This is a genomic window from Rhodococcus sp. OK519, from assembly GCF_003051005.1.
GTDB lineage: Bacteria > Actinomycetota > Actinomycetes > Mycobacteriales > Mycobacteriaceae > Prescottella.
Genome location: NZ_QAOW01000004.1, coordinates 230687 through 287135 on the forward strand (window position 1 = coordinate 230687; position 56449 = coordinate 287135).

Annotated in this window: 57 protein-coding genes and 1 tRNA gene (2 of these 58 cut by a window edge); 28 read left to right on the forward strand and 30 right to left on the reverse strand. The window is 68.6% G+C overall.

Features of this window, described 5'->3' with window-relative positions:
* The 3 genes from C8K36_RS13400 to C8K36_RS13410 form a co-directional block, all read left to right on the forward strand.
* A protein-coding gene (locus C8K36_RS13400) for a TIGR02680 family protein (protein ID WP_107984985.1) crosses the window boundary here: on the forward strand, positions 1 to 794 show its end. It extends 3379 nt beyond the left edge of the window; only the last 794 of its 4173 coding nucleotides appear in the window; its start codon lies beyond the left edge, outside the window; its stop codon occupies positions 792 to 794.
* 311 nt (positions 795 to 1105) lie between these two features.
* A complete protein-coding gene (locus tag C8K36_RS13405; protein WP_107984986.1) occupies positions 1106 to 1951 on the forward strand; it encodes a glycoside hydrolase family 19 protein in 846 nt (281 codons plus the stop codon).
* A gap of 152 nt (positions 1952 to 2103) precedes the next feature.
* Complete coding sequence (locus C8K36_RS13410) at positions 2104 to 3390, forward strand: Nramp family divalent metal transporter (RefSeq protein WP_181319538.1); 1287 nt, start codon at positions 2104 to 2106, stop codon at positions 3388 to 3390.
* Positions 3391 to 3405: 15 nt separating this feature from the next.
* Here the strand turns inward: C8K36_RS13410 and C8K36_RS13415 are convergent, their stop codons facing one another.
* Together C8K36_RS13415 and C8K36_RS13420 are read right to left on the reverse strand one after the other, a co-directional pair.
* Complete coding sequence (locus C8K36_RS13415; RefSeq protein ID WP_107984988.1) at positions 3406 to 4347, reverse strand: antibiotic biosynthesis monooxygenase; 942 nt, start codon at positions 4345 to 4347, stop codon at positions 3406 to 3408.
* A 1-nt stretch (position 4348) separates the two neighbouring features.
* Positions 4349 to 4915: a nucleoside deaminase gene (locus C8K36_RS13420; RefSeq protein WP_107984989.1), complete on the reverse strand. Its 567-nt coding sequence runs from the start codon at positions 4913 to 4915 to the stop codon at positions 4349 to 4351.
* Positions 4916 to 5122: 207 nt separating this feature from the next.
* Between C8K36_RS13420 and C8K36_RS13425 the strand changes: the two genes are divergently transcribed.
* Positions 5123 to 6400 (forward strand): ATP-binding protein, encoded by a 1278-nt coding sequence (locus tag C8K36_RS13425; RefSeq protein ID WP_107984990.1) that lies wholly within the window; start codon positions 5123 to 5125, stop codon positions 6398 to 6400.
* Between the two features lie 15 nt (positions 6401 to 6415).
* On the opposite strand, the gene mshC is transcribed toward C8K36_RS13425, so the two are convergent.
* The gene (mshC, locus tag C8K36_RS13430) at positions 6416 to 7657 is read right to left on the reverse strand and encodes a cysteine--1-D-myo-inosityl 2-amino-2-deoxy-alpha-D-glucopyranoside ligase (RefSeq protein ID WP_107984991.1); all 1242 of its coding nucleotides are present in this window, start codon (positions 7655 to 7657) and stop codon (positions 6416 to 6418) included.
* 10 nt (positions 7658 to 7667) lie between these two features.
* The gene (locus tag C8K36_RS13435) at positions 7668 to 9815 is read right to left on the reverse strand and encodes an MMPL family transporter (RefSeq protein ID WP_107984992.1); all 2148 of its coding nucleotides are present in this window, start codon (positions 9813 to 9815) and stop codon (positions 7668 to 7670) included.
* 88 nt (positions 9816 to 9903) lie between these two features.
* On the opposite strand from C8K36_RS13435, the gene C8K36_RS13440 reads away from it, so the two are divergent.
* Positions 9904 to 10368: a MarR family winged helix-turn-helix transcriptional regulator gene (locus tag C8K36_RS13440; RefSeq protein ID WP_107984993.1), complete on the forward strand. Its 465-nt coding sequence runs from the start codon at positions 9904 to 9906 to the stop codon at positions 10366 to 10368.
* Here C8K36_RS13440 and C8K36_RS13445 read toward each other — a convergent pair.
* The 4 genes from C8K36_RS13445 to C8K36_RS13460 are packed head-to-tail and all read right to left on the reverse strand — an operon-like array spanning position 10365 to position 13396.
* On the reverse strand, positions 10365 to 11186 hold the full coding sequence (locus C8K36_RS13445) for an SCO1664 family protein (RefSeq protein ID WP_107984994.1): 822 nt from the start codon (positions 11184 to 11186) through the stop codon (positions 10365 to 10367). The genes C8K36_RS13440 and C8K36_RS13445 overlap by 4 nt on opposite strands.
* A gap of 5 nt (positions 11187 to 11191) precedes the next feature.
* Entirely contained in the window at positions 11192 to 11785 is a 594-nt protein-coding gene (locus tag C8K36_RS13450) for a DUF3090 domain-containing protein (RefSeq protein WP_107984995.1), read from the reverse strand.
* Positions 11786 to 11824: 39 nt separating this feature from the next.
* Complete coding sequence (locus C8K36_RS13455) at positions 11825 to 12514, reverse strand: histidine phosphatase family protein (RefSeq protein WP_107984996.1); 690 nt, start codon at positions 12512 to 12514, stop codon at positions 11825 to 11827.
* Positions 12515 to 12550: 36 nt separating this feature from the next.
* The gene (locus C8K36_RS13460; RefSeq protein WP_181319556.1) at positions 12551 to 13396 is read right to left on the reverse strand and encodes an undecaprenyl-diphosphate phosphatase; all 846 of its coding nucleotides are present in this window, start codon (positions 13394 to 13396) and stop codon (positions 12551 to 12553) included.
* Between the two features lie 208 nt (positions 13397 to 13604).
* Between C8K36_RS13460 and C8K36_RS13465 the strand changes: the two genes are divergently transcribed.
* The 7 genes from C8K36_RS13465 to C8K36_RS13495 all read left to right on the forward strand — a co-directional run bounded on the left by C8K36_RS13465 (position 13605) and on the right by C8K36_RS13495 (position 20515).
* Complete coding sequence (locus C8K36_RS13465) at positions 13605 to 14540, forward strand: aldo/keto reductase (RefSeq protein WP_107984997.1); 936 nt, start codon at positions 13605 to 13607, stop codon at positions 14538 to 14540.
* Positions 14541 to 14656: 116 nt separating this feature from the next.
* Positions 14657 to 15340, forward strand: coding sequence for a heme oxygenase (biliverdin-producing) (locus tag C8K36_RS13470; protein ID WP_107984998.1), 684 nt, complete (start codon positions 14657 to 14659; stop codon positions 15338 to 15340).
* On the forward strand, positions 15337 to 16356 hold the full coding sequence (locus C8K36_RS13475; protein ID WP_107984999.1) for a heme/hemin ABC transporter substrate-binding protein: 1020 nt from the start codon (positions 15337 to 15339) through the stop codon (positions 16354 to 16356). The genes C8K36_RS13470 and C8K36_RS13475 overlap by 4 nt, the downstream gene beginning before the upstream one ends.
* On the forward strand, positions 16353 to 17411 hold the full coding sequence (locus tag C8K36_RS13480; RefSeq protein WP_107985000.1) for a FecCD family ABC transporter permease: 1059 nt from the start codon (positions 16353 to 16355) through the stop codon (positions 17409 to 17411). The genes C8K36_RS13475 and C8K36_RS13480 overlap by 4 nt, the downstream gene beginning before the upstream one ends.
* Positions 17411 to 18277 (forward strand): heme ABC transporter ATP-binding protein, encoded by an 867-nt coding sequence (locus tag C8K36_RS13485; protein WP_107985194.1) that lies wholly within the window; start codon positions 17411 to 17413, stop codon positions 18275 to 18277. The genes C8K36_RS13480 and C8K36_RS13485 overlap by 1 nt, the downstream gene beginning before the upstream one ends.
* 126 nt (positions 18278 to 18403) lie before the next feature.
* A complete protein-coding gene (locus tag C8K36_RS13490; protein ID WP_107985001.1) occupies positions 18404 to 19399 on the forward strand; it encodes a hypothetical protein in 996 nt (331 codons plus the stop codon).
* Positions 19400 to 19444: 45 nt separating this feature from the next.
* Positions 19445 to 20515, forward strand: a complete 1071-nt coding sequence (locus C8K36_RS13495) for a quinone-dependent dihydroorotate dehydrogenase (RefSeq protein ID WP_107985002.1) — start codon at positions 19445 to 19447, stop codon at positions 20513 to 20515.
* Positions 20516 to 20576: 61 nt separating this feature from the next.
* Here C8K36_RS13495 and C8K36_RS13500 read toward each other — a convergent pair whose 3' ends face one another.
* Positions 20577 to 21107, reverse strand: coding sequence for a YbhB/YbcL family Raf kinase inhibitor-like protein (locus tag C8K36_RS13500; RefSeq protein WP_107985003.1), 531 nt, complete (start codon positions 21105 to 21107; stop codon positions 20577 to 20579).
* A gap of 42 nt (positions 21108 to 21149) precedes the next feature.
* The gene (locus C8K36_RS13505; RefSeq protein WP_107985004.1) at positions 21150 to 22505 is read right to left on the reverse strand and encodes a M20/M25/M40 family metallo-hydrolase; all 1356 of its coding nucleotides are present in this window, start codon (positions 22503 to 22505) and stop codon (positions 21150 to 21152) included.
* A 206-nt stretch (positions 22506 to 22711) separates the two neighbouring features.
* Here C8K36_RS13505 and C8K36_RS13510 point away from each other — a divergent pair.
* A tRNA-Leu gene (locus C8K36_RS13510) sits at positions 22712 to 22796 on the forward strand.
* 125 nt (positions 22797 to 22921) lie between these two features.
* Here the strand turns inward: C8K36_RS13510 and C8K36_RS13515 are convergent.
* A complete protein-coding gene (locus C8K36_RS13515; protein ID WP_107985005.1) occupies positions 22922 to 24142 on the reverse strand; it encodes a S8 family peptidase in 1221 nt (406 codons plus the stop codon).
* 209 nt (positions 24143 to 24351) lie between these two features.
* Here C8K36_RS13515 and C8K36_RS13520 point away from each other — a divergent pair, with 209 nt between their 5' ends.
* The 4 genes from C8K36_RS13520 to C8K36_RS13535 all read left to right on the forward strand — a co-directional run bounded on the left by C8K36_RS13520 (position 24352) and on the right by C8K36_RS13535 (position 28019).
* Positions 24352 to 25806 carry an SDR family NAD(P)-dependent oxidoreductase gene (locus C8K36_RS13520; RefSeq protein WP_107985006.1) on the forward strand — a complete coding sequence of 485 codons (1455 nt, stop codon included), beginning with the start codon at positions 24352 to 24354 and terminating at the stop codon, positions 25804 to 25806.
* 90 nt (positions 25807 to 25896) lie between these two features.
* A complete protein-coding gene (locus C8K36_RS13525; protein ID WP_107985007.1) occupies positions 25897 to 26292 on the forward strand; it encodes a universal stress protein in 396 nt (131 codons plus the stop codon).
* Positions 26293 to 26349: 57 nt separating this feature from the next.
* On the forward strand, positions 26350 to 26727 hold the full coding sequence (locus C8K36_RS13530; RefSeq protein ID WP_107985008.1) for a DUF2784 domain-containing protein: 378 nt from the start codon (positions 26350 to 26352) through the stop codon (positions 26725 to 26727).
* 41 nt (positions 26728 to 26768) lie between these two features.
* Positions 26769 to 28019 carry a saccharopine dehydrogenase family protein gene (locus tag C8K36_RS13535; RefSeq protein ID WP_107985009.1) on the forward strand — a complete coding sequence of 417 codons (1251 nt, stop codon included), beginning with the start codon at positions 26769 to 26771 and terminating at the stop codon, positions 28017 to 28019.
* Positions 28020 to 28032: 13 nt separating this feature from the next.
* Here C8K36_RS13535 and C8K36_RS13540 read toward each other — a convergent pair whose 3' ends face one another.
* Together C8K36_RS13540 and C8K36_RS13545 are read right to left on the reverse strand one after the other, a co-directional pair.
* On the reverse strand, positions 28033 to 28908 hold the full coding sequence (locus C8K36_RS13540) for a class II glutamine amidotransferase (protein ID WP_107985010.1): 876 nt from the start codon (positions 28906 to 28908) through the stop codon (positions 28033 to 28035).
* Between the two features lie 81 nt (positions 28909 to 28989).
* Positions 28990 to 29517 (reverse strand): DinB family protein, encoded by a 528-nt coding sequence (locus C8K36_RS13545; protein WP_107985011.1) that lies wholly within the window; start codon positions 29515 to 29517, stop codon positions 28990 to 28992.
* A gap of 147 nt (positions 29518 to 29664) precedes the next feature.
* Between C8K36_RS13545 and C8K36_RS13550 the strand changes: the two genes are divergently transcribed.
* On the forward strand, positions 29665 to 30927 hold the full coding sequence (locus C8K36_RS13550) for a CoA transferase (RefSeq protein ID WP_107985012.1): 1263 nt from the start codon (positions 29665 to 29667) through the stop codon (positions 30925 to 30927).
* Here the strand turns inward: C8K36_RS13550 and C8K36_RS13555 are convergent.
* A complete protein-coding gene (locus C8K36_RS13555; protein WP_107985195.1) occupies positions 30879 to 31589 on the reverse strand; it encodes a lysoplasmalogenase in 711 nt (236 codons plus the stop codon). The genes C8K36_RS13550 and C8K36_RS13555 overlap by 49 nt on opposite strands.
* Before the next feature lie 67 nt (positions 31590 to 31656).
* Here C8K36_RS13555 and C8K36_RS13560 point away from each other — a divergent pair, with 67 nt between their 5' ends.
* Both C8K36_RS13560 and C8K36_RS13565 read left to right on the forward strand, forming a co-directional pair.
* Positions 31657 to 32709, forward strand: coding sequence for a nucleoside hydrolase (locus C8K36_RS13560; RefSeq protein ID WP_107985013.1), 1053 nt, complete (start codon positions 31657 to 31659; stop codon positions 32707 to 32709).
* A gap of 115 nt (positions 32710 to 32824) precedes the next feature.
* A complete protein-coding gene (locus C8K36_RS13565; RefSeq protein WP_107985014.1) occupies positions 32825 to 33502 on the forward strand; it encodes a ScbR family autoregulator-binding transcription factor in 678 nt (225 codons plus the stop codon).
* A 245-nt stretch (positions 33503 to 33747) separates the two neighbouring features.
* Here C8K36_RS13565 and C8K36_RS13570 read toward each other — a convergent pair whose 3' ends face one another.
* The gene (locus tag C8K36_RS13570) at positions 33748 to 34185 is read right to left on the reverse strand and encodes a 6,7-dimethyl-8-ribityllumazine synthase (RefSeq protein ID WP_107985015.1); all 438 of its coding nucleotides are present in this window, start codon (positions 34183 to 34185) and stop codon (positions 33748 to 33750) included.
* 206 nt (positions 34186 to 34391) lie between these two features.
* Between C8K36_RS13570 and C8K36_RS13575 the strand changes: the two genes are divergently transcribed.
* Both C8K36_RS13575 and C8K36_RS13580 read left to right on the forward strand, forming a co-directional pair.
* Entirely contained in the window at positions 34392 to 34829 is a 438-nt protein-coding gene (locus C8K36_RS13575) for a VOC family protein (RefSeq protein ID WP_107985196.1), read from the forward strand.
* A 129-nt stretch (positions 34830 to 34958) separates the two neighbouring features.
* The gene (locus C8K36_RS13580; protein WP_258195401.1) at positions 34959 to 36296 is read left to right on the forward strand and encodes a VWA domain-containing protein; all 1338 of its coding nucleotides are present in this window, start codon (positions 34959 to 34961) and stop codon (positions 36294 to 36296) included.
* A 104-nt stretch (positions 36297 to 36400) separates the two neighbouring features.
* Here C8K36_RS13580 and meaB read toward each other — a convergent pair whose 3' ends face one another.
* From meaB to mutA, 3 genes are read right to left on the reverse strand one after another with little or no spacing between them, the layout of a single operon-like run.
* Positions 36401 to 37402, reverse strand: coding sequence for a methylmalonyl Co-A mutase-associated GTPase MeaB (gene meaB / locus C8K36_RS13585; RefSeq protein WP_258195402.1), 1002 nt, complete (start codon positions 37400 to 37402; stop codon positions 36401 to 36403).
* On the reverse strand, positions 37389 to 39650 hold the full coding sequence (gene scpA, locus C8K36_RS13590) for a methylmalonyl-CoA mutase (protein WP_107985018.1): 2262 nt from the start codon (positions 39648 to 39650) through the stop codon (positions 37389 to 37391). The genes meaB and scpA overlap by 14 nt, the downstream gene beginning before the upstream one ends.
* Positions 39651 to 39664: 14 nt before the next feature.
* A complete protein-coding gene (gene mutA, locus C8K36_RS13595) occupies positions 39665 to 41560 on the reverse strand; it encodes a methylmalonyl-CoA mutase small subunit (protein WP_107985019.1) in 1896 nt (631 codons plus the stop codon).
* Between the two features lie 171 nt (positions 41561 to 41731).
* Between mutA and C8K36_RS13600 the strand changes: the two genes are divergently transcribed.
* The 5 genes from C8K36_RS13600 (at position 41732) to C8K36_RS24555 (ending at position 44803) form a co-directional block, all read left to right on the forward strand.
* Entirely contained in the window at positions 41732 to 42547 is an 816-nt protein-coding gene (locus C8K36_RS13600; protein WP_107985020.1) for a PaaI family thioesterase, read from the forward strand.
* A 65-nt stretch (positions 42548 to 42612) separates the two neighbouring features.
* Positions 42613 to 43272, forward strand: coding sequence for a TVP38/TMEM64 family protein (locus C8K36_RS13605; RefSeq protein WP_107985021.1), 660 nt, complete (start codon positions 42613 to 42615; stop codon positions 43270 to 43272).
* Between the two features lie 46 nt (positions 43273 to 43318).
* Complete coding sequence (locus C8K36_RS13610; RefSeq protein ID WP_107985022.1) at positions 43319 to 43900, forward strand: hypothetical protein; 582 nt, start codon at positions 43319 to 43321, stop codon at positions 43898 to 43900.
* Entirely contained in the window at positions 43897 to 44427 is a 531-nt protein-coding gene (locus tag C8K36_RS13615; protein WP_107985023.1) for a hypothetical protein, read from the forward strand. Before C8K36_RS13610 ends, C8K36_RS13615 begins: the two co-directional genes overlap by 4 nt.
* Before the next feature lie 46 nt (positions 44428 to 44473).
* Positions 44474 to 44803 carry a hypothetical protein gene (locus C8K36_RS24555; RefSeq protein WP_146176495.1) on the forward strand — a complete coding sequence of 110 codons (330 nt, stop codon included), beginning with the start codon at positions 44474 to 44476 and terminating at the stop codon, positions 44801 to 44803.
* An 8-nt stretch (positions 44804 to 44811) separates the two neighbouring features.
* Here the strand turns inward: C8K36_RS24555 and C8K36_RS13625 are convergent, their stop codons facing one another.
* The 4 genes from C8K36_RS13625 to C8K36_RS13640 form a co-directional block, all read right to left on the reverse strand.
* Complete coding sequence (locus C8K36_RS13625; protein WP_146176496.1) at positions 44812 to 45096, reverse strand: hypothetical protein; 285 nt, start codon at positions 45094 to 45096, stop codon at positions 44812 to 44814.
* A 92-nt stretch (positions 45097 to 45188) separates the two neighbouring features.
* Positions 45189 to 46361 carry an SPFH domain-containing protein gene (locus C8K36_RS13630; protein WP_107985026.1) on the reverse strand — a complete coding sequence of 391 codons (1173 nt, stop codon included), beginning with the start codon at positions 46359 to 46361 and terminating at the stop codon, positions 45189 to 45191.
* A gap of 4 nt (positions 46362 to 46365) precedes the next feature.
* Complete coding sequence (locus C8K36_RS13635; RefSeq protein WP_107985027.1) at positions 46366 to 46797, reverse strand: NfeD family protein; 432 nt, start codon at positions 46795 to 46797, stop codon at positions 46366 to 46368.
* A 70-nt stretch (positions 46798 to 46867) separates the two neighbouring features.
* Positions 46868 to 47620 carry a DUF3097 domain-containing protein gene (locus C8K36_RS13640; protein ID WP_420910890.1) on the reverse strand — a complete coding sequence of 251 codons (753 nt, stop codon included), beginning with the start codon at positions 47618 to 47620 and terminating at the stop codon, positions 46868 to 46870.
* 139 nt (positions 47621 to 47759) lie between these two features.
* Here C8K36_RS13640 and C8K36_RS13645 point away from each other — a divergent pair, with 139 nt between their 5' ends.
* A complete protein-coding gene (locus C8K36_RS13645) occupies positions 47760 to 48569 on the forward strand; it encodes a hypothetical protein (RefSeq protein ID WP_107985029.1) in 810 nt (269 codons plus the stop codon).
* An 8-nt stretch (positions 48570 to 48577) separates the two neighbouring features.
* Here C8K36_RS13645 and C8K36_RS13650 read toward each other — a convergent pair whose 3' ends face one another.
* The 8 genes from C8K36_RS13650 to C8K36_RS13685 all read right to left on the reverse strand — a co-directional run.
* Complete coding sequence (locus tag C8K36_RS13650; RefSeq protein WP_258195403.1) at positions 48578 to 49060, reverse strand: helix-turn-helix domain-containing protein; 483 nt, start codon at positions 49058 to 49060, stop codon at positions 48578 to 48580.
* A gap of 57 nt (positions 49061 to 49117) precedes the next feature.
* A complete protein-coding gene (locus tag C8K36_RS13655) occupies positions 49118 to 50188 on the reverse strand; it encodes a ferrochelatase (RefSeq protein WP_107985031.1) in 1071 nt (356 codons plus the stop codon).
* 54 nt (positions 50189 to 50242) lie between these two features.
* Entirely contained in the window at positions 50243 to 51040 is a 798-nt protein-coding gene (inhA, locus tag C8K36_RS13660; RefSeq protein ID WP_107985032.1) for an NADH-dependent enoyl-ACP reductase InhA, read from the reverse strand.
* A 52-nt stretch (positions 51041 to 51092) separates the two neighbouring features.
* Positions 51093 to 51815 (reverse strand): 3-oxoacyl-ACP reductase FabG1, encoded by a 723-nt coding sequence (fabG1, locus tag C8K36_RS13665; protein ID WP_107985033.1) that lies wholly within the window; start codon positions 51813 to 51815, stop codon positions 51093 to 51095.
* Between the two features lie 78 nt (positions 51816 to 51893).
* Positions 51894 to 52874, reverse strand: coding sequence for a VWA domain-containing protein (locus C8K36_RS13670; protein ID WP_107985034.1), 981 nt, complete (start codon positions 52872 to 52874; stop codon positions 51894 to 51896).
* On the reverse strand, positions 52871 to 53827 hold the full coding sequence (locus C8K36_RS13675; RefSeq protein ID WP_107985035.1) for a DUF58 domain-containing protein: 957 nt from the start codon (positions 53825 to 53827) through the stop codon (positions 52871 to 52873). The genes C8K36_RS13670 and C8K36_RS13675 overlap by 4 nt, the downstream gene beginning before the upstream one ends.
* Positions 53824 to 54990, reverse strand: a complete 1167-nt coding sequence (locus C8K36_RS13680; protein WP_420910883.1) for an AAA family ATPase — start codon at positions 54988 to 54990, stop codon at positions 53824 to 53826. The genes C8K36_RS13675 and C8K36_RS13680 overlap by 4 nt, the downstream gene beginning before the upstream one ends.
* A 72-nt stretch (positions 54991 to 55062) precedes the next feature.
* Positions 55063 to 56449 carry the 3' portion of an NlpC/P60 family protein gene (locus C8K36_RS13685; RefSeq protein ID WP_107985198.1) on the reverse strand. It continues 20 nt past the right edge of the window, so the window shows 1387 of its 1407 coding nt (coding positions 21–1407); its start codon lies off the right edge, out of view — the gene reads right to left on this strand; it ends in the stop codon at positions 55063 to 55065.

The window sequence follows — 56449 nt, forward strand, 5'->3', positions numbered from 1 at the left end:
CCCAGCAGATCCACGAACGCACCGCCGACGCCCGTGATCTGATCGCGCAGATGGGCACCGAGATGCGCGAGCGCCGCATGTCGTCGGGCAGCACGATCGGCGTGCACTGGGTGCTCGCCGACAACCTCGACGACAGCTCGCGGGCCGTCTCGAAGCTGCTGGACCGGGCGCACTCGGCACTGAGCGCCGACGAACTGGCGACCATCCGCGCCCACTTCGCCGCGCAGGTCCGGATCGCGCGGGCCGCACATCCGGAGCGCTCGTATCCCGAGATCCTCGCGTCGGCGCTGGACTACCGCCGGTGGCGGGTGTTCTCGTTCACGCTCGTCGGCGGCGACGGCAGCGAGGACCGTCTCACCGTCGCCCGCCACAGCGCACTGTCCGGTGGCGAGCAGTCCGTGTCGCTGCACCTGCCGCTCTTCGCCGCCGCCCACGTCATGCTCTCGTCGGCCGACCCGCACTCTCCGCGACTGCTCGGCCTGGACGAGGCGTTCGCCGGTGTCGACGACAACGGGCGCAGCGAACTGCTCGGCCTCAGCGTCCAGTTCGATCTCGACCTCTTCATGACCGGATACGACCTCTGGATCACGTACGCGGGCGTGCCCGGCTGCGCTCACTACGATCTGGCTCACTCGACGGCGGAGCAGAGCGTCAGCGCGGCTCTGCTGGTGTGGTCGGGCGGCGATCTGCTGGCGGAGCACGACGGGAGTAATCTCGCGCGGGCTCTGGGCTCGCCGCTCCGTCGCCGCGTCCCCGCCACCGCCGACGGCGGACTCGAATTCGCGGACGTTTAGGCCCCGGAAAGGGCAATCGGGGCGCCCGGATCACTCGATCCGCCCGCCCCCGAATGCGTTATCTACCAGGTCTGACGACACAATCCCCGCAACGACACGCCGTCAGCTTTGTGATCTGAATCACTTTGGATGCCCGAAGTGGCACTCGTCTCGATGACTTGAAGATCTTTGGTAACAGCCTGTTATCTGGTTGTGACCTTGCCGTGACCACCCGGTGATCCGACGGTCTCGATCACGACGATCGCTATCGATACTACCGGTGTTCACGCCCGACGCGGTTGCCCCCGCAGCCCTCAGCCGGAGCATGAGCCTTGCATAACACCCTTGACTGCACGAACGATCGAAAGACCGGCACCCAGCGCGGACTCCTGTCCCGGGCCCGCGTCGCCGTCCTCGCGACCGCCACCGTGGCCGGGCTCTGCGCCGGCAACCTCGCTGCCGCGCCCATCGCATCCGCGAGCATCACGCCAGCGTTACCTGCCGCCCCCGCGCAGTTCCTCGACACCGCGGGCCTGCTGAAGGCACTCGACCTCCCCCTCTCCTCCACCGCACCCGCCCCCGTGTCGCAGGCGAGCATCATCCCGGCGCCGGCACCGATGGCCCCCGCCCCCGCACCCGCACCGCCGGCACCGGCGTCCGTCACGCTCGACGAGCTCGTCAACATCGTGCCGCAGGTGGCTGCCGACCGCTTGGCACAGTACGTCGCGCCCCTCAACGAGGCACTGGCGAAGGCAGCGATCGACACCCCCCTCCGGAAGGCCGCGTTCCTCGCGCAGCTCGTCGTCGAGTCCGACTCCTTCCGCACGTTCGAGGAGTATGCGTCCGGCCGCGCCTACGAGGGTCGTTCGGATCTCGGCAACGTCGCACCCGGCGACGGTGAGCGCTTCAAGGGCCGCGGCGCCATTCAGGTCACCGGCCGGCACAACTACGAGAGCGTCAGCCAGTACCTCGGCATCGACTTCATCGCGAACCCCGAGCTGATGGCGACGCCGGAGAACGCCTTCGAGACCGCAGCCTGGTACTGGCAGTCCCGCAACCTCAACTCCGTGTCGGACAGCGGCAGCATCGAGTCCGTGTCGCGCATCGTCAACGGTGGCACGCACGGCCTGGTTCAGCGGATCGACAGCTTCCAGCGCGCGCTCGCCGTCTTCCACTGACGCACCGCACCATCTCGACCATCTCGCCCCCTGTCGGACAGCATGTCCGGCAGGGGGCGAGTCGGTTCCGGGGTACGCCTCCGCTTGAAAGTTCGGGTCACCGAAATCTATAGTGCGTAGTAGCGAACCACCGCGTCACCGGTGCTCGCGGCATGCCCGAAGAGTTCAGCGAGCGGAGTCCAGTGAGCACCGAGATCGACGCACCCTCAGCGCCGCGACGGCGGGGCGGCAGCCTTCGCTCCGCGGCCCTGCTGGGTCCGGCCTTCGTCGCCGCGATCGCCTACGTCGATCCGGGCAATGTCGCGGCCAACCTCACAGCCGGCGCCAAGTACGGATACCTCCTCATCTGGGTGCTCGTACTCGCGAACGCGATGGCGGTCCTGATTCAGTACCTCTCGGCGAAACTCGGCCTGGTCACCGGGCGGTCGCTGCCGGAGATGCTGGGGCAGCGCCTCCGCAAGAGGAATCGGCGAGCCTTCTGGCTGCAAGCGGAGGGCATGGCCGCCGCGACCGATCTCGCGGAAGTGATCGGCGGCGCGATCGCCCTGCATCTGCTGTTCGGTCTACCCCTGTTCGTCGGCGGACTCATCACCGGCATCGTGTCGATGGTGATCCTGTCGATCCAGTCGCGTCACGGTCAGCGCACCTTCGAGTTCGTCGTGATGAGCCTGCTCGCGATCATCACGATCGGGTTCCTGTCGGGGCTGGCCTTCACCGACATCTCGGCCGGCGATGCCGTGGCGGGCCTGGTCCCCCGGTTCGAGGGTTCCGAGACCGTTCTGCTCGCGGCCAGCATGCTCGGTGCCACCGTCATGCCACACGCGATCTATCTGCACTCTGCCCTGGCCCGCGACCGGCACGGCGCTGCCGGGCACGGACCGCGCCTTCATCGTCTGCTGCGGATCACCCGGTGGGATGTCACGGGCGCACTGGTGGTCGCGGGTGGAGTGAACATCGGCATGCTCCTGCTCGCCGCGTCGGCGCTGCGCGGCGTGCCCGACACCGACAGCATCGAGGGCGCGCACGCCGCGATCCAGGCGTCACTCGGCCCGGGCGTCGCCGTGGTGTTCGCGGTCGGACTCCTCGCGTCCGGTCTCGCCTCGACGTCGGTGGGCTGCGCAGCGGGATCCGAGATCATGCACGGACTGCTGAACATGCGGATCCCCGTCCTCACCCGGCGCATCGTGACACTGATCCCGGCACTGATCGTGCTCGGGATCGGCGTCGATCCCACGTATGCGCTCGTGATCAGCCAGGTCGTGCTGAGCCTGTGCATCCCGTTCGCGCTCGTCCCCCTGGTGCGGATGACGTCGGATGCCGATCTGATGGGCCCCGAGCGCAACGCGCCGGTCACCACCGCCCTCGCGTGGCTGTTCGCCGGGCTCATCATCGCGCTCAACGTCGCGCTGCTGTGGCTCACGGTGACGGGGTCTGGCTAGTATCCGATCCGGCTGTCACGGCAGCGACCACACCACTGTCGTCGCGAGCCAGAACACGAGCGCGGCGCCAGCGAGGAACACGACGGAGATCACCAGTCCGATCGTGTCGATGCGCCGATCGGTGCCCTCCCCCGGCTCCAGCCAGAAGCGCAGCACTCGGGTGACGACCGGCATCACCACCCAGGTCAGCAGACATACCGAAGCGATGTTGCCGAGCAGCAGGCTCGCCCAGAGCGGAGCGCCCGGCCACAGTTCGTCGATCAGGATCGTGAGCACCACGACCAGTGGGTAGAGCCCCACCAGGACCGAGAGTGCGGTCTTCCACGACGGAACCTGCGCGTCGCCGGCACCGCCCGCAGGAAACCAGGAACCGTACGGGTTCGGGATCGGCCGCACGGTGAAGTTCTTGAACGCCTGTCCCTCTGCAAGCAGGGCCGCGCGCTGCGGCGATTCCAGCCACTGGTCGAGATGCTCCTGGGAATCGAACGTGAACAGAATCGTCCAGTCGTCCTGCACACCCGGGATCGGCGGATGCCACTCCGAACCACGAAATCCGGGAAACTTCTTCTCCGCATCGGTAATTCGGCGCTGCCACGCGATGAACTCGGCCTCGCGGCCGGGCACGGGCGGATGCGACACGACGACCGTCACCGCGTCCGAGGAGTTCTCCAACAGCACATTCTGTGTCGGCGGCGTCGTGAACAACGCACCGGCACCGTCTACCAGTTCGCGGCGCCGGCCGCTGTCCAGCCAGGCGCGCAGGTGATCGAGCGAATCGAAGCGATAGACGACCGACCATTCGCAACCGCCGTTCAGTGGCGGCGTGACCTCGGTCCCGAGAAATCCCGCGAAAGACGCAGCCGCGGAGTCGACTTCCGTCTGCCAGCGCCGGAAGTCCGCGGCGACGCCGGGACGCAACGGATGCGTGACCACCACCGTCGCGGGCCGCTCCGCCATGTCAGTACGGGTGCTTGTCGGGCTTCTCGGCCCACGTCGCGTAGGCCGCGGCCCCGAGATCGGCACGAATCTGCTCGATCTTGATGGAACGATCCGCGAGCGGGCGCGAGAAGTCCTCGTACTGGAACGCGTCGTCGAAACCGATGCCGCTGGTGGCGGGCAGATCGCTCGCGAAGTACACCGCGTCGAGCCGTGACCAGTAGATCGCGCTCATACACATCGGGCACGGTGCGCCGCACGTGTAGATCTCCATGCCCATCAGCATCCGAGCCCGTTCGGGCACCCGGTCCGGCGAGCCCGCCGGGCGCGGCACCAGCCTCAGCGTGGACTCGTCGAGATGCTCACGCGAGATGCTCGGCGCCTCGGCGTTCAGTACCACGATTGCCTTGCGGATGGCCTCGACCTCCCCGTGCGCGGTGACGTCTCCGGTGAGCAGCACGCGGTTCTGGCCCCGCGCCACGATCTCCCCGTCTCGCGCGATCACGGCCCCGAACGGGCCACCCCAGTTGTTCGTGACCGACTCGATCGCCAGCCTGCACGCCTCGTTCATGAGTTCGTCCGGTGTCATGGCCGAATCGCCTCCACACATCGCAGTAGACCCACTCACAATCTAGCGAGCCGGTGAGGCACACCACGGGCGTTTGCGCTCGAAAGGCTCCATGACCAGGCGATTTGCCCCGATCTCGTGGCCGAGGCGATTCGCCGCACGGACTGACAAGGCCGGCAGCGCGGTGTCTACTTGAGAGACCCGACGATGGGATCGAGGTGAACGCGGATGCCGGTGTGGCGTTTGCGCGACTTCCAGGACGACGACCTGGACCAGGCCATCCAGATCTGGGATCAGAGCCGAGTACCCGGCTCTCCCGAACCGGTGTTCACGCTCGCCGAGGTGATGGCCGCCGCGAGAGCCGGCCAGCCCGCCGTGGTGGCGACGGTGAGTGATGAACTCGTCGGCATGGCGGTCGCGCAGGTACACGGTGAACGCGCGTGGATCCTGCTCGTCGCGCTCGGTGCACGCTGGCGCAATCGCGGCATCGGCAGCGCACTGCTGGCCAACCTCGAGCGCCGTCTGCGCAGCGCCGGCGCCCATCGCATCTCGGCGGTGCTGCCGGAAGCCGCCACCGGGTCGGCCGCGTTCGAGCACTCGGGCTACCTGCGACGCGACGGCCTCGTCTACTACGAACTGCTCGAGCCATTGGGCCCCGACAAGACGCTGCTCAGCGAACTCGGCGGTCGCGTCATGCCGGAGGGGCTCTGGCAGACCATGTCCGGCATGGAGGGCGTCAAGGAGGTCATCGAGCGCCGCATCGTCTCCCCGCTCGAGAACCCCGACCTCGCCGACCGTTACGGAGTCCATCCACCCAAGGCCGTCATCCTCTTCGGACCGCCCGGAACCGGCAAGACCAGCTTCGCGAAAGCCATCGCGTCCCGGCTGGACTGGCCGTTCGTCGAACTCTTCCCGTCCCGGCTCGCCGCCTCGTCCGAGGGCGGCCTCGCGGCGTCGCTGCGCGACGTCTTCGCGGATCTCGCCGAACTCGACGAAGTGGTGCTCTTCATCGACGAGGTCGAGGAGATCGCCAGTGCCCGAAGCGGAGTCGCCACCAACCCCGCGCACGGGGTGACGAACGAACTCCTCAAACTCATCCCCGCATTCCGCGAAGGCGAGCGGCGACTGCTGGTCTGCGCGACCAATTCGGTGCGATCACTGGACTCGGCGTTCCTGCGCCCGGGCCGATTCGACTACATGATCCCCGTCGGTCCACCGGACACACCGGCGCGGCACGCCGTGTGGCAGCGGTATCTCGGGGCGTCGGCGGCACACGTCGATCTCGACCGACTGGTGGAGGCGAGCGAACTGTTCACCCCCGCCGACATCGAGTTCGCGTCCCGGAAGGGTTCCCAGGCCGCGTTCGAACGTGAGGTCGCCGACCGATCCGGACGTCCCGCGACCACGGACGACTACCTGTCGGCGATAGCCGACACCCGACCGACCCTCACGACCGAACTGCTCACCGAATTCGAGGCGGACAGCGAGAAGTTCACCCGACTCTGAGCGGGCCGAGCCGGATCAGTGCAGTTCGACGCCCAGCAACGCATCGACTGCCGCCGCGAACGCCACGGGTGCAGCCGTGTCCGGGCCGCCGTGATCGACGGCACGCCGCGCCCATCCGTCGATCGCGTCGAGGGCCTTGGGCGTGTCGAGGTCGTCGGCGAGGTGCTGACGCAATCGCGCGATCGTGTCGTCGGCGGACGGGCCCGACTCGAGTGCTGCGGCCTTGCGCCACAGCGCAAGCCGCTCCTGTGCGTCGGACAGCACCTGGTCGGTCCACGGACGATCGAGGCGGTAGTGCCCGGACAGCAGACCCAGCCGGATGGCCGCGGGATCGACGCCCTCGCCGCGCAGCTTCGAGACGAAGACGAGGTTGCCGCGACTCTTCGACATCTTCTCGCCGTCCAGACCGATCATGCCGGTGTGCACGTAGTGGCGAGCGAAACGGTCCGTACCCGTGGCGGATTCGGCGTGCGCGGCCGAGAACTCGTGGTGCGGGAAGATCAGATCGCTACCGCCGCCCTGGATGTCGAAACCCGAGCCGATGCGGTTGAGTGCGATGGCGGCACACTCGATGTGCCAGCCGGGACGGCCGGGACCGAACGGCGACGGCCACGACGGCTCGCCGGGACGCTGCGCACGCCACACCAGGGCATCGAGCGGATCACGCTTGCCGGGCCGCTTCGGGTCGCCACCGCGCTCGGCGAAGAAGTGGTCCATCGTCGCGCGGTCGTAGCCGGACTCGTAACCGAACTGCGCGGTCGCGTCCGCCCGGAAGTACACGTCCGGGTACTCGGGGTCGTCCACGACGTAGGCGGCACCGGAGGCAACGAACTTTTCGACCAGCTCGACGACCTCGTTCACCGACTCCACGGCACCGATGTAGTCGCGCGGCGGCAGGACGCGGAGCGCCTCCATGTCCTCGCGGAACAGGGCCGTCTCCCGCATGCCGAGCACCACCCAGTCCTCGCCGTCACGGTCGGCGCGTTCGAACAGCGGGTCGTCGACGTCGGTGACGTTCTGCACGTAGTGCATGTCGTGTCCGGCGTCCCGCAGCACCCGGTTCACCAGGTCGAACGTCAGATAGGTTGCCGCGTGGCCGAGGTGCGTCGCGTCGTACGGCGTGATGCCGCACACGTACATCTTCGCGGTCGCACCCGGGGTCACCGGCCGCACCTGCCGATCCGCGGTGTCGTAGAGCCGGAGGGCAGGACCCTGACCGGGCACGGACGGGACAGCGGTGTCGGACCAAGACTGCATGGGAACGAGCCTAGTGGAGAGTCGAATCCGCCCTCGCGGGCGGCGTGGGTGACGGCTCGGGCGCCGACGCCAGACGACTCGGCCACCAGATCCGCTGCCCGATGTCCACAGTGAGCGCGGGCACGAGCAACGAGCGGACCAGGAGGGCGTCGAGCAGCACGCCGAACGCGACGATGAACGCGAGCTGCGCAAGGAACAGCAGCGGGATCACCGCCAGCGCCGAGAACGTGGCCGCGAGCACCACCCCGGCAGACGTGATCACGCCGCCGGTGACGGTGAGTGCCCGGAGCGTGCCTCGTCGGGTACCCACCCGCAGAGCTTCCTCGCGCACCCGGGTCATCAGGAAGATGTTGTAGTCGATGCCGAGGGCCACGAGGAACACGAACGCGAACAGCGGCACCACGGGGTCCGCCCCGGGGAAGCCCAGCAGGTGATCGAACACCAGCGACGACACTCCGAGCGTGGCCGCGAACGAGAGCACCACGGTGCCCATCAACAGCAGTGGGGCCAGCAGCGACCGCAGCAGCAGCGCGAGAATCGCGAAGACCACGAGGATGACGACCGGGATGATCACCGTCCGATCGCGTGTCGAGGTGTTCTTGGTGTCGAGATCGGTCGCGGTCGGCCCGCCGACCAGCGCGTCCGCGCCGGGCACTGCGTGTACGGATTCGCGCAGCCGTTCGATCGTGCGCTCGGCGGCGAGCGAGTCGGCCGGATCGGTCAGGGTCGCCTGGACCGCGACGCGTCCGTCCACGACGAGCGGGGCCGCGTCCCCGGGAGCGGTCACCGCCCGCACCTCGCTCACGCCCTCGACCCGGGACGCCGCCAGTACCCCGTCGACCGCACCGGCGTCGGCGACGACGATCGCGGGCGAACCGGAGCCTGCGTCGAAGTGCTCGCCGAGGACCTGCTGCCCGGCGACGGAGTCGACGTCGAGGAGGAAGATGTCGGACTGCGCGACACCGCTCGCCTTGAATGTCGGCAGCAGCAGCGCGAAGGCCACGAGTACCAGCGTCGACGCGATCCAGAACCGCCGCGGATGCGCGCCCACCTTGCGGGCCAGCGCACCCCAGAACCGGTGATCGGCCGCCTCGTCACGGTCGGCGTGCGCGGGATCGTAGGCCGGCCGCTTGGGCCAGAAGGCGATGCGCCCGAAGAGCACCAGCACGGCGGGCAGGTAGGTCATCGACGCCACGAACGACGCCGCGATGCCGAGGGCCGCGACCGGTCCCAGACCACGGTTGGAGTTCAGGTCGGACAGCAGCAGGCAGAGCACGCCCGCAATCACCGTGCCGGCCGACGCGGCGACCGGTTCGACCGTGGCCCGCCACGCCCGCTTCATCGCGTCGAACCGGTCGGGTTCGTTGTGAAGTTCCTCGCGGTAGCGCGCCACGAGCAGCAGCGCGTAGTCGGTGGCGGCACCGAACACGAGGATGAACAGGATTCCCTGACTCTGGCCGTTGAGGGCGATCGCCCCGGCGTCGGCGAGCAGGTAGACGAGCAGACTTGCGAGCCCCAGCGCGAACACCGCCGACGACAGCACCAGGAACGGCAGCAGCGGACTGCGGTAGACGACGACGAGGATGAGCAGGACCACCGCGGCTGCCACCAACAGCAACAGCCCGTCGATGCCCTTGAACGCCGTCGAGAGATCCGCGACCTGCCCGGCAGGCCCGGTGACCAGCACGGTCAGTCCGTCCGGCGGGCTGTCCAGTTCGGCCCGCAGAACTTCGACGCTGTCGCCGACGTCGACGGTCGAGTCGACCGGGACGATCAACTGCAGCGCGCGCCCGTCCTGCGACGGGATCGGCGGCGACGTCTGCTCGCCGAAGCCCTCCGTCCCCGCGACCCCGGCTGCGGCTCGTGTGAGGAAGTCGGCATCGGACGCTGTTGTCCCCGAATCGCGTTCGGCGACGACGATCGCCGGCACGAATCGGGTGTCCGTGAAACCTTCGTAGAGCGCGCCCGCCTCGGTCGCCTCCGCGGACGACGGCAGGAACGCGGTGTTGTCGTTCTGCTGGACGTCGCCGAGTTTGCCGGCGAACGGTCCGCCGAAGCCGCCGACTCCGAGCCACACGAGCACCAGCACCGCCGGGAGCAGCCAGCGCAGCCGGGACGTTCGGCGCGCCGGTGGTGCGTTTCGTTCTGGCGTGCTCACGGGGCCTCCAGGGTCGGTCGACGGCTACTCTCGGGACACTTCGAGGATAAGTTTATTCAGCCCGCTGAACAATTGCACGGAGACGCCGGTGCCCCACCCCGATCCCGCCCACGCGGCGCCCGACCCCGACAGCGTTTTCGACGCCTGGCCCACCGGGCGACTGCTGTCGACCGCGGCACGCCTCGTGGAGCACTCGTGGGAAGAGGTCCTGCGCGCGCACGACATCACCCATGCGGGCCTCATCGCCCTGCACACCCTCACTGACAGCCCACGGTCGCAACGCGACATGGCGCGCGCGTGCCGCGTCACCGACCAGACCATGAGCCGGACGGTCGAACGCCTCGAACGCAGCGGATTCGTCACGCGCACCACGGATCCCAGCGACGAGCGGAAACTGCGGGTCACCCTCACCACCACCGGACGCGACACCCACACACGATTGCTCGCCCTCGAACAGGACGACACGTCGCTCACCGCAGGCGTATCCGACCCGCAGGCGCTACGAGACCTGCTCCTCGAATTGATCCGTACCCGGCAGATGCCGGGTCGCTAGAACGCCGGCCACGGAATGGGGCGCGAACCGGCGGGATGCGGCATGACCGGCTGACGCTGCAACGCCGTCGCGCGCTCGCGCAGCGCCTCGATCTCCGCCGCGGTGATGTGCTCGGTGAGCACCGCCGGAAACTCCTCCCCGGACAGTCGCTCGACCAGTGTCGTCACGTCGGACATCAGATCGTCGGCGATCGGGGCACCGGCCCACCCCCACAGCACCGTCCGGAGCTTGTTCTGCTCGTGCAGGCAGATGCCGTGGTCGACGCCGTACACGGACCCGTCGATGCCCTCGAGCGCGTGGCCGCCCTTGCGATCCGCATTGTTGAGGATGATGTCGAGGACCGCCATCCGCTGCAGCCGCGGATCGTCGGCGTGAATCAGAGACACCTCGGCGCCCTGGACGTCGAGTGCACGCAGGACCTCCAGCCAGCCCGGCGGCACCTCCTCGGGCGGGCAGATGTCCACCAGGTCGAGTTGTCCGCCGGATTCCGGGTGCCGCTCCGGGGTGTCGATCCATCGCTGCACCATTCCGGGCCCCAGGGGGCCGTCGCGCAGAATCGTCTGCGGAATGACTCCCCACCCGAGTTCCTCGGAGATCAGGTACGACGCGATTTCCCGGCCGGCGAGTGTCCCGTCCGGAAAGTCCCACAGAGGCTGCTCGCCACGGATCGGCTTGTAGACGCATCGCACCGAGCGGCCGTCCGCGGCGGCGTCACACACGAGAGTGGCGTTACTGGCGTGCACGATTCGTCCGACCAGCGTCAGCTCGCCCGCCGCGAGCACCTCGCCGTCGGCCGGGTCCACAGGATCGATCGGCACCGTGGTCAGAGCTCTTCCCCGAACTCGACGGAGGAGTCGAACCCGGCGATCCGCCGATAGCCGTTCGTCCGGATGCACACATGCCCGTCCGCGCCGAGCGGCTCACCGCACAGCGGGCACGGAGCCCGTCCCGCCGCGATGACACGCTCGGATCGGAGCGCGAACTCTCGGGCCTGGACGGGAGTCAGGAACACCCGCACCGCGTCGGGCCCCTCCTCCGTGTCGTCGAGGACGACTGATTCGTCGAACTCCGTCTCACTGACGGCGAGCAACTCCACCACGACCGATTCCGCCTCCGCATCCCAGCCGAGGCCCATTGTGCCCACCCGGAACTCCACGTCGAGCGGGGTCTCGAGCGGGCTCACGTCACCGAGTTCCCCGGCCTCGGGCGGCACCGCCGTTCCGAACCTGCGATGCACCTCCTCGAGTAATAGCCCCATCCGATCCGCGAGCACCTGCACCTGCTGCTTCTCGAGCAACACACTCACGACCCGTGCATCGTGCACGGCCTGGAGGTAGAAGGACCGATCGCCCGGCTCGCCGACCGTCCCCGCTACGAATCGATCAGGGGTGCGAAAGACGTGTATCGCGCGTGGCATTGCACCTCCTCGAATTCTGCGTACCGCTTCATTATCCGCCTAGCGGCCGTTACCGACCTCACCGCCGGGAACAGGCTCGCGCGCGCCGTGTCCTGATCCTCGACCGTCGAGGCCAGTCAGGTCGCCCCCGGTGTCGTTCATTCTCAGAACGTACGGTCTCGTGTCGGTGTACCGGACGACGCTGATCGAGGCGGGTTCGGTGACGATGCGCTGGAACCCGTCGAGATGCGTTCCGACCGCGTCGGCCAGCACGGCCTTGATCACGTCCCCGTGGCTGCACGCCACCCACAACACGTCGGCGCCGCGCTCGTCGGCGAGCCGGCGATCGTGCTCCCGTACCGCCGCGACCGCGCGGGCCTGCACCTGCGCCAGCCCCTCGCCGCCGGGGAACACCGCCGCGGACGCGTGCTGCTGGACCACCTTCCACAGCGGTTCCTCGACCAGTTCCTTCAACGCACGCCCGGTCCACTGGCCGTAATCGACCTCGACCAGTCTGTCCTCGACGCGTGGGGTGAGACCGCGGTCGACCGCGAGCGGTGCGACGGTCTGCTCGCAGCGCAGCAGCGGCGAGTGGACGATCTCCGCGATGCCGAGCCCCGCCAGCCGATCGACGACGCCTTTCGCCTGTTCCACCCCGACTTCGTCGAGAGCGACGCCGCTCGACCGACCGGCCAGGGTGCGCGCCGTGTTCGCCGTCGAACGTCCGTGTCGGAGCAGGATCACCGTCATGCGCTACAGCCTAGTGCGACCCCGCTCCGGCACAGGTCACGTCGCCGAGACCACGCCGGTCGCGAGCAGCACCAGCACGAGAGTGCCGAGCGCGATGCGGTAGCCGACGAACCAGTACATGGAATGGTTGACGACGAACCGGAGCAGCCACGCGATAGAGGCGTAGCCGATCGCGAACGCGATGAGCGTGGCGACGAGCAACTGTGCACCGGACGCGACGAGCCCCTCCCCGGCGGGCTCGAATGCATCGGGGAGACTGAACAATCCGGAAGCGACGACGGCCGGGATCGCGAGCAGGAACGAGTACCGGGCGGCCGCCTCACGAGTGAGCCCGAGGAACAGCCCGGCGCTGATGGTGCCGCCTGAACGCGAGACGCCCGGAATCAGCGCCAGCGCCTGAGCGGAACCCATGATGATGCCGTCACGGGCCCGCAGGTCCTCGATCGGCCGCGTCTTGCGTCCGTAGTACTCGGCGGCCGCGATCACGAGCGCGAACACGATCAGCATCGTGGCGATCAGCCACAGATTCCTTGCGCCGGTACGGATCTGATCCTTGAACAGAAACCCGAGGACACCCACCGGGATTGTGCCGATGATCACGTACCAGCCCATGCGGTAGTCGAGATCCGAGCGATGCTCGGCATGGAAGAGACCACGGAACCACGCGGCGACGATGCGGCCGATGTCCCGCGCGAAGTACAGCAGCACAGCAGCTTCCGTACCCAACTGCGTGACGGCGGTGAACGACGCTCCCGCATCGGTACCGAAGAAGATCTCGGACACGATCCGCAGGTGTCCGGAGGACGAGATGGGCAGGAACTCCGTCAGACCCTGCACCGCTCCGAGGATTATCGCCTGGAGCCAGGTCATGGCCTCCCCGATCACGTGTGGCACCCCGGGCCACACGAGAAGCGGACATGACGGCGGATGAGCTTGGGGGCATCCGGATTACACGCGTGTAGTCCAAGTTTCACGGCTCAGACGGTACCCGGCGTGGCTGTTCTCGGCGCATCGTGCGCACTACTAGGGTTCATGATCGGCGGGTACCACCCGCCGATCCAATTCATCCGGTGTCGAGGCGTGGGCGGTTATGGAATACAGAGCAGTGGGAACGAGCGGGCTGCGAGTGTCGAGGCTCGGTCTGGGCACCCTGCACTGGGGGCGTGACACCGACGGTGACGAGGCCGCGGCACAGCTGTCGGCCTTCGTCGATGCAGGCGGCACACTCGTCGACACCTCCCCCGCCTACGGCGACGGCAAGGCGCAGCGTCTTCTCGCCGAACTGCTCGACGACGTCGTGCCGCGCGACTACCTCATCCTCGGTGGCAGTGCCGGGATCAATCCGTTCGCGGCGCCGGAGCAGCGGATCGACTGCTCGCGGCGCGGGCTGCTGACGCAGCTGGACGCGACACTGCGCGAACTCGGCACCGACCACCTCGACATGTGGCAGGTCGCGACCTGGGATCGGCTCACGCCCGTGGACGAGATCGCCGACACCCTCGACTACGCAGTCACCAGTGGGCGGGTCCGCTACACCGGCGCCCGGGGATATCTCGGCTGGCAGCTGGCCACCGCCGCGGGCCGATCCGGCCCGGGCAGGCTCGTCGCGACGCAGGCCGAGTACTCGCTCCTCGCCCGCGGAGTCGAAGAGGAACTACTTCCGGCGGCCGCACACCACGGCATCGGCGTGTTCGCGGCCGTGCCACTCGCCGGCGGCGTGCTCACCGGCAAGTACCGGGACGGCATCCCGGCGGATTCGCGCGGCGCCGACCCCACCCACGCGCCGGAAGTGCGCAGCTACCTCACCGAGACGTCGGTCCGGGTCGTCGACGCCGTCCTCACGGCCGCCGACGGTCTCGGAACCTCGCCGCTCGCAGTCGCACTCGCCTGGGCACGCGACCGTCCCGGGATCGTGAGCGCCGTCGTCGGTGCGCGCGATCTCGCGCAACTGACCGGCGTCCTGGCGGCCGAGGACCTCGTACTTCCCCCGGCGATCGCGGCGGCGCTGGACGACGTGAGCGCGTGAATTCGGGCGCGCGTCCAACTTTCGATTGATTCGCGGTGATTAGTGACGACAACGATCGGAGGATAGGCTAACCTCGTGTCCGTTGTGTTTGACGAAAGTCACGTGAAGGAGATCACATGGACGTGCTCGACCAGGGTACCGAGGCCGGCGAGCTCGCCGGTTTCGCGGAGCGCATCAAGACCGAGACCGATGCGGCTCACCGCACCACCGAGCAGTCCCGATTCGTGGGCGATCTCCTCGCGGGCAAGCTGACCAAGGAGGGCTACGCCGCCCTGCTGGTGCAGACCTACCTGGTGTACGAGGCGCTCGAGCGCGCCGCCGACGCTCATACCGCCGACTCGGTCGCCGCACCGTTCATCGCCCCCGAGCTGGTCCGTCTGCCGTCCCTCGCCGCCGACCTCGAGTTCCTGCTCGGCCCGGCATGGCGCGACCAGCTGGTCGCCACTCCCGCGACCGCAGCGTACGTCTCCCGCCTCGAAGAGGTTGCGTTCACCTCGGCCGCAGACTTCGTCGCGCACCACTACCTGCGCTACATGGGCGACCTCTCCGGCGGCCAGATCATCCGCCGCATGCTCGAGCGGGCCTACGGCTACGAGGTGGACGGGCTCCGCTTCTACATCTTCGATCAGATCGCCAAGCCCAAGGTCTTCAAGGACGAGTACCGCGCCAAGCTCGACGCGGCCCCGCTCTCGACCGAGGAGCAGGCACGCTTCATCGCCGAGGTGAACCTCGCGTACGGACTCAACGGTGGCCTGTTCGCCGACCTCGAAGCCGATATCGATCGCTACCTCGTGAAATGAGATCTCTGCTCTCCCGGCTCGTCGTCGTGGCCGCCTCGGCCGCGACAGTGGTCTCGCTTGCCGCGTGTACGTCGGTCACGACCGGCGACACCGAGCAGCACGGCCAGACCACCGCAGTGGTCGCCGATACCGATCCACGGCCGATCGCGGACGCCCCGGCCCCGCAGCTGCCGGTGACGGTGCGCAGTTTCGACGGCGTCGACGTCACCGTGACGAATGCCAGCCGCATCGTCACCGCCGACCGGTACGGCACCCTGACCGAGACGGTGTTCGCCCTCGGCCTCGGTGACAACGTCGTCGGCCGCGACACCGCGTCCGCGTTCCCGGCCGCGAAGGACATCCCGAACATCACGCCGGGTGGACAGTCGCTCAGCGCCGAGGCAATCCTGAACCTTGCCCCGACCGTCGTGCTGACCGACACCAGCATCGGCCCCAAGTCGGTGCAGGAACAGCTCCGGGCGGCCGGTGTTCCCGTCGTGTACTTCGACCCGACTCGCACCCTCGCGGGTGTTTCAGGGCAGATCACGGCGGTGGCCGCGGCGCTCGGGGTGCCGCAGCAGGGAGAGCAGCTCGTAGCGCGCACCGGGCAGGAGATCGCGAACGCCAAGGCCCTGGTGCCCTCGGGTTCCGACGCCCTCAAGATCGCGTTCCTCTACATGCGTGGGCCGTCGATCACGATGCTCGCCGGACCCGGTTCGGGCGCCGATTCGCTGATCCAAGCGCTCGGTGCGACCGATGCCGGCACGGCCTCGGGCCTGACCAGCGAATTCGTTCCGATCACGAGCGAAGCCATGATCGCGGCTGCACCCGACGTCATGCTCATGATGACCGGCGGCCTCCAATCGATCGGTGGCATCGACGGATTGGAGAAGGTCCAGGGCATCGCGCAGACCCCCGCCGGTCAGAACAAGCGCGTCGTCGACATGGCCGACACCATGCTGCTCAGCTTCGGCTCCAACACCGGCCAGGTGCTGGCTGCACTGGCCGAGGCGATCTACCACCCCACCGCGGAATGAGCACCACCGTCACCAGTCGGCCGAAGGTGCGCCCCGGCACCGTCGTCGTCGGGCTGGTCGTCCTCCTCGCGGCGCTCGCCCTCGCGTCGGCCTGCATCGGTCAGGTTCCGACCAGCCCGGGCGAGGTGCTGGGCAGTGTCCTCCACCGGATCGGCATCGACCTCGGGCCGATGCCGTCGCATCCCAGCGGCGAGGTCACGCTCTGGCAGGTCCGCTTCCCGCGGGTGATCCTCGCGATCCTCGTCGGAGCGGCTCTCGGCTGCTCGGGCGCCCTGCTCCAGGGCGTCTTCTCGAATCCGCTCGCGGAGCCGGGAGTCATCGGTGTGTCCGCCGGCGCGGCGGTCGGCGCGAGCGCGGCCATCGTCCTCGGCGGCGCGTTCACCGCCGGTCCCGCGGTGGCGGGGGCGGCGTTCGTCGCCGGCCTGATCACCACGACGCTGGTCTATCTCCTCGCCCGATCGGAGGGTCGGACCGAGGTCGTGACCCTCGTGCTCACCGGCGTCGCGATCAACGCTTTCGCGGGCGGCCTCATCGCGTTCTTCACATTCGTGGCCAGTCCCGCAGCACGCGATCAGATCGTGTTCTGGCAGCTCGGCAGCCTCAACGGTGCCACCTGGAACGCGGTCGCGATCGTCGCCCCGATGGCGATCGCCGGCATCGCGGCGTCCATGCTGATCGCCCCCAAGCTGGATCTGCTCGCCCTCGGCGAGAGCGCTGCCCGACATCTCGGCGTCGACGTCGAGAAGCTGCGCCTGATCGCGATCGTGATCGTCGCGGTGCTCGTGTCGTCGGGCGTCGCGTTCACCGGCATCATCTTGTTCGTCGGTCTCGTCGTGCCACATGTGATGCGCATGCTGGTGGGACCCGGACATCGACTGCTGCTGCCCGCGAGCGTCCTCGGTGGATCGATAGTGCTGCTCGCGGCCGACCTCGGCGCGCGCACCCTGGTACCGAACGCCGACCTCCCGCTCGGCATGCTCACCTCGCTCGTCGGTGGCCCGTTCTTCTTCTGGCTGCTCCGCCGCACACGCTCCCGGCAGGGCGGGTGGGCGTGATGGCGTCGCTTCTCGAACGCGCCCGGAACCTGTTCGGCCACGAGGTGTCCGGACCGGACCGCACCGAAGCGGGTGCCGTCACGATGCGGGCGACCGGCATCAGCGTCGAACGCGGCGGGCGCACAGTCCTGGACGGCGTCGACCTCGAGGTCCGCGCCGGCGAGGTGCTCGCGCTCGTGGGCCCCAACGGCGCGGGCAAATCCACACTCTTGGCCGCGCTGTCGGGCGACCAGCCGGTCGTGGGCGGCGCCATCGAACTCGACGGCATCTCCCTGTCCGAGTGGACGCCGGCGGAGATGTCGCGGCGGCGGGCAGTCCTGCCCCAGCAGCACACCGTCGGGTTCTCGTTCACCGCCCGCCAGGTGGTCGGAATGGGGCGTGCCCCGTGGCAGCGCACCGATCGCAGCGCGGACGACGAGAGAGTGGTCCAGGAGAGCCTCGAGATCTGTGATGTCGGACACCTCGCGGATCGACCGTTCAGCGTCCTGTCCGGCGGTGAACGGTCCCGCGTGGCGTTGGCGCGCGTTCTCGCCCAGGACACCGAGACCATCCTCCTCGACGAGCCGACCGCAGCCCTCGATCTGGGCCATCAGGAGTCGGTGATGCGCGTCGCCCGCGACCGGGCGGCGGACGGGGCTGCCGTGGTCGTCGTCCTGCACGACCTGGGATTGGCCGCCGCCTACGCCGACCGGATCTGTGTCCTCGAGGACGGCCGTGCCGCCGCCGACGGGTCACCGGCCGAGATCCTCACCGAGGAACTGCTGACCCGCGTCTACGGACATCCGGTCGAGGTGTTCGCGCATCCCCGCTCGGGCGCCACGCTCGTGCTTCCCCGGCGCGACGACGGGCCCACCGCCCGGGCCTGAACGCCCGCGGGTGTCGTCCGCCTCACGAACGGGACGCCTCGGATTCCGGCGGGTCCTGTCGATCATGGATGCTAGAGAGCGAGCGACACCAGCAGCATCCCTGCATCACTTCCGAGGAGCACAACAATGCGAGTACCCGCACCGCGCATCACCGTTTGCACGATCGGGGCCGCGCTGCTGTTGCTCACCGGATGTTCGACCGAGAAGAACGGCGACGATCTCCAGACGATCGAAGCGGCCACCGCCGCGGTCTCGCCGGCCGAATCGTCCCCGGCCGGTTCGGTCCAGGACCTCGGCCGTGCGATCGACGCTCTCGCATTCGATCCGGCGTCCGGCACGACGGCAATCCTCACCGACGGCGGCACCGAGCTGCTGTTGCAAGGCGCGGGCGAACCGCGCACCGTGCCGCTCGACGGGCGCGCCACCGAGCTGACCGTCGCCTCCGACGGCCGGGTACTGCTGCCGATGGACGGGCGAGTGCAGATCGTGAACGTGGCGTCCGGTGAGACGTCTTCGGTCACCGTCGACGGCGACGCGCGTTCGGCACTGTTCCTGCCCGACGGCACGCTTGCGGTCGGGTCGGCCAGCGGCAAGATCCAGATCCTCGACGCCGACGGCGCCGTGACGAAGACGATTTCCGGGCTGGCCTCGGTCGACGAACTCGCCCTCACGAACGGCGATCTGAGCGCGCTCGACCGCCGCCAGACGTCGCTCACCGAGATCGACCTCGAAGACTCGTCTCTGGGCATGGCACTGCGGGCCGGCGAGGGCGCCACCCAACTCGTCACCGACGAACACGGACGCATCCTCGTCGCCGACACCGCAGGCAACGAGTTGCTCGTCTTCACCACCGATTCGCTGATCATGCGCCAGCGCTACCCCGTCCCGCACGCGCCGTACGCGCTCGCGTACGACGATCGCACCGACCTGGTGTGGGTGACACTGACCGGCAGCAACAAGGTGATCGGCTACGACCTCTCCACCGGCGTCCCCGTCGAGAAAGGCCGTTTCGACACCGTCCGGCAGCCGAACTCCGTCGCCGTGGACACGACGACCGGGACGCTCGTGGTCGGTTCGGCGACCGGCGACGGCCTGCAGCGGATCCCTCTGCCGGCCAACTGACCGCACCACCCATCACTTTCCGGTATCCGGCCCCGAGGGAGACTCGTGTACTACCCGCTTCTGCGTCTGATGTTCCGGATCCCCCCGGAACGTATCCATCACCTGGCGTTCGCGGCGATGCGACTCGTCACACGCTTCGCGCTGATCCGCGCGCTGGTCGCCAAGGTGCTCGTCGTCGACGACCCGGCACTGCGCACCACGGCGTTCGGCGTGGACTTCCCGGCGCCGGTCGGGTTGGCGGCAGGCTTCGACAAGGACGCGACCGGCGTCGACGCGTGGGGACCGCTCGGCTTCGGTTTCGCCGAGGTGGGCACCGTCACCGCGCAGGCGCAGCCCGGTAACCCGGCACCTCGGCTGTTCCGTCTCCCCGACGACCGGGCGCTCGTCAACCGGATGGGCTTCAACAACCACGGCGCCGGAAACGCAGCGAACCACCTGCGCCACCGGCGCGGTGACGTGCCGATCGGCGCCAACATCGGCAAGACGAAGATCGTCCCCGCTGAGGAGGCTGCCGGCGACTACACCGCGAGCGCCCGCCTGCTGGGCCCGCTGGCCGACTTCCTGGTAGTCAACGTCAGCTCCCCGAACACGCCGGGTCTGCGCGATCTGCAGGCCGTCGAGTCGCTGCGCCCACTCCTGCAGGCGGTGCTCGACACCGTGCACATCCCGGTGCTCGTGAAGATCGCCCCGGACCTGTCGGACGAGGACGTCGACGCCGTCGCCGACCTCGCCGTCGAACTCGGTCTGGCGGGCATCGTCGCGACCAACACCACGATCTCGCGGGCCGGCCTGAACACGCCGCAGTCGCGGATCGACGAGATCGGCGCGGGCGGCCTGTCCGGCGCACCGGTCGCGGCGCGTTCACTCGAGGTGCTGCGCCGGCTGTACAACCGGGTGGGCGGCAAGCTCGTTCTGATCTCGGTGGGCGGCATCGAGACCGCCGACCAAGCCTGGGAGCGGATCCTCGCCGGTGCGACGCTGGTCCAGGGATACACCGGCTTCATCTACGGCGGCCCGTTCTACGCGCGCACTCTGCACAAGGGATTGGCGCGGAAGGTCCGTGAGGCCGGCTTCCGGTCCGTCGCCGACGCCGTGGGCGCCGGCTCACGCACCTAGCCACAGACGCGACGAGGGCCCGTCACCGATTCGTCGGTGACGGGCCCTCGTCGGTTCGTCGCTACTTCTGTTCGTGTGTTCCGGTGATCACCGCGCGCGCGATGGCGTGCGAGAACAGGTTGAAACCGAGGAACGCCGGCGTCGATTCGGGCGTGACGTCGAGGTGCTCGACGTCCACGGCGTGCACCGCGATCATGTACCGATGCGGACCGTGGCCCTGCGGCGGCGCGGCGCCGAGGAACCGCGCGAGACCGCCGTCGTTCTGCAGGGTGACGGCACCGTCGGGAAGCCCGGATCCGTCGTCGTCGCCGGCCCCGGCCGGCAGCGACGTCGTCGTCACCGGGATGTTCGCGACCGCCCAGTGCCAGAACCCGGACGCGGTGGGTGCGTCCGGGTCGAACATCGTGACGGCGAAACTCTTCGTCTCGGGAGGGAATCCCGACCACGACAGCTGCGGTGAGATGTCGCGCCCGCCGGCTCCGAAGATTCCGCTGACCTGGTCGTTCTTCAGCGGCGCCCCGTCAGTGACATCGTCGGAGGTGAGGTCGAAGGACGGCAGGTCGGGCAGTTCGTCGTACGGGTTGTGGACCATGGGTTTCCTCTCTCTCGATCAGCTGCGCAGCAGGTCTCTCGATCAGCTGTGCAGCAGGAAGTGCTCCATCACCCGGGTACCGAAGCGCAGGGCATCGACCGGGACGCGTTCGTCGACTCCGTGGAAGAGCGCCGCGAAGTCCAGGTCCGGCGGCAACCGCAGCGGGGCGAAGCCGAAACAGCGAATCCCCAGGCGCGCGAAGGCTTTCGCATCGGTTCCCGCGGAGAGCATGTACGGGACGGTACGACCGTTCGGGTCGTGCGCCAGGATCGCGTCGTTCATCGCGTCGACGAGGTCGCCGTCGAACGTCGTCTCGTAGGAGTCGAGTTTGGTGATCCACTCCCGGGTCACACGCGGGCCGATCAGCGCGTCCACCTCACGCTCGAACGCCGCCTGGCGGCCCGGCAGCACCCGGCAGTCGAAGACCGCCTCGGCGGTCTGCGGAATGACGTTCGCCTTGTAACCGGCCTTGAGCATCGTCGGATTCGCAGTGTCGCGCAGCGTCGCGCCGATGATGCGGGCGATGCTCCCCAGCTTCGCGAGCATGCCGTCGATGTCAGGCGAGTTCGGGTCGAACTCCAGGCCGGTCTCCTCCGCGAGCACGGTGAGGAACTCGGCCACCGAATCCGACATGACCAGAGGGAAGGTGTGATTGCCGAGACGGGACACTGCATCGGCGAGGAGCGTCACCGCGTTGTCCTCGTGCAGGAACGACCCGTGGCCCGCGGTGGCCTTCGCGGTGAGCCGCATCCAGCCGAGGCCCTTCTCGGCCGTCTCGACGAGATACAGGCGCTTTTCCGTGCCGTCCGCGCGCGGGACGGTGAGCGAGAAGCCGCCGACCTCCCCCACGGCCTCGGTGACACCCTCGAAGAGGTCCGGACGGTGGTCTACCAGCCACTGGCACCCGTACTTGCCGCCCGCCTCCTCATCGGCGACGAAGGCGAACAGGATGTCGCGCGGCGGGACCGCACCCTCGGCCTTGAACTGGCGCGCGAGCGCCAGCATCATGCCGCACATGTCCTTCATGTCGACGGCACCGCGGCCCCACACATACCCGTCCTCGACAGCGCCCGAGAACGGATGCACACTCCAGTCGGCCGGCTCGGCCGGCACGACGTCGAGATGCCCATGCATCATCAGCGTGCCCCGCTCCGGGTCCGCGCCGCGCAGGCGGGCGAAGACGTTTCCCCGACCTGGCGCGCCCGATTCGACGTACTCGGTCTCGTAACCCACCTCCTCGAGGCGCTCCTTGACCCAGAGGGCGCATTCCCGCTCCCCCTTGGTCGTCTCGAGTTCACCGGTGTTGGACGTGTCGAACCGGATCAGCGAACTGACGAGGTCGACGACCTCCGACTCGGCCCGACCCGGAGACCGCTCCGACGACCGATCCGACGTCACTGCTTCTTCATTTGCTGGCACTCCACTTTCCTACCACCGTCTGGTGCCCCGCCCGTGAACGGACAAGCACGCACATATGCCTCAAAAACATAGTCTGACCAGTCGATTTTGGACCTGGCGCAATATCGGATAATCTTTCCAGGCACCCGGAGAACGGGGGCAAACGAAAACAACTGAATGCCTCGCGAACAAGCGAGCAACAACGAGTCCGAGTGGCGGAATGGCAGACGCGCTAGCTTGAGGTGCTAGTGTCCTTTAACGGACGTGGGGGTTCAAGTCCCCCCTCGGACACTCTGAGTTGAGACAGACGACGAAGGCCCCGGTTCATCGAACCGGGGCCTTCGTCGTTCAGCAGGTGCATGCTCCCGGTGTCTCGGTGGCCTCGAATGTCTCGGCGACTCGGTGGCCTCGAATGTTCAGCGCCTCATGGCCTCCATCCGTAGTTCCTCCCGATTCGACTGGGACAGTTCGCGCACCGCGAGATCCTTGGCACACACCAGCAGCGATCCGAGCGCGCTCACACGCGGGAACGTTGACTCGGTGTGATTGACGTTGTCATGGTCGTCCGCGCCGTCGTATACGACGGTGGATCCCCGTGTCAGCCACCGCTTGACGTCGCTCACGTGCGGCAGGTGTCCCGCGGTCCGCAGATAGAACGACTGCAGCAGCGCCACCACGCCCAGCACGACTGGCGTCGCCTGGCTGGCGCCGTACTGGATCGACTCGCCCGTGTCGTTGAGGATCCCCGATGACGTGATCGGCGACCCCGGCGCGAACGTGTCGGTGGCACAGGGCCCGCCGATCGTCCGATGCAGGCGCTGCGTGAACGGGGTCAGCCTGTCGGCGTCCGATGCAAACGCCTTGGCGCCGTCGCGGTACCGGAAGCTGCCCTCGTCGGCGTCGTACACGGCCCCGACGCTGATGGTCTGCCGGAAGATCGCGGGATAACACATGCCCTGCATCCCGCCGTGCGCGTAGTAGTCGTTGCCGGCGGCTGTGCAGCAGCACACTCCTTCGTCCGTCAACTCCTGCAGCAGCGCGCCGATCGCGTCGCCGGGCATATCGGTGTCGGTGATGCGGTTGTCGGCAGCGCCGGTGGCCAGGCACAGCGCCGAGATCCCCAGCGACGTGCGCCGATCGAGCACCCAGTCCAGTGCATCACGGATATCGCCGAAGCGGCCGGTGCCGTCGTTGGAGAGCACCTTCACCGGCACGATCCGCGCGTTCGGCGCGATACCGGTGTGGATCCGGCCCGCGCAGGCGATGCCCGCGACAGACGTGCCGTGGCCGTGGCCGTCGGTCACCGCGGACGGGTCGCCGCCGTAGTCGGAGGTGAAGTTGCGTCCCGGGACCACCCTGCCCGCGAAGTCGACGTGTGTGGAGCGCAGTCCGGTGTCGAGCACCGCGACGGTGACGCCGGACCCCGACACATTGAAGTCGCGGCGCGCTTCGGGTGCCCGTACCAGCAGGTCCACCTCGGTAAGTTCCGGAAGAAACGGCCCGTCCTTCTGCAGCGGTGCCTCGACCGGGACCACGGTGTCCGCATGCAGTAGTTCGAAGGTGCCGACGACGGTACCCATCGGCACGCCGGATCGGTCCGTGCCGGGTTGGCCGGAGGAACCGTTCGACTCGTTCATTGTGCTCACCCTCCTCGAGTGTCATCTCTCGAGCGGGGGACTGCCCCGGGGCACTCCCCCTGGTACCTCAAATGCTCCTCCCACCACGGCGTCGTGTCACCAGCCCTGCGACCGCGAATCGACGTGCCGGCAGTCGGTAGAATGTCCGGTCGGCCCACCCGTACGGGAATCCGGCCCTCCGCACGAGATCAGGACTGAGCTACCGACCGATGGCACAACCGATGACGACTATCGATCCCGCCGACCTCGACGTCTGCCTGCGGGTGCTGTCGGAGGCATCCGCGCTCGACTCCGACCACCCCGATTCCGTCGCGCTGCAGCGTGCCGTCGGCAACCTGTTCAAGAAGCTCAAGCGCAAGCGCCGGAACGAGACGCGCGACGCAGTGTCCGAGGCCGACCGCGCGGTCGTGGCAGCCACCGCGACGGGGTCACCCGAGCGCATCGACGACGAGACCGCGGGCATTCTGCTGACGTCGAACACCGCCGGCGCCAGCGCGGGCACCCTCATCCGCCCGCGCCCGTGCTACATCTGCAAGCAGCGATACACCCAGGTAGACGCCTTCTACCACCAGTTGTGCCCCGAATGTGCGGCGAGCAACCACGCCAAGCGGGATCAGCGCACCGACCTCACCGGTCGCCGTGCCCTGCTCACCGGTGGCCGCGCCAAGATCGGCATGTACATCGCGTTGCGCCTGCTCCGCGACGGTGCGCACCTGACGATCACCACCCGTTTCCCGAACGACGCCATCCGGCGGTTCAAGGCGATGGAAGACAGTGGCGACTGGATCCACCGCCTGCGGGTCGTCGGCATCGATCTGCGCGATCCGGCGCAGGTGGTCGCCCTCGCCGATTCCGTTGCAGCGCAGGGTCCGCTCGACATCCTCATCAACAACGCCGCGCAGACGGTGCGCCGCTCCCCCGGCGCCTACAGCGCCCTCGCGGACGCCGAGTCGGGCGCGCTGCCCGCCGGTGAGCTGCCCGACGTCGTGACGTTCGGCAAGACCAGCGAGGCTCACCCGGCGGCGCTGGCCGGTTCGCTCTCCACCGCCGCTCTGACGGCGTCCACGAACCTCACCGCTGACGAGGTGAGCTCGCTCGCCCTCGTCGCCGGTTCCGCTACCCCCGCCCGGATCGAGCAGGGTGTGGCGATCGATGCCGGCGGCCTGCTGCCCGATCTCGCGCATTCCAACAGTTGGGTGCAGACGGTCGGCGAGGTCGACCCGATCGAACTGCTCGAGGTCCAGCTGTGCAACTCGGTTGCACCGTTCATCCTCGTCTCGCGGCTGCGCCCCGCGATGGCAGCGGCCGCAGCCCGACGCAAGTACGTGGTGAACGTCTCCGCGATGGAGGGTCAGTTCAGCCGCGCCTACAAGGGTCCGGGCCACCCGCACACCAACATGGCCAAGGCCGCCCTCAACATGCTCACCCGAACGAGCGCCAAGGAGATGCTCGACGACGGCATCCTCATGACCGCCGTCGACACCGGGTGGATCACCGACGAGCGCCCGCACTACACGAAGCTGCGCTTGGCAGACGAGGGCTTCCACGCGCCGCTCGACCTGGTGGACGGCGCCGCCCGCGTCTACGACCCCATCGTGCAGGGCGAGGCGGGCGTCGATCTGCACGGGTGCTTCCTCAAGGACTTCCAGCCGTCTCCCTGGTGACCGGATAGAGCGACGTGTGCCACACCCGGTTTCCGCGGCGGAGCGGGGATACTGGACTGGCGTACCGATCACTCACTGTCTGGAGGCCTGATGGCGATTGCCGTTGCACACAGCGACAGCCCGGAGGGCCGCATGGCGATGGTGTACGCCGCGCGTGAGGCGATACAGCGTCGGGAGCAACTGCTGGTGCTGCACGTGCTCGACGACGCCGGCAGCGACGCCGATCTCGCGGCGCTGCGCGCGGTGGTCCAGACCGTGCTCGACGGCGGCGGGGTCGGCGAATCGCCCTGGGAGCTGCGGACCTGCGAACACAGCGGGGACCGCGTCGGCGCACTCGTCGATCTCGTCGACGACAGCGGCGCGGGCCTGTTCGTCGCGGGCAGCAAGCGGATGTCGCCGATCGGCAAGTTCCTACTCGAACGGTCCCTGCAGCGCATCCTGCTCGAGGTCGATGTTCCGGTGCTGGTGGTGAAGGAACCGCAGTAACCTGGATCCAGACTCCACCCTCGGAACTCCGTCCCGATTCGCCGGGGAGGTGGCACGGTGCCGTACAGGTTGCTGGTGGACGCCACGGTGCTGGTCCACCTGGCGTTTCTCGCGTACGTCGTGGTCGGCGGTTTCCTGGCTTGGCGGTGGCGGCGGACGATCTGGCTCCACGTCGTCGCCGTCGCGTGGGGGTTCAGCACGGTGCTCGTCGGGATCGACTGCCCGCTCACGCACCTCGAGAACTGGGCCCGCGAAAGGGCCGGTGAGCGGCAACTGCCGTCCGAGGGCTTCATCGCGCACTACCTGACGGGTGTGATCTATCCGACGAACGCGGTCGAGGTGGTCCGAGCGCTCGTCGCCGTGTGCGTGGTGGTGTCGTGGATCGGGTTCGTCCTGCCCCGGCTTCGCAGTTCCCGACACCACGCATCGGTGTGACATTCCTCGCACAGATTCTTACCCGCTAGTAGGGTAGGGGAATGACCTCTGCACCGCGCACGCGCACGCTCGACGTCGTCGTCTACGGCGCCACCGGATTCGTCGGCCGCCTGGTGGCGGACTACCTGGCGCGCAATGCCCCCGTCGGCACCCGCATCGGTCTCGCGGGTCGTTCCATCGACCGACTCGAGCGAATCCGTTCCGGCCTGGGCCCGGCCGCCGCCGAGTGGCCCCTGCTCCGGGTGGACGCCACGGACGAGGCCTCGCTGCGCGAGCTCGCCGCCGCCACGCATGTCGTCGCGACGACCGTGGGCCCCTACGCCAAGTACGGCCTCCCGCTCGTCGAGGCCTGCGCGGAGGCCGGCACCGACTACGTGGATCTCACCGGAGAGGTGCCGTTCGCGCGCGAGAGCATCGATCGCTTCCACGACGCGGCCGTCGCGAGCGGGGCCCGCATCGTGCACTCGTGCGGGTTCGACTCCATCCCGTCGGACCTCGGGGTGCACGTCCTGCACCGGCAGGTCCAGTCGGACGGTGCGGGCGATCTCACCGACACCACGCTGGTGGTGACGTCGCTGCGCGGCGGCGTCAGCGGCGGCACGATCGACTCGCTGCGCACCCAACTCGACGCCACCAAGCGCGACGCCGACCTGCGCCGGACCACGGTGTCGCCGTACTCGCTCAGCCCGGACCGCGCGGCCGAACCTGATCTCGGCCGCCAGCCGGACATGGCGCTCGTTCGCGGGTCGGAGATCGCCCCGGGGGTGGCGGGCTGGAAGGCGCCGTTCTTCATGGGGCCGTACAACACGCGCGTGGTGCGCCGTTCCAACGCCCTGTCGGGCTATGCGTACGGCAAGCACTTCCGGTACCGCGAGGTGATGAACGTCGGGTCGTCGTTCCTCTCTCCGGTCATCGCCGGTGGCGTCGCAGCCGGCATGGGCGCCCTCGTCGGAGGACTGCTGTTCCCGCCGACGCGCTGGGTACTCGATCGAGTGCTGCCCAAGCCGGGACAGGGTCCCAACGAGAAGGCCCGTCGCAACGGCCATTTCACGATCGATCTGTACGGCGACACGACGTCGGGTGCCCGCTACACCGCCCGTGTCGCGGCGCAGGGCGATCCGGGTTACGCGGCCACGGCCGTCATGTTCGGCGAGTCCGCGCTCGCCCTCGCGCTGCAGCGCGACGATCTGCCCGACCGGGCCGGCGTTCTCACCCCTGCCATCGCGATGGGCGACGTGCTGGCGGACCGCCTGCGCAGTGCGGGACTCGAAATCCGGGCAGGACGGGCCTGACCGCCGACCGGGCTCAGGTTCCGCTCGGAGACTGCCCCGTTCCCGCTCTCCCCGCGAAGTCCTCGAGCGCCAACCGGTGGCGAGGTTGCCGCTCGATGATCATCGTCCGGGTGACCTCCTGATCCGGACTGACGTGCAGGAGCTCGCCCGGACACAGCGATTCCCAGTCCGGGTCCTCGTCCATCTGTTCGGTTGCGATCACCACGGCGGGCAGCGTCGCGAGCGCACCGGACCGCGCCCGGACTGTGCCGGCGCTGCTGGAGTGTTCGAGATGACGCCGCCCGCTCGGGCCGCCCGGCCGGCGCCGGAGCACCATCAGATCGTCGGTGTCGGGATACCGGAACGCCCACAGTTCACGAGCGTCCGCCAGGACGAAGTTGAGCGAGAGCACCCTCAGGTTGTCGGCGATCCACCCGACCGCAGCGGCGATTCCGGCGGCGACATCGCCGTCATGCTCGTCGATGTGTCGGGTGATGAGCGCGAAGTAACGCTCGGAGTCGGTGTCCCCGCGCACCAGGTCGCGGTAGTCACCGAGTTCGGCCTCGAGCGCCGGGAGATCCTCGATCACACCGTTGTGTGCGAACAGCCGACCCTTCAGTTCGAACGGGTGGGTGTCGGCGAGGTTGTTTGCACCGGTGGTGGCGTAGCGAACGTGCGCGATGAACGTGCTGGACTCGCGTTCCTTCGCCTCCCACGCGAACTTGCTGTCCTCGTACGCCGCGACGGGTTGCTTCTCGACGCGCGGCGATCCGTCGGCGGTGAACGTCCCCAACCCGGTGCCGTCCGGCATCCGTCTGCTCTGCTGCGCGAGGCTGTCCTGCGCATCGAGCAGCCAGAAGGTGGCGTGCACACGGTGTGGGGCTGCGGACATTCCGAACAATCGACACATGGTCGTCGCCCTCCTCACGTCGAGGCCGGTGTCGAACCAGTATGACCGTGCACCCCACACCGATGTGTGGGTTCGTGGCTGTCAGAACTCCATGCCCGCGTCGGCGCCCATCTGCATCGTCGTGTTCGCCCCGTCGAGCGACTCGCGGATGATGTCGGCGTGCCCGGAATGGTGGGACGTCTCCCGCAGGACGTGCAGCAGCACCCGGCGAGCGCTCCACCACTCGCGTTCGGGCGCCCACGGCGCGGTGGGCAGCGGGATGCGGAGATCGAGATCGTCGAGCGAGGCGACCACCCGCGCCGTCTCCTCGGCTGCCGCACGATAGTCGTCCAGCAACCCGTCGATCGTCTCGCCGTCGGCCATGTAATAGGTCCCCATCGCCGTCTCCATGTCGAATTGGGCGGTCTCGTCACGCTCGAGGATCTTCCGGATCCAGTCCCGTTCGGTGTGAGTGACGTGCTTCACCAGACCGCCGAGAGTCAGATCGCTGACGGTGGACCGCGTCCGGGCCTGCTCGTCGTCGATCCCCCGGACGGTGATCAGGAAGTTGTGACGCTGGTCGTCGAGCAGCGCGAGGATGTCGGCGCGCTCGCTGCTGATGTCGCTCATGGTGGTTCACCCTTCGATCGGATCGGTCGAACTCGATGTGAGAGACGCTACGAACAATTGCGGTCAGTTCCGGTCCTCTATTGCAATGCCCGAGAAAATTCCGCGTCGCGTGCGACGGCGGAGGCGGCCGGATCTAGCCTTGCCGTCGTGACCGCCCCTACACATGCCTTCCTGACAGCACGGCTGCCCGCGTACGACCTGGCCGTCACCGCGGTGTCCGCGTTCACGTCGGCCGCGAACGCGCTGCGGGTGCAGGCAGGCCTTCCTCCGCACAGCTCGACCGTGCAGCCGGAGCGGATCGCCGCGTCCTTCTCGGGCGACAGGGTGTTCCGCCGTGACGGTGAACCCGTGACGGCGTTCGCCGAGTTGTCCGGATTCTTCGAGACGGCCGACGGCTGGATTCGCACCCACGCCAACTATCCGCATCACCGCGTACGCCTGTTGAGCGCTCTCGGACTGACCGACGAGTGCGACCGCGATCGATTCGCGCGCCACGTCGCGACCCTGTCTGCCGCGCACGTCGAGGACCTGGCAGCCGCGAACGGTGCCATCGCAGTTCGGGTGCGGACCGAGCGGGAGTGGGCATCGTCGGAGCCCGGCACAGCGGCGGCATCCGGCGATCTCGTCACCACCGATGCCCGTCCCGACCGGGGCGACCCCGGCGTGTCCGGGACGGCTACGGCCCCGTTGGCCGGTGTACGGGTCCTCGACCTGACCCGCGTCATCGCCGGCCCCGTCGCTTCGCGGGCGCTCGCGCTTCTGGGCGCCGAGGTGCTTCGGATCGATCCGCCGCAGTTGCCCGAGATCGGGTGGCAGCATCTCGAGAACGGTCAAGGAAAACGGTCGGCGCTGCTCGATTTGCGCGACGGCCGCGAACTCGAGCGGTTCCGGGACCTGCTCGCTCGCGCGGACGTCCTCCTGACCGGTTACCGGCCGGGCGCCCTCGAGGCACTGACCGGCGACCCTGCCGAGACCCGGCCCGGCCTGATCCACGGTCGAGTGTGCGCGTGGGGTCGCCGCGGCCCGTGGGCGAGCTCTCGGGGCTTCGACAGCATCGTGCAGGCCGCGTCGGGCGTCGCGCTGATCGAGGGCGACGGCTGCCCGGGCGCACTGCCCGCCCAGGTGCTCGACCACGCTTCCGGTTACCTGCTGGCTTCCGGGGTGATCGACGCCCTCGCCCTCCGCCGCGACGACGGTGCCGGACGCGACGTCGACGTCTCCCTCGCCCGCACCGCGGCCTGGCTGCTCGCCGCACCGGGCCGGAATGCGGCTCCGCCGCCCGCACGGCTGCCAGGTCCCGACACCGTCGTCACGCACGGCGCGATCACCACGGCACGGCCACCCATAGCCGAGTTCGCCGACTACCCGTTCCCGGCGAGAACGTGGGGCACGGACGCGCCGTCGTGGTGATCGCGGGTCTTCGCGAGCACCCCCACCACGATCAGCACCTGCGCGGCGATGTAGGTGGCCATGATCCAGAACCCCTCGACCGGTGGCCCGAACCAGTCCGCGAAGGCACCGAGGGCGATCATGCCGTCCGACACCAGGAACAGTCCGCCGCCGATCGCCGCGGTGCGGCCGAGCCCGGCGGAGAGCACCGCCATGACGCCGAGCGCGGTGCCGTAGACCAACGCGGGAACCAACAGGGCCCCGGCGCCCGGAGCGCACGCGGCGACGAGCAGCACCACCACGACCGCGTACCCCGCGACCAGTGCGCGGTGCCGGCGCATCACGCCGTCCCGGTTGTAGGGCACGAAGGCAACGATGTACGTGATCTGCGCCAGCAGGAAGAAGCCCACCATCAGCAGGAACGAGGTGTCCCCGTCGGACAGGTCGGGGGCGGTGTCCCCCAGCCATGAGAAGCCCAGCGCGATCAGGACCAGCACGACGAGGCGACCGCGAGGAGCCGACGTCGCCAGCCACACGGTCCCTGCCAGCGCCGGCATGAGGAACCACTGGGACACGTTGGCGACCGTCTCCGCGTCGACGAGTCGGGCCACCAGATGCGCGGCCGCGATGAGTGCGAAAACCGTCCAAGCAGCCCTGATCGGAAGGGTCCGCTGCGAATTCATCGTCACATGGTAGGGCGCAGACGCCCGGCATCCGTACGGGCCGGCCGATTCGGTCATGATGAAGGGCATGGCTGAACGTACCGACCGGATTCCGCTCATCGTCGACGTCGACACCGGCATCGACGATTCGGTCGCCCTGCTCTATCTGCTCGCCCGGGATGACGCCGACGTCGTCGCGGTCCTCTCGACGGCCGGAAACGTGCCGACCGCGCAGGTCGCCGCCAACAACCTCGCGTGGCTGGAACTGTGTGGCCGCACCGACGTCGAGGTGGCCGTCGGCGCCGACGGCCCGCTGAGCACTCCGCTGCGCACCACCGAGGACACCCACGGGCCGCAGGGCGTTGGCTACGCGGTGCTGCCCGAGCCCCGACTACGCCCGTCCGAGCGTTCCGCTGCCGAGGCGTGGGTGGCATTGACTCGGGAGCGCCCCGGCGAGCTCGTCGGCCTCGTGACGGGTCCGCTGACGAATCTGGCGCTCGCGATCCGGCTGGACCCCGAACTCCCCCACCGACTCCGCGGGTTGGTGGTCATGGGCGGCGCCTTCGATTACCCGGGCAACACGACGCCCGTCGCGGAGTGGAACATCTCGGTCGATCCCGAAGCTGCTGCCGAGGTGTTCGCCGCGTTTTCCGACGTGCCGCACGAACGTTCACCGATCGTCTGTGGGCTGAACCTCACCGAACGCATCATCCTGACGCCCGAGCACGTCCGCCGGTTCGCGGAACTCGCCGGCAGCACACCTACCGAGAGCATCAGCGCCGACGACCGGCCCGGCACTAGGTCCACGGCGTCCAATCGCGTGGTACGCCACGTGTCCGATGCCGTCCGTTTCTACTTCGAATTCCATCGTGACCACGCGCAGGGATTCATCGCGCACCTGCACGACCCGTTCGCCGCGGCCGTCGCCCTCGACTCCACGATTGCCCGCTATCGCAGCGCCACCGTCGATGTCGAGACCGACGGGCGTATCACCCGCGGTCAGACCGTCGCCGACTGGCACGGATTGTGGGGAAGATCATCCAATGCCCAGATCGCGTGGGAAACCGACGAGAAAGCGTTTCTCGACGACCTGATCACCAGGCTGGCGGGTCTGGCCCGCCGGATCGAGCGGCAGTCGTAGCGAACCGACCGGTAGCTCGACACTGGTACCGTTTCGTCGATCTGGATGAGTGTCCAGTCGGGTCGCCGACTGTCACCAACCAGGTCGTTCAGTCGGGGAAAAAAAGGCGGTACACGTGGTACGACAGGCACGAGCCGTGGCAACGCGGCAACAGATCATCACCGGTGCGGCTCGGATGTTCGAGCAATCCGGATTCGAGGGCGCCAGTCTCGGCGACATAGTCGACGGCGCAGGAACCACCAAGGGCGCGCTCTACTTCCACTTCCGGTCGAAGGACGAACTGGCGCGCGTCGTCATCGAGGAGCAACACCGCACTTCGATCACTTCGCTCCACTCGATTTCGGAGACCGGCGCAAGCGCGCTTCGACAACTCGTGATGCTCTGTCACGAGATGGCACGCCAAATCGTCGACGATCCCGTCGTGCGCGCCGGAATGCGGCTCACGCTCGAGTTCAGTGGCTCGAGTGAACCGGCCCAGCCCTACGTCGACTGGATCCAAAGCGCGCGAGAGATAGTCGAACTCGGCGTCTCGCAGGGCGAGATCGTGCGCACCGTCGATCCCTCGACCCTGGCGCGGTTCGTGATCGGATCGTTCACCGGCGTCCAACTCGTGTCGCAGGTCCTCACGCTGCGGTCCGACATCGAGCAACGGGTCGACGACATGTGGGCGTACCTCCTACCGGGGATCGCCACCACCGCCGATCCCGAAGAACTGTCCGCGATTCGTGCGGCGCGGTGGAGTGCACCCGCCGATGACGACGTGCCGGAACAGGATTCGACCCCCGGTATCTGAATCCATTCAGGCCGCCCCCGCATCCCGAGTGGTCCGGGGATGCGGGGGCGTCTGGATCGGCAGAGTACTGCCGGATATTGCATCCGGTTACGTTCGGCAGCCCGCATGCTGGATCGCCGGAATCGATCGATGCCTGCTGACCTGCGGTCAGCGTGGCTGCAACCGCGACCACCCTCATGAACGGGTGACTTCGGAGGACGTTGTGCGCCGAGTCCGACTCCTGGACGAGGCGCTCGGCGAGCGGGCTAGTTGATGGTCGCAAGCGAGGCCAGCGCGGTGGAACAGGCGTCCGCGACCTCGGCCCCCTTCTTGTCGAAGTGCGCGGTGAAGAAGTTCGCGTGGTCGGCGTGCTCGTGGAAGTGGTGCGGGGTGAGCACCGCGGAGAACACCGGCACGTCGGTGTCGAGTTGGACCCGCATCAGTCCGTCGATCACCGCGGCGGCGACGAACTCGTGCCGGTAGATCCCGCCGTCGACGACGAGGCCGGCAGTGACGACGGCGTCGAACCGGCCGGTGCGGGCCAGCCGCTGCACGTGGAGCGGGATCTCGAAGGCACCGGGCGTCTCGAAGAACTCGATGGCGGCGGGGTCGTGCCCCAGCTCGCGCCAGCGGGTGACGAACGCGTCCCGCGCGTGGTCGACGATGGACCGGTGCCAGGTGGCCTGGACGAAGGCGATGGTCATGGACAAATGCTAGTGCCGACGATGACGAGCGCGGGCGGCACACTCTGTCTGGTTCGGTAATTCAACAATTTCCGTCGCCCGCAGAAGCTGTACGCCCCCGCCTGCGGCTGCACGAGCAGATCCTCGACAAGTGGCACATCTCGAACACCGACGTCACTCGGGAGTGCCGGGTGCGAGACACGCGGATCGGTGCCAGACTGCCGGGCATGGACCAAAGCATCCACTTCGTGACGCTTGCGACGCCGGATCTCGATGCGGCACGGGCGTTCTACTGCGGCGGGCTCGGCTGGGAACCCCTACTCGACGTGCCCGACGAGATCATCTTCTTCCAGACAGCTCCGGGGACGGTACTGGGCCTGTTCGACGCCGAGAAGTTCCGGGCGGACATCGGCCGCCCGGGCATGCACGTGGCGACGTCGGGAATCACGTTCTCCCACAACGTCGACAGCGCCGAAGCGGTCGATGCGCTGGTGGCCGCCGCGGTTCGCGCCGGCGCCGCCCTGGTCAAGCATCCGCAACGCGCCGCATTCGGCGGCTATCACGGCCACTTCGCCGATCCCAACGGCGTGATCTGGGAAATCTGCCACAACCCCGGATGGAGCGTCGATGCGTCCGGCCGGGTACGCCTCACGACCGACATCTGACCGCGTCACCGTGGGCTTCACCCGCGGCGGGCACATTTCACATCCGGTTTCACGCACCTGCCGGCCTCGGCTTGGCGCCGCCCCGGTCGGTGTCCCGCTCCTCATCTGATGAAAGGAACATCTCCACCTGTGACCGTCCTGACCCGAGGCGCGAACACCGCGATCTCCGAGGCTCCCGCCACCGTCGCCGTCACCGGAACCACCCCGGGCAGCGTCGACCTGTTCGTTTTCCAAGTCGACAACACCCGCAAGGTCCGCTCCGACGACGACCTGGTGTTCTTCAACAATCCGGCCTCCCCCGACCGCACCGTCACCCTCGACGCCGACGGACAGGTGCGCCTCGACCTGCCCGCCATCGACGCCGGTATCGACATGATCGTGATTGCCGTATCCGTCGATGAGACTGTGCCCGGGCCACTCTCGGCGGTCCCGACGCTGGCGGTCAGCCTCAGCCAGCCTGGTGGCGAGACGATCACCGCAGCCATCGATGGGCTGACTTCCGAACGGTCCGCGGTGCTGCTCGAGGTGTACCGCCGAAACGGAGAGTGGAAGGCCCGCAACGTGTCCGCCGGCTGGGACGGCGGGTTGGTCGCGTTGGTCACCGAGCATGGTGTCGCCGTCGACGACACCCCCGCAGAACCCGCCACCACACCCGGACCGGCACAGCTCCCAACCGCACCCCCACCGGCTCCAGCGGCAACCACGCCGCTGGCGGCGGTCGTCGATGCGGCCGGGGTTCGCACGGTGCCGGCGGAGGCGAGACTGTCGCTCGAGAAGCGGCAGAAGCTCGACCTGCGGAAGCAGGAAGTCACGAAGGTTCTCCTGACGAAGGGGGCGCGGAACTACGTCGGGCGGGTCATTCTGGTGATCGACAAGACCGGGTCGATGAGCCGCCGATACTCTGGTGGCGAGGTGGCCGAGATCGTCCGCCGCATGGTTCCGGTGGCCACTCAGCTCGACTCGGACGGGCAGCTCGAGGCGTACCTGTACGGCGTGAAGTTCGCGAAGCTGCCCGACGTGACCGTCGACCGCGTCGACGAGTGGATCGACGACTACATCCATCTCCACGGCCGACACGGCGGAATCGACTACGACCGACAGATCGGCGGCATCAACGACGAGATCCCGATCATGTCCGAAGTGATCGCCGGCCTCGACCGCGACACCAGCGTCCCGACATTGGTGCTGTTCTTCACCGACGGCGGCTTCAACAAGCGCACCGCGATTCAGAAGCTGATTCGTCAGGCGTCGTCGCGGCCGGCGTTCTGGCAGTTCATCGGTATCGGCCGCAGCGGATTCGGTGTCCTGGAAAAGCTCGACTCCCTGTCGGGGCGAGTGGTCGACAACGCCGGGTTCTTCGCCGTCGACAATGTCGACGGCCTCCCGGACGGCCGCCTCTACGAGCTGCTGCTGTCGGAGTACCCGGACTGGTTGCGCGCCGCCCGCGCCGCGAACATCCTCACCTGACCGACGGTGGCCGGCGAAAGCGCCGGCTCGCAGATACGACGAGACAGGCCCCACACCAACCGAAGTGGGTGCAGGGCCTGCTCAGTCGTACGTGGGGGCAGCGTCTACTCGGCTCCGTCGAACGCGTCGAGAATACGGTGCGCGGCAAGGGCCGCCGTGAGCGAACCTTCCCGTACCTGGTCCTCGACCTCGCCGCGGATCTTCTTGACCCGGTCGTTGGAGTGGAGTCGCCGCAGCAACTGGTCGTGGACCATCGACCAGGTCCAGTCGACCTGCTGCTTCTGCCGCTTGCGTTCGAGTTCGCCGGCGTCGCCGAGCACCTGACGGTGCCGGAGCACCTCGTCCCAGAACTTGTCGACGCCGATGTTCTCGAGCGCGCTCATGGTCAGCACCGGGGGCTTCCACAGCGCGTCGTGCGGATAGATCAGCCGCAGTGCACCGGCCAGTTCGCGGGCCGCGACCCGCGCCTCGGTCTCGTGCCTGCCGTCGGCCTTGTTGACGGTGACGATGTCGGCGAGCTCGAGGACACCCTTCTTGATGCCCTGCAACTGATCACCGGTCCGCGCGAGGGTGAGGAACGTGAACGTGTCGACCATGTTGGCGACCGTCACCTCCGACTGCCCGACACCGACCGTCTCGACGAGGATCACGTCGTAGCCGGCGGCCTCGAGCAGCACCATCGTCTCGCGGGTCGCCTTGGCGACACCGCCGAGCGTGCCCGACGTCGGGGACGGCCGAATGAACGCGTCGGGCTCCACCGACAGGTTCTGCATCCGGGTCTTGTCGCCGAGGATCGATCCACCGGTTCGGGTCGACGACGGGTCCACCGCGAGGACGGCGACCTTGTGCCCCAACGAGAGCAGATGCATTCCGAGGGCTTCGATGGTCGTCGACTTGCCGACGCCGGGAACACCCGTGATGCCGACCCGGATCGCGTTGCCGGCGTGCGGGAGCAGGCGCAGCAGCAACTGCTGCGCCTGCTCCCGGTGATCGGCCCGGGTGGACTCGACGAGCGTGATGGCCTTGGAGACATCACTTCGCCGGCCCTCCAGGACCGCGTCACCGAGCGCAGCCAGATCGAGCGGCGGTCGGCTAGTCGGCGGCAATCGGATCATGTCCCAACTGCGCCGACAGCTTCTGCAACAGACCGATGGCCGCATCCGCGAGGACCGTGCCGGGCGGGAAGATCGCCGCTGCACCGGCCTGGTACAGCTCCTCGAAGTCACCCGGCGGGATGACGCCGCCGACGACGACCATGATGTCGGGGCGACCGACCGCAGCGAGGGCCTCCCGCAGTGCCGGCACCAGCGTGAGGTGACCGGCGGCGAGAGAGGACACACCGACGATGTGGACGTCGGCGTCGGCCGCCTGCTGGGCGACCTCCTCGGGGGTCTGGAACAGCGGTCCCACGTCGACGTCGAAGCCGAGGTCGGCGAAGCCCGTGGAAATGACCTTCTGGCCGCGGTCGTGGCCGTCCTGGCCCATCTTCGCGACGAGGATGCGGGGACGACGTCCCTCGTCCTCGGCGAACTTCTCGACGAGCTCGATTGCGTTCGAGATGTTGCTCACCTTGCCGGCCTCGTCTCGGTAGACACCGCTGATGGTCCGGATCTCCGCCTGATGGCGCCCGTACACCTTCTCGAGTGCGTCGGAGATCTCGCCGCCCGTCGCCATCGCGCGAGCCGCGTTGACTGCGAGGGCGAGCAGGTTGTTCTCCATGCCACCCTCGGTCGACGCCGCGGCGCGGGTGAGCTCGGCGAGGGCCGCCTGCGTCGCATCCTCGTCACGCTCGGCACGCAGCTTCACCAGCTTGGCGAGCTGCTCGGCGCGCACCTTGGTGTTGTCGACCTTGAGGACCTCGATGCTGTCCGGCTCGTCCGGCACGTACTTGTTGACGCCGATCAGCGGTTGCCGGCCGGAGTCGATACGGGCCTGGGTACGGGCCGCGGCCTCCTCGATGCGGAGCTTCGGGATGCCCTCACCGATGGCCTGCGCCATGCCGCCGGCCTCTTCGACCTCGGCGATGTGGGCGCGGGCCCGGTTCGCGAGCTCGTTGGTGAGCCACTCGACGTAGTGCGAACCACCCCACGGGTCGATCGGACGGACCGTGTTCGACTCCTGCTGGATCAGCAGCTGGGTGTTGCGGGCGATGCGGGCCGAGAAGTCGGTCGGCAGCGCGATCGCCTCGTCGAGTGCGTTGGTGTGCAGCGACTGGGTGTGGCCCTGCGTCGCCGCCATCGCCTCGACACACGTGCGGCCGACGTTGTTGAACACGTCCTGTGCGGTGAGCGACCAGCCGGAGGTCTGCGAATGGGTACGCAGCGACAGCGACTTGGCGCTCTTGGGCTCGAACTTGGCGACGAGCTCGCTCCACAGCAGCCGGCCGGCGCGCAGCTTGGCGACCTCCATGAAGAAGTTCATGCCGATGGCCCAGAAGAACGACAGTCGCGGCGCGAACTTGTCGATCTCCATGCCCGCGTCGAGACCCGCCCGGATGTACTCGACGCCGTCGGCGAGCGTGTACGCCAGCTCCAGATCGGCCGTCGCTCCGGCCTCCTGGATGTGGTAACCCGAAATGGAGATCGAGTTGAACTTCGGCATCTTCGCGCTGGTGTACGCGAAGATGTCGGAGATGATCCGCATCGACGGCTTCGGCGGGTAGATGTAGGTGTTGCGGACCATGAACTCCTTCAGAATGTCATTCTGAATGGTTCCGGCCAGCTGCTCGGGGGCGACGCCCTGCTCCTCGGCTGCCACGACGTACAGCGCCAGGATCGGCAGCACCGCGCCGTTCATGGTCATCGACACCGACACCTGCGACAGGTCGATGCCGTCGAACAGCTGACGCATGTCGAGGATCGAGTCGATCGCGACACCGGCCATGCCGACGTCACCCTGCACGCGCGGGTGATCGGAGTCGTAGCCGCGGTGCGTCGCGAGGTCGAACGCGACCGACAGGCCTTTCTGACCGGACGCGAGGTTGCGGCGGTAGAAGGCGTTGGACTCGGCGGCGGTGGAGAATCCGGCGTACTGCCGAATGGTCCACGGCTGGTTGACGTACATCGTCGGGTAGGGACCGCGCAGGAACGGTGCGGCGCCCGGGAAGCTGCCCAGCGGATACCCCTCGGCCTCGACCGCGTCGCGGTCGGCCTTGGTGTAGACCGGCTTGACGTCGATGCCCTCGGGCGTCGACCACACCACCTCTTCGGGGGTGTAGTTGTTCGCCGTCGCGAGGTTCTCGATGAGCGCCTCGGTCTGCGCCGGGGTGGGAGCGGCGGGTGCCGGGAACTGTGCGTCGGTCAGCGCGACGTCGGCGAAACTGCCGATGACGTGCTTCACCTCGTTCGTTGTCACTTCGATGCTCCCAGTCACTTGTTGTCGCCGTCGATTGCGTCGAGCAGTGCGGTGAGGGCCGCGACTGCGTCGATGCGAGCGGTAAGGAATCCGTCGGGGCGCCCGGCACCCTCGACATCGGCGAAGATCTTCTCGGGACCGGCGAGCAGCACCTGCTCGATGCCGGCCTCGCGGAGGGCCGTAACAGCCGCTGCGCCCTGCTCGGCGTAGCGCTTGTCGGTGCCACACAGCACCGCGATGCGGGCTCCGGACTCCTTGGCGGCCGGCGCGATGCTGCCGTCGGTGGCGTCGAGCGGACCCGGATTGAGGGCCTCGATGCCACCGGAGGCGAGCAGGTTGGCCGCGAACGTGGAACGACCGTTGTGCTCGGAGACGGGACCCAGCGGCGCCAGGAACACCTGGGGGCGTTCGCCGTTCGCTGCGAGGAAAGCATCCGAACGGTCACGCAGCGTCTCGAACGCGGCGGCGTAGCGTGCCACCGTGGCACCGGTCTCGATCGCCTCGGTCGGCAGCGGTGCCTCAGCGAGGTTCGGGAACTCGTTGACGCCGGTGACCGCGGTCTTGCGGTGCGCGATGTCGGAGTCGCGGGCGGCCTTCGTCGCCCCGATGCGATCGCCGATCACGCCGGATCCGAGTGCCGCCGAGTAACCGCCGACCGTCTCGATCTGCTGGAAGAACTCCCACACCTTGGCTGCGATCGAATCGGTGAGGTCCTCGACGTACCAGGAACCGGCACTCGGATCGAGCACGCGGCCCAGGTGCGACTCCTCGAGCAGCAGCAGCTGGGTGTTGCGGGCGATACGCGCCGAGAACGACTTCGAGACGCCGGCAGCACCTGCGGGCAGCGCGACGTCGAACGGCAGCACCGTAACCGAGTCGGCGCCGCCGACACCGGCGCCGAAGGCGGCGAGCGTGGTGCGGAGCATGTTCACCCACGGATCGCGCTGCGCCATCATCGCGGCGGACGTCACCGCATGCTGCACGGCGCCGCCGAACTCGGAGGCACCGCACACCTGCGCGACGCGGGCCCACACCTGACGACCGGCGCGGAACTTCGCGATGGTCTGGAACTGGTCGTCGGTTGCGGCCAGACGGAACTCGAGCTGTCCCAGTGCCGCCGAGATCGGTAGACCGGCGTTGGTGAGCGCCCGGAGATACTCGACACCGGCAGCGATCGCCGCACCGAGCTCCTCGGCGTCACTCGCACCGGCATTGTGGAAGACGGTGCCGTCCACGGTGAGCGCACGAACGGTCTCGGCGCGGGCCGCAGCGACCTCCGCGAGCGCGACCGCGTCGGCCAGCTCGACTCCGGCTGCGCCGGAGAACCCGTCGGTCAGCGGCGCGGCGCCGAGGCCGACGCGCACGTCGGCCCGATCGGCGACACCGTCACCGGCAGCGGCGCGCGCATCGAGGAGCGCGAACAACTTCTGCGCCGCGGCGGCGGTCTCGGAGCCGGCATCGAGAGTCAGCGGCGCCAAGTCGAGGAGCACGCCCGCGAGGGCTGCGTCGAGGGCATCTGTCGGCAGGTTCTCACCACCGAGGGAGAGCCACAGCGCGCTCACCCCGTTCTCGAGCGAATCGAGGATCGTGCGGTTGACCTCGGCGGCGTCGGCGACACCCCGGCCGAACTGCGCGTTGACGAGCCAGCCGGAGTTGACGTCGCGGTTGCCGTCGGCGCCGCGCACGAACGGGAACTCGCCGGGCAGCGGGGCCTCGGGAAGCTCGTCACGTCCGGTGTACAGCGGCGAGACGGTCACACCGTCGTACGTGGTGGTATCGAGAAGCTTCTGCGGCTCCGGGCCCAGCTCGGCGGCGTCTACTCGACGCGACTTGGCAAGCACGCCGGCGACGGCCTGCTGCCATTCCGAGTAGGCGCGCGCGGCGTCCTCGGCTTGTGAAGCTGGTGACACGGGGCGGCTCCCTCTCACTCTCGTGCATGATCGCTCGTGGCGAGCGGTCTTCCAATCGGGCAAACAATCGGGCAAACAAATGGGACGATTCCAGTCCCCTCGACCTGTGATGCTAACCGCATCCGTCCGGCCGCCGACGCCAGGCCACCCGCGGTTCGTTAGCCTCCATTCATGAGCGTTGCGAACGTGCTGGAAGAAGGTCTGTCGATCACTCCTCAGCGACTGTTCCGAATGAGTCCGCCGCAGCGCATCGACGGCGTCAACCGCCTCACCATGGACATCGACGGTCTCGATACACGCCGCGTCTCCCCCACCGCCACGCTGGGCATTCTCGTAGACGACATCCTCGGATTCACGTTGTGGGACCGCCGCGGCGAACGGGCCGGCGTCGTCACGGCCGACCTGTCAGTGGACTTCGTCACACCGACCGGATGGTTCGGCCCGGACGTCTGCGCCGACGGACGCGCCGTGGCGATCACGGAGGACGGCGGCATCGCCGCGACCGAACTCCGCGACAGCGCCGGCACCCTGCTTGCGACCGCGACTGCGTGGGGCAACTTCGTCGACGGCGGTGCCGATCGCAGCACGACGGTCGTGCGGCCACTCGCCGCCGCGGCGGCGATCCCGGCGGCGTCCGTCTCCCCGCTCGAGCGCATCGGCGGACGATTCGAGGCCGAGGGCACCCGTCTCGTCGTGCCCGCGAATCCGGCACTGGCCAACAAGCTCGGGGTGATGCACGGTGGCATCCAGGCTTGCGCGATCGACCTGGTCGGCAATGCCGCGGTCGCCACCGCCGAGGCGCCGATGCACACGTCGTCACTGCGGATCAACTACTTCCGGCCCGCGCCCGTCGACTCCGAGGTCGTCTTCACCGCCGAGGTACTCAGGGCAGGCCGGTCGGTCGCGGTGTCACGCGTCACGAGCACAGCCGCGGACGGGCGCGTATGCGCTGTCGCGACCGTCACGTGCCGACGCCTCAGCCGGTAGGGGCGGCGGCCGCTCCGTCGCAGGTAGCCTGAACGATTGTGATTGCGAGACTGAGGGATCCCCGAGTGCTCGGTGCCCTCGTCGGACTGGCACTGCTGTTCGTCGCGGCGGCATTGGTGCCGCATCCGTCGATCGAACAGATCCGGTCGTGGGCCGATTCCGTCGGACCGCTGTTTCCCCTCGTCTTCCTGTTGGTTCACGTCGTCGTGACGATCGCGCCCGTCCCACGGACGCTGTTCACCGTCAGCGCCGGCGTGCTGTTCGGGACCGCAACCGGAATCGCGGTGACGATGGTGGCCACGACGATCAGCGCCGTGCTCGCCCTGCTGATCGTGCGGGCGATCGGCCGCGACGCCGTCGCGTCACATCTGACCCATCCCGCCGTCCGTTCGGTGGACGCCCGCCTCGAGCGGCGCGGCTGGCTGGCCGTGGGATCCATGCGGTTGATCGCGATGATTCCGTTCTCGGTAGTGAACTACTGCTGTGGCGTCTCGTCCGTCCGCGTCGTGCCCTACACGGTCGCGACCGTGGCCGGGATCCTGCCCGGCACGGTCGGGGTCGTCCTCCTCGCCGACGCGCTGACCGGTGAGACCGATCCCAGACTGCTGGTCGTGTCGGGGATCTGCATTGCCGTGGGCATGCTGGGACTGTTCGTCGATGCGCGGGCACCCATCGCGCCCAGCACGGCCGGAGGTCAAGCTCAGGACCTGGATTCATCGAAGTAAGGCCCAGAGGCTTGATCTTTCACTATCAAGCTCATAGCCTTGCTCCATGTTCGTTCTGACCGTGGACCAGCGGGGCAGTCGACGAGACATCGACCGCGTCGGACCGCTCCTCGAAGACCTCGCGCGCCATCCCCTGCTGCGCCCATTCGAGCGCACGGCCGGAGACGAGGTCCAGGCCGTCGCCGCCGACGCCGATACCGTCGTGGATCTGGTGCTCGAACTCGTGCGCCGCGAACACTGGAGCATCGGCGTCGGGGTGGGAACGGTCGAAGAACCACTCCCTGCGCAGACCCGTGCCGGCCGCGGCCCCGCATTCGAAGCGGCCCGCGACGCGGTGGAGCGCGCCAAGAAGACTCCGGCCGGGGTCGCTGTCGAGGGCGCGGACCCGCAGGCCGCGGCCGACGCCGACGCCGCCCTCACCCTGCTGGCACTCCTGGTGTCGCGCCGGACACCGCAGGGCCACGCCGCCGTCGCACTTGCGCGGGGCGGACTCACCCAGGCCGAGTCGGCAACCGAACTCGGCATCAGCAAGCAGGCCGTGTCGCAGCGCCTCATCGCCGCCGGCTGGCACGCCGAGGTCGCGGGACGACAGTTGGCCGCACGACTCCTCGGGAGGGCAGACCGATGACCGCACTCAGCCTCACACTCGTAGGAATCGCTGCCCTCGTCGGCGCGCTGGCGGGCCGGCTGCGCGCGGTGTCAGGCCCCGCGGGTGTCGTCACCCGACTGGCACCCGTCGCCGCTGTACTGGCCCTCGCCGGCGCGGCACTCGCGGCGAGCGCCGCGCCCCCGGTCCACGGATTCGCCCTCGCCGCGACGTACGTACTGACCGTCGCGGCCGCCGCGACCGGTGGCGCGCCGATGGTGCTGGCCGCCTTCCGCTTCGCCCGCCGCCAGCCGGACGCCGGACCCGAGCCCGACGACGGACCGCTGCGCGGCGGCCGCGTCATCGGACTCCTCGAGCGGACGGCCGTCGCGGTGTCGATCCTCGCCGGGTGGCCGGAGGGCATCGCGATCGTCCTCGCCGTCAAGGGCCTCGCCCGCTACCCCGAGCTTCGGGAGCCCCACGCATCGGAGCAGTTCATCATCGGAACCTTCACGAGCGTGCTGTGGGCAATCGCCGTCGCGGGTGTCGGTCGGGCGCTCGTGACGTAGAAATACACCCGTTGACTCGAACATAAGTTCGAACTACCCTTCGGGAATGAACCCGAAGCGCATCATCGACACCCCCGCATCACTGGGGCCGCACCCCAGCGACCTGCGACGATTATCCAAGTTCGAACGACTACAAGCGATAATCGCCATCTCCTACGAGATCGAGCGCCTCAGAGCTTTCCACGCCGCCGCGCTGGCCGAGATCAACAGACGCGGAATCCCGTTCGACGCTCTCCCAACTCACGCTGGTCGGCATCCCCTCGCGGCGCAGAAGCTCCCCATCAAGTGCGCGCTGCGCGAGGAACCAGAGATCGCTGACGCCCCTGAAAGCCCTGGGAACACCGTGCCCCACCGGTCGACATCGGCACACGCCTGAACTCTGCGTCACAGCTCTGGCGGACGCCTCTCGATCAGCTCCTTCGCATCGCGCAGCCCCAGCCCCGGATGCATCTCGCGCAGCAGCTTGATCGCCGAGATCCGCTCGAATGTAGACCCGATCGCAGCCCGCACGTCCTCCGTCGGAACATCCTCCGGCGCAACCCGAACCGTCTCAATCCGCGATTCGCTCCGATTCCGCCACGCCCGCACCGTCGACACGACGGAGGCGGGCAAGGCGAACGCAAACACGCCGAGCCACGCCCAATCCCACGCCGACGGTCCCGACGTCATCCGGTCCACTGTGGACGGTACGCCCAGCACGAGCCAAGCCAGGATCAGAGTGCTGCCCCAGACCCGTTCGTTCTTCAGCCAGCACAGCACCCCTACGCTTGCCCCGGCGGCAACTCCTCCTGCTGCTGTTCACCGCCGCCGAGCAGATGCTCGGTGCCCAGACCCGTGTCGACGGGTGTCCGCGCGACCGCTTCCGCGGCGCGGACGGCCCGTTCGACTGCCGGGTCGGTCTTCGTCTCGAACCAGCCCGCAACCTCTTCGGAGTCGTCCTCGGGACGCGGGAGGTCCTGACCCTCGGTCCGACTGGGCTCGTAACGGAAGACTCCGTCCTCGCCCGGGGCGCCGAGGGTCTTGGCGAAGCCCTTGAGGGCGTCACCGAAATCGCTGGGCACCAGCCACACCTTGTTGGCATCACCCTGTGCCATTTGCGGCAGCGTCTGCAGGTACTGGTACGCGAGCATCTCGGGAGTCGGTCGACCGGCCTTGATGGCGGCAAACACCTTCTCGATGGACTTGGCTTCGCCCTGCGCCTGCAAGTACTTCGCGGCCCGCTCACCCTGCGCCCGCAGGATCCGGGACTGACGCTCGCCCTCGGCCCCGAGGATCGAGGCCTGCTTGGCGCCCTCCGCAGCGAGGATCTGGCTCTGCTTGGCACCCTCGGCGGTCTTGATGGACGACTCGCGATGACCTTCTGCGGTGAGGATCATCGCCCGCTTCTCACGGTCCGCCTTCATCTGCTTCTCCATCGACTCCTGGATGGAAGGCGGCGGATCGATGCTCTTGAGTTCGACGCGAGCGACGCGCAGTCCCCAGCGGCCGGTGGCGTCGTCGAGCACGCCGCGCAACTGACCGTTGATCGAGTCGCGCGAGGTCAGGGTCTCCTCCAGCGTCATGCCGCCGACGACGTTACGGAGCGTGGTGATGGTCAACTGTTCGACGGCGGCGATGTAGTTGCTGATCTCGTAGACCGCAGCCTGCGGGTTGGTGACCTGAAAGTAGACGACCGTGTCGATCGAGAGCGTCAGGTTGTCCTGCGTGATGACCGGTTGCGGTGCGAACGACACCACCCGCTCACGCAGATCCACCTTCGCCCGGATCCGGTCGACGAACGGGATCAGGAAAGTCAACTGCCCCGACACCGTCTTGGTGTAGCGGCCGAGCCGCTCGATCACCGCCGCCTCGGCTTGCGGAACCAGTGCCACCGACTTGGCGACCAGGATCACCACCAGCACGACGATCACGGCCAGAACTATGAGAGCTGCCATCTTCCTAGGGTCCCCTCCAGACAACGGCTGTCGCGCCGTCGATCTCCATTACTGTCACCGTGGTGCCCGGCAGATAAACCTCCGTGACGTCGAGCGGCCGAGCTGTCCACACGTCACCGTCGAGCTTGACCTGTCCGGCGTTCGCCCCCACCTCTTGGAGCACCAACGCCTGCTTGCCGCTCAGCGCCGCAATATTGGTCGGCACCGCGGGCGGAACCCCGAAGCGCCGCAACATTGCAGGCCGTATCCCGACCACCAGCGCGAGGGACACCACCCCGAACACGACGGCATCGATCCACACCGGGAAGTCGGTTACCGCCGTGATGGCAGCGGTTGCCAGCGCGCCCCCCGCGAGCATGAGGAGGAAGAACCCTCCGGTCACGGCCTCGGCGGCCGCCAGCAACGCACCCGCCACCAGCCAAATCAAAGCTGCCACACCACCATCTAACCAGAACTTCCGCTCCGGGCGCGGGGCTCGCCGACCCGCCTGGGGACGTACCGGAGGCTCACTCCACGGTCACGAAATCGACGAGTCGCTCCACCGCGCCGATCAGCGGTGCCTCGAGGTCGCGGAAGCTCGAGACCGCACCGTAGACGCGTCGCCACCCGTCCTGCGGTGTGCCCCAGCCGAGCGCGTCGCACACACCCGTCTTCCAGTCCTGCCCCCGCGGAACCCTCGGCCACGCGTCGATGCCGACAGCGCCGGGCCGCACCGCCTCCCACACGTCGATGTACGGATGGCCCGTCACCATCACGTGCGGTCCGAGCCCCTGCGTCAGCCGTTCCTCCTTCGAGCCGGTGACGAGGTGGTCGACCAGGACTCCGACCTTCCGGCCCGGCTCCGGACGGAACTCCGCCAGCCGGTCTGCCAGATTGTCGAGTCCCTCGAGATGTTCGACGACGACCCCTTCGACCCGCAGGTCGTGACCCCACACCCGTTCGACCAGGGCGGCATCATGGATGCCCTCCACCCAGATCCGGCTCGGCAGCGCAGTGCGTGCCCGCAGCCCCTCGACCTTCGTCGAACCGGACGCCGATCGCTGCGCAGTCGGCTTCGACTGCTGCGGCGCAGGGCGGACGAGGGTCACCGGCCGGCCGTCGACCAGGAACGCGGCCTCGCGCATCGCGAACAGGCGGGTGCGGCGGGCAGCATCCTCGAGGCGCACGAAATCGCCGTCGTACGTGCGCTCGATCCCGACGACGGCGCCGCAGAATCCGGTGGCGGCATCCTCCACTACGAGGTCGCGCTCGGCGGCCATCTCGGGGGTCTTGGGCTTCCGGGTCCGGGAGTGGCCGGCGAAGATGTCGCCGTACGCGTTGCTCGAGTTCACGGCACCCAACGCTAGGCGAGGCGGTGCTGTGCGCAGACACCGCCACGCCGTCCTATGCTCGTTAACCGTGAGTTCTCCCAGCGCGACACTGACCCTGTGGGCCGCTTCCTGGCTCGCCGGGGACAGCGCACCCGACGATGTGATCGACGCCCTGCAGCAGTGGGCGCCGATGCACCTCGTCGGGGCCGTCGACGCCGCCACGGCCCTGTCGACGGATCTCGCGTGGCCGGGGGTGCAGGACGGCGCCGCACCGATCCTGCTGCGGCTCGTCCGACGGTGCACCGACACGTCCGGTGCGCTGCGCCTGGTCCTGCCGGCGGCCGGTGACGTGCGGGGCCTTCCCGCCGGCACCGATTTCGCGCGGGCCGCACTCGACGCCGGCGAGGGTGTGATCGTCGGCGAACCCGGGGAGCCCGGTATCGGACTCGTGCCCGTGGTCGAGGGGCCCGACGTGCTGCGCTGGAGCGTCCATTCGATCGCGAACGTGCCCCCGCTTGTCGAGCACACCGGTCTCGGCGAGGCCGAGTACGCGATGCGCGAGGCGATCCGCGACGCCGCGCAGGCGCTCCTGCAGTTGTCCTCGGTGCAGACCGGTCACGCCGACGGCGATCCCCGCCGCCGCATCGCCGAGGCACTCGACGACCGGGCGCACCACCGCTACCCCGATTCGCTCCCGACACGGGCCCTGCGGATTCTCGACTCGGCCGATCAGGTGGCGACGATTCTCGAGGTCGCCGAACATGATTCGCCGACGGAGGCGCCGTCCGCCTCCAGCGCCGCCGCCCGCGAGGAACTGCTGCGCCCGCTGTGGTCCGCCGTCCGGACGGCGCGGATGGCCGCGGTCTCCGCCTCCGCGAGGGCCGCGCACCGCGCCTGACGACGGCGTCAGCGGTGATTCATCACGATGTGCCGATCGATGCGCACGTGCTCGTCCAACGTCGGATAGAGCAGTTCGGTGTCGCAGCCGTAGTCGTGTCGACGCAACCATGCGTACACGTCGCCCCACAGCCAGATCCCGCCCGAAACGGTATTGAACGGCATCGGGAACGGCGTGCCGCGCTGCCGGACACCACGCACCCACTGCCCCACTGCCTGCCGCGTCACCCCGGCGCGGTCCGCGACGTCCTGACGCGTGACGAGGTCCGGATGAGTGCGTTCGGGCCGCACGCCGTGCGCGACGAGTTGGTCGACCAGACTCATTCCCGCAGTCGCGCAGCGCATTCCCTCGGCGATCACCGTCAGCAGCTGCAGACCACCCTGGTCGCGGACACGGATGTCGAACTCGTCCGCGATCGCCGCCTCCCGTGACGCCGTCAGCAGCGGCACGATGAAGGTGAACTCGAAGCGGTGATAGAGGCTGTCCTGCACCCGATCAACATAGTCCGCCGGGTGGTTTCCATCCGGAAACAGGCCGCGAGGAACGCGTCAGCGCGCGCCCGGACGCCGCGCGGGCGCGCAGCAGTCCACCGCGCAGGGAAGCCCGTCGACGGTCGCCCCCAGCAGCGGTTCCCTGCCGAGTCGGGCGGGGCCGGCGCCGTCGCGGCGTTCCTCGACGAGACTCCGAATCATCTGTGCGAAACGCGGATCCGTTCCGGGCGTCGCGACGCGCACGAACCCGATGCCCAGTTCGGCCGCCTTGTCCCGGGCCTCCGTGTCGAGGTCCCACACCACCTCGAGGTGATCGGAGACGAACCCGACGGGGCACACGATCACGGCGGGGGCACCCGCGGCCGCAACGGTGTCGAGGTGATCGCAGATGTCGGGCTCGAGCCACGGGACCTGCGGCGGACCGGACCGCGACTGCCACACCAGGTCGAAGTCGTCGACGCCGGCGGCCTCCGCGCACAGGCGTGAGGCGTCGGCCACCTGACGGCTGTACAGATTTCCGCCCGCGGCGGGAGGCCCGGCCTTGGCGTCGGCCGCGAGCGGCACCGAGTGCGCCGTGAACACGAGCCGCGCCCGATCGCGGACTTCCTCCGGAAGCTGCTCGCGCGCAGCCCGAATCGCGTCCGCGAAGGCCGCGATCATCAGTGGGTGGTCGTAGTACTGACGCAGCTTCGACAGCGTCGGAGCGTCCTCCCCTGCGGCGGCTCGGGCCCGCGAGATGTCCTCGTCGTACTGACGGCACCCGGAGTACCCACCCCACGCCGACGTGGGGAACACCAGCGCGTTGCGGACACCGTCGTCGCGCATGCGTGCGACGGTGTCCTCCACCATGGGATGCCAGTTGCGATTGCCGAAGTACACGGGCAGATCGATTCCCGCGCCGCGCAGTTCGGCCTCGACACGCTCGATGATGTCGCGGTTGAGGGCGTTGATCGGCGACACCCCACCAAAGTGCATGTAGTGCTCGGCGACGGCGTCGAGGCGCTCGGGCGGGACACCCCGGCCCCGGGTCACGTTCCCGAGGAACGGCCGGACATCCTCCGGCTTCTCGGGCCCCCCGAAGGAGAGCACGAGTAGTGCATCGAACTCGGTGTCCCGCTGACCGCTCATGCCTTCATTCTCGCCCAATGTCGAAACAACGACGAAACCGCCGCCCTCGACGGGTCAGCCGACCACCGCGTGGAAGCCGCCGTCGACATAGATGATCGACGCCGTCGTGCCGGGCAGCCAGTCCGAGAGCACCGTGCACACACTCTTCGCGACGGGCGTCGGGTCGTCGACGTCCCAGCCGATCGGCGCTGCCGTGTCCCACGCGGTGTTGAGCTTGTTCAGTTCCGCACCGGGGCCGGTGGCGTCGCCGGCGATCGCCTTCGCCGCGAGGGTCTTGACAGGGCCGGCGGCAACGAGATTGGAGCGGATGCCGCGAACACCGACCTCCTTGGCGACGTACCGGTTCACCGCCTCGAGCGTGGCCTTGGACACTCCCATCCAGTTGTAGAACGGCATCGCGCGGGACGGATCGAAGTCCATACCGACGATCGACGCGTTGTCGTTGAGCACCGGCAGCAGCGCCTTCGCCAGAGACGCGTACGAGTACGCGGAGATCTCCATCGCATTCGAGATGTCCGACCACGGCGCGTCCAGGAACGGTGCACCGAGACCCGAGCGCGGCGAGAACGCGATGGAGTGCACGACGCCGTCGATGCCCTCGGGCGCCAGCTCGCGGACCCGGTCGGCGAGCGTCGCGAGATGCTCGTCGTCCTGCACGTTCAGCTCGACGGCCGGCGGCACCGGCTGCGGAAGGCGCTGCGCGATCCGGTCGATCAGCCGCAGCCGATCGAAGCCGGTGATGATGACCTTCGCGCCCTGCTCCTGCGCCACCTTCGCGACGTGGAACGCGATGGAGGCGTCGGTGATGATGCCGGTGACGAGAATGGTCTTGCCCGCGAGCAGTCCGCCCATGTTGCTTCTCCTGTTGATGAAAGTCTGTGGGTGCGTGGTGTTCCGGGAAGGCCTAGTGGCCCATGCCCATGCCGCCGTCGACCGGGATCACGGCACCGGAGACATACGCGGAATCCTCGGACGCGAGGAAACTGACCACCGCGGCGACGTCCTCGGCCTTGCCCAGGCGCTGCAGCGGAATGAACTTCTTGGCGGTCTCGCGCAGGTCGTCCGACAGCTCGGCGGTCATGTCGGTCTCGATGAAGCCCGGCGCCACGACATTCGCGGTGATCGACCGCGAGCCGAGTTCACGGGTGATGGAGCGCGCCATCCCGATGACGCCGGCCTTGGACGCCGCGTAGTTGATCTGGCCCGCCTGACCGGCCATGCCGACGACCGAACCCAGGAAGATCATCCGACCCCAGCGCGCGCGCAGCATGGCCCGGTTTGCCCGCTTGGCGCATCGGAAGGCGCCCGTGAGGTTGGAGTCGATGACGCGCGAGAACTGCTCCTCGTCCATGCGCATGAGCAGGGTGTCGTCGGTGATTCCGGCGTTGGCGACCAGTACCTCGACCGGGCCCTGATGCTCCTCGACCTCCTTGAAGGCGCGGTCGATCGACTCCGCATCGGTGACGTCGCACTTGACCCCGAACAGACCCTCCGGCACACCCGAGCCACGGTGCGTGACCGCCACCTTGTGTCCGTCGTTCAGGAGGCGCTGCGCGACGGCCAGGCCGATGCCGCGGTTGCCTCCGGTCACGAGCACGGAACGGGACGGGCTGCTGGTGTTGGACATGCGATCAACCTATCTGTTCGCTTGCGGGTTACGGGTACAGGTGGACGAATTCGACGAACAGGGCGGGCGGGCGCCCGGTCAGGGCAGGCGTTGACGGAGGACGAGCGAAGTCGCCAGACCCGCAGTGATGAAAAGCACGCCGAGTACCAGCCAGGGGCGGCTCGCGTCGCCGCGCGCGTTCTCGAACCCGATCTGCTCCTCGAGGGTGTCGTAGACGTCGCGCAGTTCCTCGAGACTCGACGCGGTGAAGAAGCTACCGCCCGACAGGTTCGCGATCTCCCGCAGCGACGGATCGTCGACCGGGACCGGAATGCGGTCCCCCTCGATCTCGACGCTGCCGTAACTCGTGCCGAACGAGATCGTCGAGATCGGCACGCCCTTGTCCTTCGCCTGCCGCGCCGCGGTGAAGCCGCCGCGCGGATCGTCGGGGCTCTCGGGCACCGTCTGCTTGCCGTCCGACAGCAGCACGATCCGGGCGGGCGGCGCCTGTTCGCTGCCACCGAGCACGGCCGCGAGCGTGTCGATCGACTGCAGCGACGTGAAGATCGCCTCACCCGTCGCGGTGCGCTCGCTGAGCTTCAGATTGTCGATCGCGGCTTTCGTCTCATCGCGATTCGGGGTGGGCGACACCAGAACCGACGCGGTACCCGCGAACGCCACCAGCCCGAGGTTGATGCCGGGAGTCAGTCCGTCGGCGAAGGATTTGGCCGCCTCCTGCGCGGCAGCGAGACGGCTCGGCTCGACGTCGGTGGCCTTCATCGACAGCGACACGTCGATCACCAGTACGACGGTGGCCCGGTTCCGGGGCACCCGCTTGTCCGCGGTGGGACCGGCCAGAGCGACGGTCAGGAACACCAGACCGACGAGCAGCAACGCGATCGGGATGTGCCGCGTGTAGTTGGGCCGGTTGGGCGCAACCTTCTCGAGCAGTTCCATGTTGGCGAACCGCAGCACGTGCTTCTGGCGTCGGCGCTGGATCACCACGTAGCCGGCCACGAGGGCCGCCACCACCGCGAGGAACAGCAACCACCACGGAGAGGCGAACTGGGACAGGCTCATCGGCGGCCCGCCCCACGACTCGGGGCGCCGTAGCTGTGCCGCCGCGCCCCGACGAAGCGCACGACGTCCGCGATCCAGTCCCGGTCGGTGCTCAGGCTCAGCAGCGGTGCACCGCAGCGACGCAACGTCGATTCGACGTCGTCACGATGCGCGGCCGCGGCGCGCGCGAAGTCCGCACGCAGCTTCGGTGTGGTCGAGAACTCCCGTGTGCGACCGGATTCCGGGTCGAGCAGCACGACATCACCGGCGTCGGGCAGCGTCAGGTCCCGCGGATCGAGCACCTCGATGCCGAGCAACTCGTGCCGACCGGACAATGCGCGCAGCGACCGCTCCCAGTCGATCGGTCCGAGGAAGTCGCTGATGACGACCGCGAGTCCCCGCCGACGCTCGGGTCGGCGCAGCGATTCGAGCGCGCCGCGCAGGTCGCCGCGCACGCCCTCCGCGGCGTGGGGGGTGGTCGCGATCCGACGCAGCATGGCCTGCGCGTGGACCCGGCCGCCGCGGGCGGGTATGCGCAGCATCCGATCTCCGGTCGCCACGACGGCACCGATCCGGTTGCCACTGCCACCCGCGAGGTACGTCACGGCGGACGCCGCCGCCACCGCGAGGTCCCGCTTCTCGCACAGCGCGGTTCCGAAGTCCAGGCTCGACGACAGGTCGATCACCAGCCACGTCTCGAGCTCGCGGTCGGCCACGGTCTGCCGGACGTGCGGGTGCGTGGTCCGGGCGGTCACCGACCAGTCCATCTGCCGCACGTCGTCGCCGGGCTGGTACTCGCGGGCATCGCCGGGCTCCGATCCCGGTCCCGGGATGAGTCCGAGGTGGTCACCGTGGAGCACGCCGTCGAGACGCCGTCGGACGGTCAGTTCGAGCGTGCGCAGTGCCGCCGTGAGCTCCGGATCGCGCAACGATCCGGAGCGGAAGGACGGCACAGCACCCGGGTGTCGGGTCACTGCGGCTGCGTGCCCGAGGTCGCCGCGGGTACCGCGCCGGGTTGGTAGGCCGGAGCCGACGGCTGGGCCATCTGCGGCACCGGCTGGGCGCCGACCTGGGGCAGCCCGACGGTCTGCAGCACGCGGGTGATCACGTCCTCCGGCGAGACCTCGTCGGCGAGGGCGTCGTACGACAGCACCAGTCGGTGCCGCAGCACATCGGGAATGATCTCGAGCACGTCCTGCGGGACGACGTAGTCGCGGCCACGGAGCAAGGCGAGTGCGCGGGAGGCCGAGATGATGCCGAGGGTGGCGCGCGGCGAAGCGCCGTACGCGATCCAACCGGCGACGTCGTCGAGGCCGAACTGCTGGGGCGTGCGAGTGGCGGAGATGACCCGCACCACGTAGTCGACGAGCGCGTGGTGGACGAAGACGTTGCTCGCGACCTTCTGCAAACGGACGAGTTCCTGCGGGTCGAGGACCTGGTTCGGTTCGGGGGCGGCGACGCCCATGCGGTAGACGATCTCCCGCTCCTCCTCGACCGACGGGTAGTCGACGAGCACCTTGAACAGGAAGCGGTCGCGCTGCGCCTCGGGCAGCGGGTACACGCCCTCGTTCTCGATGGGGTTCTGCGTGGCCATCACCAGGAACGGTTCGGGCATCGGATACGTCTTGCCGCCGATCGAGACGTGCCGTTCGGCCATCACCTCGAGCAGCGCCGACTGCACCTTCGCCGGGGCACGATTGATCTCGTCGGCGAGCAGGAAGTTGGCGACCACGGGCCCGAGTTCGGTGTCGAACTGCTCGCGGCCCTGCCGGTAGATGCGGGTGCCGATCAGGTCGGTCGGCACGAGGTCCGGGGTGAACTGGACGCGGGAGAACGATCCGCCGACCACCTTCGCGAAGGTCTCCACTGCGAGAGTCTTCGCGACACCGGGCACACCCTCGAGCAGCACGTGGCCCCTGGCCAGGACGCCGACGAGCATCCGCTCCACCAGTCGGTCCTGTCCGACGATGACCCGCTTGACCTCGTAGATCGCCCGTTCGAGCGTGTGCACGTCCCGAGCCAGGTCCGACGTCCCCGCTCCCGTGTCCGGGTGAACCGCCCCCTGCGAACCGGACCCAGCCACCGCGCCGTCACGTGAGGTCACCGACACTCCCCGCTTCCACCTAGATCGTTCCATCGACTTGCCAGACTTGCCTGTCCGCTCAACTATTCCAGGTGTCGCCCCGCCCCCGCACGAAGCCGGGGTGAGCTACGACACCATACGGACAGCGTACGGAGTCATGCCGTCCCATCGCACCGGCGAAACCCGGACCGTGGACCCCGACTGCGGGGCTTCGAGCATCTGCCCGTCACCCAGGTACAGCGCGACGTGCTGGCTGGCGTTGGGACCGTAGAAGATCATGTCGCCGCGGCGGATCTCCGACGACGGCACCTGCGTGCCCGCGGTGTACTGGTAGCCGGTGTAGTGCGGTAGCGAGATGCCGACGCCGGCGAAGGCGTAGATCATCAGGCCCGAGCAGTCGAAGCCGACCTTGCTGAAATCGCCGAAGCTGTCGGCGACACCGCCGTCCCGGATGCCGAGCGTCGGGCCGTTCTCGTTGCCACCGCCCCACGCATAGGGCAGTCCGAGCTGGGACATGCCGCGATCGATCACCGTCTCGATGGCCCCCGACCCGGTGACGGACGGCGCCATCGGACGTGGCTTCGACTGTGCGGGCGGTGTCCAACCGCCGTTCTCGTCGTCCTCGAGTTGGGTGTGGGACCGCTGCCCGTCGGCGAGCTGGGAGGCACGGTCACGCGACGCCTGATCCTCGGAGGCCCGGCGGGCGGCCTCCTGGGCCGCGGCGGCCGCCGCGGCCGCTGCCGCTTCCTCGGCGCGACGCTGGTTGTCCCAGTCGAGGTACGCCTCGCGCTGCCCTTGCAGTCCCGTCACGTTGGCGCGTGCGGAATCGAGCTGAGCCTGAGCACTGTTGCGATCGGACTCGATCTGCGTCTTCCGCGCGGCCTGCTCCTGCAAGGCATTTCGGGCGGACGCGATCGCCTGCTCGGCCTCGGCCTTCTTGTTCTCGGCCGCACCCGCCGCGGCGTCGGCGCGTTGCTTCGCCTCGCGCGCAGCGGAATCCCTGTTGGCCTGCTCGGCGCGCGCCCGCTCCAGATTCTCCAGAACGGCCTTCTGGCTCGCCGACAGCATCCGCATCATCTGCGCGCGCTCGAGGATGTCCTCCGGCCCCTCGGCACCGAAGAAAGAGGAGAGCGACGCGACGTTGCGGCCCTTGGTGTAGCTCGACACGGCGTAGTCGGTGAAACGCTTGCGCGCCTGCTCGATCTGCGTTCCCGCGTCTCGGAGCGCCTGCTGGCTCTGCTCGACGAGCCCACCGGCGGCGGCGGCCTCGTCGCGCGCGCTCTGAAGATCGACAAGCGCCTTGTTGACGTCCTCGCGCTTGATGGCGACCTCGTCATCCAGACGTGCCAGTTGCTGGTTCGCGGTCGCGACCTGGTTGATGAGATCGCCGACCTGCGTGACGCCCTCCGACACGCGAGCATTGCCCGTCTCGATCTCGGAATCGGACGGATTCGGCGGTGGCGGCGGAACAGCGGCTGTCGTGCCGGGCAGACCCGCGACGAGGGCGCATACG

Bases quoted from the DNA above. Each gene is read 5' to 3' on its own strand.
- C8K36_RS13545 (WP_107985011.1), bottom strand. From the start codon at position 29,517: ATGAGCGACATCAGCAGCGAGCGCGCCGACATCCTCGCGCTGCTCGAC.
- C8K36_RS13535 (WP_107985009.1), top strand. From the start codon at position 26,769: ATGACCTCTGCACCGCGCACGCGCACGCTCGACGTCGTCGTCTACGGC.
- C8K36_RS13410 (WP_181319538.1), top strand. From the start codon at position 2,104: ATGCCCGAAGAGTTCAGCGAGCGGAGTCCAGTGAGCACCGAGATCGAC.
- C8K36_RS13455 (WP_107984996.1), bottom strand. From the start codon at position 12,514: ATGACGGTGATCCTGCTCCGACACGGACGTTCGACGGCGAACACGGCG.
- C8K36_RS13570 (WP_107985015.1), bottom strand. From the start codon at position 34,185: ATGACCATCGCCTTCGTCCAGGCCACCTGGCACCGGTCCATCGTCGAC.
- fabG1 (WP_107985033.1), bottom strand. From the start codon at position 51,815: ATGTCCAACACCAGCAGCCCGTCCCGTTCCGTGCTCGTGACCGGAGGC.
- C8K36_RS13480 (WP_107985000.1), top strand. From the start codon at position 16,353: ATGAGCACCACCGTCACCAGTCGGCCGAAGGTGCGCCCCGGCACCGTC.
- C8K36_RS13520 (WP_107985006.1), top strand. From the start codon at position 24,352: ATGGCACAACCGATGACGACTATCGATCCCGCCGACCTCGACGTCTGC.
- C8K36_RS13680 (WP_420910883.1), bottom strand. From the start codon at position 54,990: ATGGAACGATCTAGGTGGAAGCGGGGAGTGTCGGTGACCTCACGTGAC.
- C8K36_RS13420 (WP_107984989.1), bottom strand. From the start codon at position 4,915: ATGACACCGGACGAACTCATGAACGAGGCGTGCAGGCTGGCGATCGAG.
- C8K36_RS13540 (WP_107985010.1), bottom strand. From the start codon at position 28,908: ATGTGTCGATTGTTCGGAATGTCCGCAGCCCCACACCGTGTGCACGCC.
- C8K36_RS13560 (WP_107985013.1), top strand. From the start codon at position 31,657: ATGGCTGAACGTACCGACCGGATTCCGCTCATCGTCGACGTCGACACC.
- C8K36_RS13485 (WP_107985194.1), top strand. From the start codon at position 17,411: ATGGCGTCGCTTCTCGAACGCGCCCGGAACCTGTTCGGCCACGAGGTG.
- inhA (WP_107985032.1), bottom strand. From the start codon at position 51,040: ATGGGCGGACTGCTCGCGGGCAAGACCATTCTCGTCACCGGCATCATC.
- C8K36_RS13475 (WP_107984999.1), top strand. From the start codon at position 15,337: ATGAGATCTCTGCTCTCCCGGCTCGTCGTCGTGGCCGCCTCGGCCGCG.
- C8K36_RS13490 (WP_107985001.1), top strand. From the start codon at position 18,404: ATGCGAGTACCCGCACCGCGCATCACCGTTTGCACGATCGGGGCCGCG.
- C8K36_RS13470 (WP_107984998.1), top strand. From the start codon at position 14,657: ATGGACGTGCTCGACCAGGGTACCGAGGCCGGCGAGCTCGCCGGTTTC.
- mshC (WP_107984991.1), bottom strand. From the start codon at position 7,657: ATGCAGTCTTGGTCCGACACCGCTGTCCCGTCCGTGCCCGGTCAGGGT.
- C8K36_RS13600 (WP_107985020.1), top strand. From the start codon at position 41,732: ATGAGCGTTGCGAACGTGCTGGAAGAAGGTCTGTCGATCACTCCTCAG.
- C8K36_RS13625 (WP_146176496.1), bottom strand. From the start codon at position 45,096: ATGACGTCGGGACCGTCGGCGTGGGATTGGGCGTGGCTCGGCGTGTTT.
- C8K36_RS13425 (WP_107984990.1), top strand. From the start codon at position 5,123: ATGCCGGTGTGGCGTTTGCGCGACTTCCAGGACGACGACCTGGACCAG.
- C8K36_RS13630 (WP_107985026.1), bottom strand. From the start codon at position 46,361: ATGGCAGCTCTCATAGTTCTGGCCGTGATCGTCGTGCTGGTGGTGATC.
- C8K36_RS13555 (WP_107985195.1), bottom strand. From the start codon at position 31,589: ATGAATTCGCAGCGGACCCTTCCGATCAGGGCTGCTTGGACGGTTTTC.
- C8K36_RS13610 (WP_107985022.1), top strand. From the start codon at position 43,319: ATGTTCGTTCTGACCGTGGACCAGCGGGGCAGTCGACGAGACATCGAC.
- C8K36_RS13415 (WP_107984988.1), bottom strand. From the start codon at position 4,347: ATGGCGGAGCGGCCCGCGACGGTGGTGGTCACGCATCCGTTGCGTCCC.
- C8K36_RS13670 (WP_107985034.1), bottom strand. From the start codon at position 52,874: ATGAGCCTGTCCCAGTTCGCCTCTCCGTGGTGGTTGCTGTTCCTCGCG.
- C8K36_RS13640 (WP_420910890.1), bottom strand. From the start codon at position 47,620: ATGGCCGCCGAGCGCGACCTCGTAGTGGAGGATGCCGCCACCGGATTC.
- C8K36_RS13500 (WP_107985003.1), bottom strand. From the start codon at position 21,107: ATGGTCCACAACCCGTACGACGAACTGCCCGACCTGCCGTCCTTCGAC.
- C8K36_RS24555 (WP_146176495.1), top strand. From the start codon at position 44,474: ATGAACCCGAAGCGCATCATCGACACCCCCGCATCACTGGGGCCGCAC.
- C8K36_RS13525 (WP_107985007.1), top strand. From the start codon at position 25,897: ATGGCGATTGCCGTTGCACACAGCGACAGCCCGGAGGGCCGCATGGCG.
- C8K36_RS13615 (WP_107985023.1), top strand. From the start codon at position 43,897: ATGACCGCACTCAGCCTCACACTCGTAGGAATCGCTGCCCTCGTCGGC.
- C8K36_RS13655 (WP_107985031.1), bottom strand. From the start codon at position 50,188: ATGAGCGGTCAGCGGGACACCGAGTTCGATGCACTACTCGTGCTCTCC.
- C8K36_RS13465 (WP_107984997.1), top strand. From the start codon at position 13,605: ATGGAATACAGAGCAGTGGGAACGAGCGGGCTGCGAGTGTCGAGGCTC.
- C8K36_RS13450 (WP_107984995.1), bottom strand. From the start codon at position 11,785: ATGCCACGCGCGATACACGTCTTTCGCACCCCTGATCGATTCGTAGCG.
- C8K36_RS13515 (WP_107985005.1), bottom strand. From the start codon at position 24,142: ATGAACGAGTCGAACGGTTCCTCCGGCCAACCCGGCACGGACCGATCC.
- C8K36_RS13575 (WP_107985196.1), top strand. From the start codon at position 34,392: ATGGACCAAAGCATCCACTTCGTGACGCTTGCGACGCCGGATCTCGAT.